The sequence below is a fragment of the Bradyrhizobium sp. USDA 4451 genome (assembly GCF_054822585.1).
On the sequence record NZ_JBTRCH010000001.1, the window covers coordinates 4,538,556 to 4,593,451 of the forward strand.

Annotated in this window: 56 protein-coding genes (2 of these 56 cut by a window edge); 36 read left to right on the top strand and 20 right to left on the bottom strand. The window is 65.0% G+C overall.

The window, feature by feature from the left end; genetic code table 11:
• On the top strand, nt 1-231 hold the final stretch of the coding sequence (locus ACVMB0_RS20850; protein ID WP_461347505.1) for a M20/M25/M40 family metallo-hydrolase. Its footprint begins 1,170 nt before the window's first position; the window shows 231 of its 1,401 coding nt (coding positions 1,171-1,401); its start codon lies beyond the left edge, outside the window; it ends in the stop codon at nt 229-231.
• Between the two features lie 221 nt (nt 232-452).
• Here ACVMB0_RS20850 and ACVMB0_RS20855 read toward each other — a convergent pair whose 3' ends face one another.
• Together ACVMB0_RS20855 and ACVMB0_RS20860 are read right to left on the bottom strand one after the other, a co-directional pair.
• Nucleotides 453-1,232 carry a class II aldolase/adducin family protein gene (locus ACVMB0_RS20855; RefSeq protein WP_461347506.1) on the bottom strand — a complete coding sequence of 260 codons (780 nt, stop codon included), beginning with the start codon at nt 1,230-1,232 and terminating at the stop codon, nt 453-455.
• A 162-nt stretch (nt 1,233-1,394) separates the two neighbouring features.
• Nucleotides 1,395-3,044, bottom strand: coding sequence for a glycosyltransferase family 39 protein (locus tag ACVMB0_RS20860; RefSeq protein WP_461347507.1), 1,650 nt, complete (start codon nt 3,042-3,044; stop codon nt 1,395-1,397).
• Between the two features lie 338 nt (nt 3,045-3,382).
• On the opposite strand from ACVMB0_RS20860, the gene ACVMB0_RS20865 reads away from it, so the two are divergent.
• Both ACVMB0_RS20865 and ACVMB0_RS20870 read left to right on the top strand, forming a co-directional pair.
• The gene (locus ACVMB0_RS20865; protein WP_461347508.1) at nt 3,383-4,258 is read left to right on the top strand and encodes a DUF308 domain-containing protein; all 876 of its coding nucleotides are present in this window, start codon (nt 3,383-3,385) and stop codon (nt 4,256-4,258) included.
• A 176-nt stretch (nt 4,259-4,434) separates the two neighbouring features.
• Nucleotides 4,435-4,848, top strand: coding sequence for a Ros/MucR family transcriptional regulator (locus ACVMB0_RS20870; protein ID WP_456755802.1), 414 nt, complete (start codon nt 4,435-4,437; stop codon nt 4,846-4,848).
• Nucleotides 4,849-4,855: 7 nt separating this feature from the next.
• On the opposite strand, the gene ACVMB0_RS20875 is transcribed toward ACVMB0_RS20870, so the two are convergent.
• Together ACVMB0_RS20875 and ACVMB0_RS20880 are read right to left on the bottom strand one after the other, a co-directional pair.
• Complete coding sequence (locus ACVMB0_RS20875; protein WP_456755801.1) at nt 4,856-5,287, bottom strand: SufE family protein; 432 nt, start codon at nt 5,285-5,287, stop codon at nt 4,856-4,858.
• A gap of 164 nt (nt 5,288-5,451) precedes the next feature.
• Nucleotides 5,452-5,835 carry a DUF5330 domain-containing protein gene (locus tag ACVMB0_RS20880; RefSeq protein ID WP_456755800.1) on the bottom strand — a complete coding sequence of 128 codons (384 nt, stop codon included), beginning with the start codon at nt 5,833-5,835 and terminating at the stop codon, nt 5,452-5,454.
• A gap of 435 nt (nt 5,836-6,270) precedes the next feature.
• Between ACVMB0_RS20880 and ACVMB0_RS20885 the strand changes: the two genes are divergently transcribed.
• Both ACVMB0_RS20885 and ACVMB0_RS20890 read left to right on the top strand, forming a co-directional pair.
• Nucleotides 6,271-8,082, top strand: coding sequence for a PAS domain-containing sensor histidine kinase (locus ACVMB0_RS20885; protein ID WP_461347509.1), 1,812 nt, complete (start codon nt 6,271-6,273; stop codon nt 8,080-8,082).
• On the top strand, nt 8,075-8,818 hold the full coding sequence (locus ACVMB0_RS20890) for a peptidoglycan-binding domain-containing protein (RefSeq protein WP_461347510.1): 744 nt from the start codon (nt 8,075-8,077) through the stop codon (nt 8,816-8,818). Before ACVMB0_RS20885 ends, ACVMB0_RS20890 begins: the two co-directional genes overlap by 8 nt.
• Nucleotides 8,819-8,877: 59 nt before the next feature.
• On the opposite strand, the gene ACVMB0_RS20895 is transcribed toward ACVMB0_RS20890, so the two are convergent.
• The gene (locus tag ACVMB0_RS20895; protein WP_461347511.1) at nt 8,878-10,521 is read right to left on the bottom strand and encodes an ankyrin repeat domain-containing protein; all 1,644 of its coding nucleotides are present in this window, start codon (nt 10,519-10,521) and stop codon (nt 8,878-8,880) included.
• Between the two features lie 225 nt (nt 10,522-10,746).
• Between ACVMB0_RS20895 and ACVMB0_RS20900 the strand changes: the two genes are divergently transcribed.
• A complete protein-coding gene (locus ACVMB0_RS20900) occupies nt 10,747-11,091 on the top strand; it encodes a DUF1491 family protein (protein WP_074131034.1) in 345 nt (114 codons plus the stop codon).
• On the opposite strand, the gene ACVMB0_RS20905 is transcribed toward ACVMB0_RS20900, so the two are convergent.
• Entirely contained in the window at nt 11,088-12,020 is a 933-nt protein-coding gene (locus tag ACVMB0_RS20905; RefSeq protein ID WP_461347512.1) for a DUF2336 domain-containing protein, read from the bottom strand. The genes ACVMB0_RS20900 and ACVMB0_RS20905 overlap by 4 nt on opposite strands.
• Before the next feature lie 295 nt (nt 12,021-12,315).
• On the opposite strand from ACVMB0_RS20905, the gene ACVMB0_RS20910 reads away from it, so the two are divergent.
• Together ACVMB0_RS20910 and ACVMB0_RS20915 are read left to right on the top strand one after the other, a co-directional pair.
• Nucleotides 12,316-12,510 carry a hypothetical protein gene (locus ACVMB0_RS20910; protein WP_461347513.1) on the top strand — a complete coding sequence of 65 codons (195 nt, stop codon included), beginning with the start codon at nt 12,316-12,318 and terminating at the stop codon, nt 12,508-12,510.
• 16 nt (nt 12,511-12,526) lie between these two features.
• A complete protein-coding gene (locus ACVMB0_RS20915; protein ID WP_461347514.1) occupies nt 12,527-13,294 on the top strand; it encodes a hypothetical protein in 768 nt (255 codons plus the stop codon).
• On the opposite strand, the gene ACVMB0_RS20920 is transcribed toward ACVMB0_RS20915, so the two are convergent.
• Complete coding sequence (locus ACVMB0_RS20920; protein ID WP_461347515.1) at nt 13,291-14,148, bottom strand: LysR family transcriptional regulator; 858 nt, start codon at nt 14,146-14,148, stop codon at nt 13,291-13,293. The two genes, ACVMB0_RS20915 and ACVMB0_RS20920, sit on opposite strands and share 4 nt — an antisense overlap.
• 91 nt (nt 14,149-14,239) lie before the next feature.
• On the opposite strand from ACVMB0_RS20920, the gene ACVMB0_RS20925 reads away from it, so the two are divergent.
• On the top strand, nt 14,240-15,082 hold the full coding sequence (locus ACVMB0_RS20925) for an MBL fold metallo-hydrolase (RefSeq protein WP_461347516.1): 843 nt from the start codon (nt 14,240-14,242) through the stop codon (nt 15,080-15,082).
• On the opposite strand, the gene ACVMB0_RS20930 is transcribed toward ACVMB0_RS20925, so the two are convergent.
• Genes ACVMB0_RS20930 through ACVMB0_RS20940 form a run of 3 tightly spaced genes read right to left on the bottom strand, consistent with a single transcriptional unit; the run spans nt 15,079 to nt 18,570 of the window.
• On the bottom strand, nt 15,079-15,696 hold the full coding sequence (locus tag ACVMB0_RS20930) for a DUF1254 domain-containing protein (RefSeq protein WP_461347517.1): 618 nt from the start codon (nt 15,694-15,696) through the stop codon (nt 15,079-15,081). The two genes, ACVMB0_RS20925 and ACVMB0_RS20930, sit on opposite strands and share 4 nt — an antisense overlap.
• Entirely contained in the window at nt 15,693-16,271 is a 579-nt protein-coding gene (locus ACVMB0_RS20935) for a DUF1214 domain-containing protein (protein WP_461347518.1), read from the bottom strand. Before ACVMB0_RS20935 ends, ACVMB0_RS20930 begins: the two co-directional genes overlap by 4 nt.
• A 1-nt stretch (nt 16,272) precedes the next feature.
• The gene (locus ACVMB0_RS20940) at nt 16,273-18,570 is read right to left on the bottom strand and encodes a transglycosylase domain-containing protein (protein WP_456755790.1); all 2,298 of its coding nucleotides are present in this window, start codon (nt 18,568-18,570) and stop codon (nt 16,273-16,275) included.
• 287 nt (nt 18,571-18,857) lie between these two features.
• Between ACVMB0_RS20940 and ACVMB0_RS20945 the strand changes: the two genes are divergently transcribed.
• The 7 genes from ACVMB0_RS20945 (at nt 18,858) to ACVMB0_RS20975 (ending at nt 27,615) form a co-directional block, all read left to right on the top strand.
• A complete protein-coding gene (locus ACVMB0_RS20945; protein ID WP_456798327.1) occupies nt 18,858-19,394 on the top strand; it encodes a YcgN family cysteine cluster protein in 537 nt (178 codons plus the stop codon).
• Between the two features lie 159 nt (nt 19,395-19,553).
• Nucleotides 19,554-21,149, top strand: coding sequence for an MDR family MFS transporter (locus ACVMB0_RS20950; RefSeq protein ID WP_456755788.1), 1,596 nt, complete (start codon nt 19,554-19,556; stop codon nt 21,147-21,149).
• Nucleotides 21,150-21,728: 579 nt separating this feature from the next.
• A complete protein-coding gene (locus tag ACVMB0_RS20955) occupies nt 21,729-22,952 on the top strand; it encodes an ABC transporter substrate-binding protein (RefSeq protein WP_456756585.1) in 1,224 nt (407 codons plus the stop codon).
• Between the two features lie 94 nt (nt 22,953-23,046).
• On the top strand, nt 23,047-23,922 hold the full coding sequence (locus ACVMB0_RS20960; RefSeq protein WP_050424320.1) for a branched-chain amino acid ABC transporter permease: 876 nt from the start codon (nt 23,047-23,049) through the stop codon (nt 23,920-23,922).
• A gap of 1 nt (nt 23,923) precedes the next feature.
• A complete protein-coding gene (locus tag ACVMB0_RS20965) occupies nt 23,924-24,850 on the top strand; it encodes a branched-chain amino acid ABC transporter permease (RefSeq protein WP_456755787.1) in 927 nt (308 codons plus the stop codon).
• Nucleotides 24,850-26,328 carry an ATP-binding cassette domain-containing protein gene (locus tag ACVMB0_RS20970; protein WP_456755786.1) on the top strand — a complete coding sequence of 493 codons (1,479 nt, stop codon included), beginning with the start codon at nt 24,850-24,852 and terminating at the stop codon, nt 26,326-26,328. Before ACVMB0_RS20965 ends, ACVMB0_RS20970 begins: the two co-directional genes overlap by 1 nt.
• Before the next feature lie 45 nt (nt 26,329-26,373).
• Entirely contained in the window at nt 26,374-27,615 is a 1,242-nt protein-coding gene (locus tag ACVMB0_RS20975) for an ABC transporter substrate-binding protein (protein WP_456755785.1), read from the top strand.
• A gap of 124 nt (nt 27,616-27,739) precedes the next feature.
• Here the strand turns inward: ACVMB0_RS20975 and ACVMB0_RS20980 are convergent, their stop codons facing one another.
• Together ACVMB0_RS20980 and ACVMB0_RS20985 are read right to left on the bottom strand one after the other, a co-directional pair.
• Nucleotides 27,740-28,954, bottom strand: a complete 1,215-nt coding sequence (locus ACVMB0_RS20980) for an NAD(P)/FAD-dependent oxidoreductase (RefSeq protein WP_461347519.1) — start codon at nt 28,952-28,954, stop codon at nt 27,740-27,742.
• An 82-nt stretch (nt 28,955-29,036) separates the two neighbouring features.
• Nucleotides 29,037-30,671, bottom strand: coding sequence for a thiamine pyrophosphate-requiring protein (locus ACVMB0_RS20985; RefSeq protein ID WP_461347520.1), 1,635 nt, complete (start codon nt 30,669-30,671; stop codon nt 29,037-29,039).
• 263 nt (nt 30,672-30,934) lie between these two features.
• Here ACVMB0_RS20985 and ACVMB0_RS20990 point away from each other — a divergent pair, with 263 nt between their 5' ends.
• Complete coding sequence (locus ACVMB0_RS20990) at nt 30,935-31,159, top strand: Flp family type IVb pilin (RefSeq protein WP_456755783.1); 225 nt, start codon at nt 30,935-30,937, stop codon at nt 31,157-31,159.
• Nucleotides 31,160-31,264: 105 nt separating this feature from the next.
• Here the strand turns inward: ACVMB0_RS20990 and ku are convergent, their stop codons facing one another.
• Nucleotides 31,265-32,242, bottom strand: coding sequence for a non-homologous end joining protein Ku (gene ku, locus ACVMB0_RS20995; protein ID WP_456755782.1), 978 nt, complete (start codon nt 32,240-32,242; stop codon nt 31,265-31,267).
• Between the two features lie 253 nt (nt 32,243-32,495).
• Between ku and ACVMB0_RS21000 the strand changes: the two genes are divergently transcribed.
• The 8 genes from ACVMB0_RS21000 to ACVMB0_RS21035 all read left to right on the top strand — a co-directional run bounded on the left by ACVMB0_RS21000 (nt 32,496) and on the right by ACVMB0_RS21035 (nt 36,802).
• Complete coding sequence (locus ACVMB0_RS21000) at nt 32,496-32,648, top strand: hypothetical protein (RefSeq protein WP_461347521.1); 153 nt, start codon at nt 32,496-32,498, stop codon at nt 32,646-32,648.
• Nucleotides 32,649-32,957: 309 nt separating this feature from the next.
• A complete protein-coding gene (locus ACVMB0_RS21005; protein ID WP_212019182.1) occupies nt 32,958-33,134 on the top strand; it encodes a hypothetical protein in 177 nt (58 codons plus the stop codon).
• Between the two features lie 145 nt (nt 33,135-33,279).
• Nucleotides 33,280-33,492 (top strand): hypothetical protein, encoded by a 213-nt coding sequence (locus ACVMB0_RS21010; RefSeq protein ID WP_461347522.1) that lies wholly within the window; start codon nt 33,280-33,282, stop codon nt 33,490-33,492.
• A gap of 154 nt (nt 33,493-33,646) precedes the next feature.
• Nucleotides 33,647-33,916, top strand: a complete 270-nt coding sequence (locus ACVMB0_RS21015) for a hypothetical protein (protein WP_461347523.1) — start codon at nt 33,647-33,649, stop codon at nt 33,914-33,916.
• Between the two features lie 56 nt (nt 33,917-33,972).
• Nucleotides 33,973-34,389: a hypothetical protein gene (locus ACVMB0_RS21020; RefSeq protein ID WP_456755778.1), complete on the top strand. Its 417-nt coding sequence runs from the start codon at nt 33,973-33,975 to the stop codon at nt 34,387-34,389.
• A gap of 45 nt (nt 34,390-34,434) precedes the next feature.
• A complete protein-coding gene (locus ACVMB0_RS21025; RefSeq protein WP_461347524.1) occupies nt 34,435-35,508 on the top strand; it encodes an NAD-dependent epimerase in 1,074 nt (357 codons plus the stop codon).
• Nucleotides 35,509-35,566: 58 nt separating this feature from the next.
• Nucleotides 35,567-35,824, top strand: coding sequence for a hypothetical protein (locus ACVMB0_RS21030; protein WP_461347525.1), 258 nt, complete (start codon nt 35,567-35,569; stop codon nt 35,822-35,824).
• A gap of 768 nt (nt 35,825-36,592) precedes the next feature.
• Nucleotides 36,593-36,802 (top strand): hypothetical protein, encoded by a 210-nt coding sequence (locus tag ACVMB0_RS21035; protein ID WP_461347526.1) that lies wholly within the window; start codon nt 36,593-36,595, stop codon nt 36,800-36,802.
• A gap of 179 nt (nt 36,803-36,981) precedes the next feature.
• On the opposite strand, the gene ACVMB0_RS21040 is transcribed toward ACVMB0_RS21035, so the two are convergent.
• On the bottom strand, nt 36,982-37,170 hold the full coding sequence (locus ACVMB0_RS21040) for a hypothetical protein (protein ID WP_461347527.1): 189 nt from the start codon (nt 37,168-37,170) through the stop codon (nt 36,982-36,984).
• 666 nt (nt 37,171-37,836) lie between these two features.
• On the opposite strand from ACVMB0_RS21040, the gene ACVMB0_RS21045 reads away from it, so the two are divergent.
• Entirely contained in the window at nt 37,837-38,211 is a 375-nt protein-coding gene (locus tag ACVMB0_RS21045) for a transposase (protein WP_456755774.1), read from the top strand.
• A gap of 15 nt (nt 38,212-38,226) precedes the next feature.
• On the opposite strand, the gene ACVMB0_RS21050 is transcribed toward ACVMB0_RS21045, so the two are convergent.
• Nucleotides 38,227-38,469: a hypothetical protein gene (locus ACVMB0_RS21050; protein WP_461347528.1), complete on the bottom strand. Its 243-nt coding sequence runs from the start codon at nt 38,467-38,469 to the stop codon at nt 38,227-38,229.
• A gap of 158 nt (nt 38,470-38,627) precedes the next feature.
• On the opposite strand from ACVMB0_RS21050, the gene ACVMB0_RS21055 reads away from it, so the two are divergent.
• Nucleotides 38,628-40,070: an undecaprenyl-phosphate glucose phosphotransferase gene (locus tag ACVMB0_RS21055; RefSeq protein ID WP_461347529.1), complete on the top strand. Its 1,443-nt coding sequence runs from the start codon at nt 38,628-38,630 to the stop codon at nt 40,068-40,070.
• Nucleotides 40,071-40,096: 26 nt separating this feature from the next.
• On the opposite strand, the gene ACVMB0_RS21060 is transcribed toward ACVMB0_RS21055, so the two are convergent.
• The 5 genes from ACVMB0_RS21060 to ACVMB0_RS21080 all read right to left on the bottom strand — a co-directional run bounded on the left by ACVMB0_RS21060 (nt 40,097) and on the right by ACVMB0_RS21080 (nt 43,638).
• Nucleotides 40,097-40,681 carry a hypothetical protein gene (locus tag ACVMB0_RS21060; RefSeq protein ID WP_461347530.1) on the bottom strand — a complete coding sequence of 195 codons (585 nt, stop codon included), beginning with the start codon at nt 40,679-40,681 and terminating at the stop codon, nt 40,097-40,099.
• A complete protein-coding gene (locus tag ACVMB0_RS21065; protein WP_461347531.1) occupies nt 40,674-41,489 on the bottom strand; it encodes a metallophosphoesterase family protein in 816 nt (271 codons plus the stop codon). Before ACVMB0_RS21065 ends, ACVMB0_RS21060 begins: the two co-directional genes overlap by 8 nt.
• A 7-nt stretch (nt 41,490-41,496) precedes the next feature.
• The gene (locus ACVMB0_RS21070; protein ID WP_461347532.1) at nt 41,497-42,792 is read right to left on the bottom strand and encodes a hypothetical protein; all 1,296 of its coding nucleotides are present in this window, start codon (nt 42,790-42,792) and stop codon (nt 41,497-41,499) included.
• Between the two features lie 125 nt (nt 42,793-42,917).
• Nucleotides 42,918-43,181 (bottom strand): hypothetical protein, encoded by a 264-nt coding sequence (locus tag ACVMB0_RS21075; protein WP_461347533.1) that lies wholly within the window; start codon nt 43,179-43,181, stop codon nt 42,918-42,920.
• A 124-nt stretch (nt 43,182-43,305) separates the two neighbouring features.
• Nucleotides 43,306-43,638 carry a hypothetical protein gene (locus tag ACVMB0_RS21080; protein WP_461347534.1) on the bottom strand — a complete coding sequence of 111 codons (333 nt, stop codon included), beginning with the start codon at nt 43,636-43,638 and terminating at the stop codon, nt 43,306-43,308.
• 227 nt (nt 43,639-43,865) lie between these two features.
• Between ACVMB0_RS21080 and ACVMB0_RS21085 the strand changes: the two genes are divergently transcribed.
• From ACVMB0_RS21085 to ACVMB0_RS21125, 9 genes are all read left to right on the top strand, one after another.
• On the top strand, nt 43,866-45,050 hold the full coding sequence (locus ACVMB0_RS21085) for a polysaccharide biosynthesis/export family protein (RefSeq protein WP_461347535.1): 1,185 nt from the start codon (nt 43,866-43,868) through the stop codon (nt 45,048-45,050).
• Between the two features lie 31 nt (nt 45,051-45,081).
• Nucleotides 45,082-46,536 (top strand): O-antigen ligase family protein, encoded by a 1,455-nt coding sequence (locus ACVMB0_RS21090; RefSeq protein WP_461347536.1) that lies wholly within the window; start codon nt 45,082-45,084, stop codon nt 46,534-46,536.
• A 95-nt stretch (nt 46,537-46,631) separates the two neighbouring features.
• Complete coding sequence (locus ACVMB0_RS21095; protein WP_461347537.1) at nt 46,632-47,273, top strand: hypothetical protein; 642 nt, start codon at nt 46,632-46,634, stop codon at nt 47,271-47,273.
• Between the two features lie 123 nt (nt 47,274-47,396).
• Nucleotides 47,397-49,670 carry a polysaccharide biosynthesis tyrosine autokinase gene (locus ACVMB0_RS21100; protein WP_461347538.1) on the top strand — a complete coding sequence of 758 codons (2,274 nt, stop codon included), beginning with the start codon at nt 47,397-47,399 and terminating at the stop codon, nt 49,668-49,670.
• Between the two features lie 13 nt (nt 49,671-49,683).
• On the top strand, nt 49,684-50,496 hold the full coding sequence (locus tag ACVMB0_RS21105) for a hypothetical protein (protein ID WP_461347539.1): 813 nt from the start codon (nt 49,684-49,686) through the stop codon (nt 50,494-50,496).
• A complete protein-coding gene (locus ACVMB0_RS21110) occupies nt 50,493-51,245 on the top strand; it encodes a class I SAM-dependent methyltransferase (protein ID WP_461347540.1) in 753 nt (250 codons plus the stop codon). Before ACVMB0_RS21105 ends, ACVMB0_RS21110 begins: the two co-directional genes overlap by 4 nt.
• A 3-nt stretch (nt 51,246-51,248) precedes the next feature.
• Nucleotides 51,249-52,364: a glycosyltransferase family 4 protein gene (locus ACVMB0_RS21115; protein WP_461347541.1), complete on the top strand. Its 1,116-nt coding sequence runs from the start codon at nt 51,249-51,251 to the stop codon at nt 52,362-52,364.
• Nucleotides 52,361-53,653: an O-antigen ligase family protein gene (locus ACVMB0_RS21120; RefSeq protein WP_461347542.1), complete on the top strand. Its 1,293-nt coding sequence runs from the start codon at nt 52,361-52,363 to the stop codon at nt 53,651-53,653. The genes ACVMB0_RS21115 and ACVMB0_RS21120 overlap by 4 nt, the downstream gene beginning before the upstream one ends.
• Nucleotides 53,650-54,896 carry the 5' portion of an MATE family efflux transporter gene (locus ACVMB0_RS21125; RefSeq protein WP_461347543.1) on the top strand. 73 nt of this gene lie beyond the right edge of the window, so the window shows 1,247 of its 1,320 coding nt (coding positions 1-1,247); its start codon is at nt 53,650-53,652; the stop codon falls past the right edge of the window. Before ACVMB0_RS21120 ends, ACVMB0_RS21125 begins: the two co-directional genes overlap by 4 nt.

Below are 54,896 nucleotides of genomic sequence, written 5' to 3' on the forward strand. Positions count from 1 at the left end.
CGCGCGCTGACCGACGAATGGGGCAAGGAGGCGCTGCTGATCGGCTCCGGCGCGTCGATTCCGATCGTCGCCGACTTCAAGCGCACGCTCGGCCTTGACAGCGTGCTGATCGGCTTCGGCCTCGACGACGACAACATCCATTCGCCGAACGAGAAGTACGACCTCAAGAGCTACCACAAGGGCATCCGCTCCTGGGCCAGGATCCTCGTGGCGTTCGCCGAGGCGAAATAAGCAAGACGCGAATACGCTCGAAAGCGACCGAGTAGCCCGGATGAAGCGCAGCGAAATCCGGGACGGTCGATCCGCGGATGCGTCACCCCGGATTGCGCTCCGCTCCATCCGGGCTACGAAGACACAACTACACGTGAAAACGCCGCCCGGGATTGGGCGGCGTTTGATTCAGGTCGTGCAGAGGGTGTTGGCGGACAGCCTATCCGAAGATTGCGAAATTTTCAATCACGGTAGCCGGGATTGACTCGGTCGAGCTTGCGCAGCAGCGGCGGCCAGACCAGCTGGGTCGAGCGCAGCTCGGCGCGGTCCGGGTTGGAGAGCAGCTCGGTGTTCTTGTCGATCGCGAGCTGGTCGACCGGGTAGGCGATCGGGCCGAGCGCGCGGGTCGCCACCTGCATCGAGCAGGCGCGCTCCAGATGGTACATCCGCTCGAAGGCGGAGGCGACCGAGCGGCCGACCGTCAACGTGCCGTGATTGCGCAGCAGCATGTGGTTCTTGGTGCCGAGATCGCGCTGCAGGCGCGGCCGCTCGTCGTGATCGAGCGCGATGCCCTCATAGTCGTGATAGGCGAGGTCGTGGGTGACGAGCTGCGCGGTCTGGTTCAGCGGCAGCAATCCGTCGGGGCCGCTCGACACCGCGGTGCCGTCGACCGTGTGCAGATGGAGCACGCAGCCGGCATCCTCGCGCACCTCGTGGATCGCCGAATGGATGGTGAAGCCGGCCGGGTTGATGCTGTACTCGCTCTCAGAAAGCTGGTTGCCGTCGAGATCGACCTTGACCAGGCTCGACGCGGTGATCTCGTCGAACATCAGCCCGTAGGGGTTGATCAGGAAGTGATGCTCCGGGCCCGGCACGCGCGCGGAAATGTGGGTGTCGACCAGATCGTCCCAACCATAGAGCGCGACCAGCCGGTAGCAGGCGGCGAGGTTGATCCGCTGCTCCCACTCCGCTGCACTCATGTTCGATGGCACTTCCTTCAGACGCGCTTCCGCTGGCGACATGGCGATTTCTCCATTGATCGTTGTTGCTTGATTCAAGCGTAGCGCCGCTTCCGGAGCGCAGCAAGGCAGCGTAACGGCGTGACAGTCATGTCGGCATGCGGCCCACGATCCGAACCGCGATGGTCGGTGGGCAGCCGCGCGATGGTTGTTCTGCGGGTGGCGCTACGGCGCCGGGATCGCCAGCAGGCTCGAGATGCTGCGGCCGCGGATGTCGTAGACGCGGGCGAACACCACGTCGTCGCGCTTGATCTCGACCATCACGGGCGCGGCCAGGCCCTTGCAGTAGAACTCGCCGAGCGTCATCGCGAAGTCGGCGGCGTTGCTGTCCCAGCCGATCGTGAAATCGGGCCCGAGCGCGACCTGCGCGGGGCGCTGCGGTCCGCACACCGCGACCTTCCATTTGCGGTGCTGCGGCGGCACTTCCTGCCGCTCCGCCAGCTGCTCGCGCAGCCCGTCGGAAGCCTGCTTCAGCGCCAGTCCCCAATAGTCCAGCATGAAGAAATTGTCGGCGGTCCGCACCGTGCCGGCGATGTGGTTGAAGTGCGTGTATTGATACGGATGCAGGCGGATCATCTCGCTGAGCGGCAGCAGCAGGCCGAAGGCGAACACCGCGAGCGCCGCAGGCTGCCAGGCGCGGCGGTTCTCGCCGAGCCAGTCCATGCCGCGGGCGAAGGCGACGCCGGCGAGCACCGCCATCGGCGGGATCACGAAGATGAAGTGGCGGATGCCGTTATAGAGCGCCGGCCGCTTCACCATCGCGATCACCAGCGGCAGCGTCGCGGCGAGCGTCAGCAGCAGCATGATCGACTTGCGCTTCGCGGTCACGTCATTGCGCGACAGCGACGTGAAGGTGACGATGACGGCTGCGGTGAGCAGCACCAGCAGCACCTCGGGAAGCTGCAGCGCGAACAGCGTGGGCAGATAGGACCATGGCATGTCCGGCACCGACACCAGCGCGCCGTCGAACATCTCCTTCCACGGCTTCTCGAAGAAGTGCGAGAAGTAGGTCACCGCTTCCAGCGGATGCCCGGGCTCCATGATCGACCACGGCCAGATCAGGCCCATCACGAGATAGCCGAGCACCAGCCCCGGCAGCAGCACGTAGACGACATGGGCAAAGCGGTGGGTCGCCTCGCGCGCGCCCTGCTTGCGGAATTCCTCGATGAACAGCGGGATGAAGCCGACCACGGCGTAGATCAATGCGAGCCCGCCCAGCACGCGGCAGCCGATCGACAGGCCGGCCCCCAGGCCCACGATCAGGATCGTGCGCGGCGAGGGCGCCGGGTATTGCTCGATCAGGCGGACGAGACCCAGGATCAGCACGATCATCGCCACGGCGAACGGCGCATCCTTCGGGTTCATGAACATGTGGCCGTAGAAGGTCGGGCACAGCGCCAGCAGCAGCAGCGCCGCCAGTCCCGCCAGCGGGCCGCCGACGCGGCGCGCCAGACGCCAGGTGACGGCAAGGCCGATGACGCCGACGATCGCGCCGAGCAGGCGGCGCGTCTCGAACAGTTCGAGCGGAATGACCTTGTGCAGCAGGGCCGCGGCCATATCGAAGCCGCCGCCGTACATATAGAGGTTGGCAAACGACAGCGCGCCGGTGTCCTTGAAGCCGGAGCCGTACATGCGCAGCAGCAGGTCGGCATATTCGGCGTGGGTGTAATCGTCCCAGCCGAGACCGTAATCGCGGAATGTGAGGCCGGCGACCACGGCGACCACGCCGAGGACGAGGAATGCGAGATCGTCGCAGGTCTTCTCCGCCGAGCGCCGTGCAGGCGCCTCGAAGGCAGACGTCGTAATCGATGACATGGCTAGTGGTACCGGCGTGCCTGTGGCCCAGATTGGCGCTTTAGGGCCTCATTCCCCGGCATCCATAGCGCAGTTCCGTTTCCGAGTAATTGGTAATTGTGGCGTAATTTCCCAGATGCGTTGCAATAAATTGGCAGCAATTCGTAGCCAGTAGATCTACGGGAGCGGCGCCAAATGCGGTCGTGGCGATCGCCGTCTCGAGCCGCATCACGGCCCATTAAGCGGGATTTTAGGGAACTTGCTCTACAATTGGCGGTTGGCGGTGTGGATAATATGACGGTATCGTGGCATAGGCGGCCCGGGCCGATTTTCGGTTGGGTCTTCCGGGGGTTAGTTCGATGAAGGTTGGTCTGGTGGTCGTCGGCGCGGGCCTGGTTGTGGCAGGCTTGGCGGCGGTCGGCTTTGGAATCCCCTACAAGGAATTCAGTGTCGGCAGCACGTTGATCACGACGGGCGTGACCGGCGTCTGCACCGGCGCGATCGTTCTGGCCCTTGCCGCCGTCCTTGGCGAGCTCCAGGCCATGGGCGGACGGCTCGACGCGGTTGTTGCCGTGGGTCTGCGGTCCGGCGGCCCATCGCCGTCTGCAACTTCCCCGCGCAACGCTGCCGACGATTCGGTGTTCCCACCGCCGCCCGAGCCGAAAGTCGCGGCGCCTCCGCCGCTGGCTCCGCCATCCGCGCCGCCGCCCTGGCACGACGAAATCGCCCCGCGCGGCGCGTCGGGCGAGGTGCCGCCGCCCGTGCCGGGCACAACGGCTGCTGACGGTGAAGCAGCGCCGCCCAAGCGGCGCAATCTGATGTTCTCATCCTCGCGGAAGGACCGGACCCAGACGCGTGGCACCGAACCGTTGACGCCGGACCTGCTGTCGCCGGAGCTGCGTCCGAATCCGGCTGCTGCGGGCGAGCCTGCCCCGGCGACGTTCGACGATGCCTGGCCGAAGGCCGACCGCCCGCGGTCGGTCGATGTTGCGTCGCGGCGCACGCCGCGGCCGTCAACCCTCGGCGAGACCCAGCCGCCCGCCGCCTCTCCGTCATCGGCCCATCCGCCGCCGCCCCAGGAGCAGCCGCCGGTGACCGTGCTCAAATCGGGCGTGGTGGACGGCATGGCCTATTCGCTCTATTCGGACGGATCGATCGAAGCGCAGATGCCGGAAGGCATGATGCGGTTTGCCTCGATCGATGAGCTCAGGTCGCATCTGGAACAAAGGCCGTAAATCTGCGGCAATACTTGTGCCCGGTCGGCGCGAAGCCGGAAACATCGCGGTTCTTGTCAGGTTTGCTGCAATCCGCTCATATTCGCGAAGTAGTGCGCGATTCCATTAATGTATTGCTGCACGTGGATACTGTCCGGTGGGCGCCGGGCCGTCGGAGCCACGGGGAAGGTTGAGCCATGTCCGATATGTCAGGCAAAACGCCGGTCGAGCTGACCGCAAACATCGTCTCGGCCTATCTCAGCAACAATCCGACGCCGGCCTCGGATATTCCGAACCTGATCAGCCAGGTCCACGCCGCCTTGCTGCGGGTGTCGAGCGGACGCGCTGACGCGCCAAGCGAGCCGGCCAAGCCCGCGGTGTCGATGAAGAAGTCGATCACGCCGGAATATCTGGTCTGCCTCGAGGACGGCAAGCGCTTCAAATCGCTCAAGCGCCATCTGCGCACCCAGTACAACATGACGCCGGAGCAGTATCGCGACAAATGGGGGCTGCCGGCCGACTATCCGATGGTGGCGCCGAACTACGCGGTGGCGCGGTCGCAGCTCGCCAAGAAAATGGGGCTCGGCCAGCAGGCCAGGAAGCGGAAGTAAGGCGGCGCTAGGCGGCGGAGGCCAGCGCCTCGCGCGCATCGTTGCGGATGCGGTCGACCATCGAGCGCAGGCCGTTGGAGCGCTGCGGCGTCAGATGGTCGCGGAAGCCGAATTCGTCGAACAACGCCAGCGCATCGGTATCGAGGATCTGCTTCGGCGTATGCCCGGAAAACAGCGTCAGCACGATCGCGACCAGGCCGCGCACGATGTGCGCGTCGCTGTCGCCGAGATAGATCAGCCGCGGCTCGCCATTGCCGTCGCGCGCGATGCGCTTCGACAGCCAGACCTGGCTGACGCAGCCTTGCACCTTGTTCTCGGCCGAGTGCTCCGCCTCCGAGAGCGGCTCCAGCGTGCGGCCGAGCTCGATGACATAGCGGTAGCGGTCATCCCACTCGTCCAGCAGCGCAAAATTGTCCCGGATTTCGTCGATCGTCGTCATCGTGGCCCGCGTCCTATTCTCAACGGCTTATATAGGAAGCCGCGCTGCGAAAGCGATGAAAATGGAACCGGTTCCGGTTGTTTTGACGCGTTTTCTTCACACGAGCCGGCGGCCATCCCGCATCCAGTGAAGACAGGCCCCGCTCGAAAACACGCCGGCTTGCCTCACGGCGTTGGCGGCAGGCGGAATTCGATGCTCTGATCGTCAGCGGTCAGCGTGTCGCGGGATGCGGCCATGGCCAGATCGGTATCGTCCTTGCCGATCGAGCCGGTGTGGTCCGGCGGCTTCTTGTCGGTGATGATCTGGTACAGCTTGCGCGCCCCGTCGGTCGCGCGCTGGCCGATCGCGGTCGCGGCCTGACCGCCGACCTCGCAGGCGGACGGCTGACGCTTGCAGAACTGACCCATGTCGTTGATCGTCGCGGTCGCGGCCGACACCGCATCCGAGGCGCTGATCTGCGGCGTCTTGTCCGCTTCAGGGGTTTTGTCTCTCGGCAGCAGCACGAGCACGAGCCCGAGCCAGAATGCCAAACGCAACAGGAAGAACATGGCGCGATCCCGGTCGTCTGTCTTGTCTTTTGCTTCTTGCGCGGTGGAAGCCGCGATTGGCCTTGAGGGTTAGCATCGGTCGATAAACCGGACGTATCCGCATTGAAGTAAATCCGCGCCAAAAATCGCGGAAAACCCGCCTGACTTGATTCGCCGTAAATTTTCGATTGATGGCGGCTTGAGGCGATCGGATGCGCGGAATCCGCCGCGTCCACCATTTCGAAACCATAGATCATCGCATTCGGAAACCAGCCGTTCACCATCCCCGACAAATGAGCGGTGAATGGCGGCGTCGAAGCCTCCCAATGCACGGTGTTTGGCAGCAGGCCACCCCGCCTTAGCGTTCGCTTAAGTTCGCTCTGACACGTTGACCTGCAATCACGAAGGAGGCGTTCCGGCGCGTCTAACTGACGATTGAGCCGAAGCGCGAGTGCTGTGAGTAGTTTGAGTCTGATCCGCGATTGCCTGGATGCGCTGCTGCATCCGTCGGCGCAGTATGATGCGCTGACGCGTGCGCGCCATCGCGCCTTCATGGCGCCGCGGCTGCTCGGCAGCCTGGCTGCGCTGGCTTCGTTCCCTGCCTTTCTGGCGATGCGCGGCGCGCCGACCGCGATCGAGGTCGCGGCGTTCGCCTGGCTGATCGCGCCGATCCTGCTGTCCTGGTTCCTGTCGCGCACCGGCCGCTATGAGGGCGCGCACGTGCTGTCGTCGCTGGCGCTCGCCGGCCTCGTGATGCTGATCGCGGCCTCCACCGGAGGCATCGCCTCGTTCGCCGCGGTGTGGCTCGTCGTGATTCCGATCGAGGCTGCGCTGTCGGCGTCGCGTCGCGTGGTCGCCTTTGCCTTTGCGCTGGCGATGATCTGCGCCGCCTTGCTCAGCGTGCTCGGTCATTACCACGTGCTGCCGCTGGTCGATCCCGCGGTTGTGTCGAACAGTACGCTGGCCGGCTTCGGCGTCGTGTCGGCGATCTTCTATGCCGCCGGGCTGGCTTTCGGCGCGGAGTCGCTGGCGCGGACCAGCGTGGCGTTGTTGTATGTCGAGGAAGAGCGCTACCGGCTGCTCGCCCACAACATGAGCGACGTGTTGTCGCGGCACAGCCGCAACGGCGCGGTGCGCTTCATTTCGCCTGCGGCCGAGATCATGCTCGGCATGCCGGCCTCGCGGCTGTCCGGCCATGGCCTGTTCGACCGCGTTCATGTCGCCGATCGCCCGGCCTATCTCACGGCGCTGTCGGATGCGGCGCGCGGCGAGTCCCGCAGCGTCGAGTTCCGCGTGCGCCGCGACGGTGCGCGCGGCGAGGCTGCCGCCGAATTCATCTGGGTCGAGATGCGCTGCCGTGCGCTCGACCAGACCGCCGCCGATGCCGAGGTCGTCGCCGTGATGCGCGACGTGACCGATCGCAAGCTGCAGGAGCAGGCGCTCGAGCAGGCGCGCAACGCGGCCGAGCAGGCCGACGCCTCGAAGACGCGCTTCCTTGCCACCATGAGCCACGAGCTGCGCACCCCGCTCAATGCCATCATCGGCTTCTCCGAGATGATCGCGCAGGAGGACGTGCTCGGGCTCGATGCGGCGCGCCGCAAGGAATATGCCCAGCTCATCAACGATTCCGGCCAGCATCTGTTGTCCGTCGTCAACGGCATCCTCGACATGTCGAAGATGGAGTCGGGCAATTTCGAGATTTCGCCGGAGCCGTTTGCGCCGCGGCCGGCGCTGCTCAATTGCTGCAACCTGGTGGCGCTGAAGGCGCGCGAGAGCGGCGTCGACCTCGTCACCCGCGTGCCCGACGATCTTCCGATTTTGAACGGCGATCCGCGCGCGTTCAAGCAGATCGTCCTCAATCTGGTTTCCAACGCCATCAAGTTCACCGAGCGCGGCGGCAAGGTCACCGTGTCGGCCGGCGTCGAGGGATCGCGGCTGCTGCTGCGTGTCTCGGACACCGGCGTCGGCATTGCCGCCGACGACCTCAAGCGGATCGGCGATCCGTTCTTCCAGGCCGGCAAGACCTATCAGCGCCGCCACGAGGGCACCGGCCTTGGCCTGTCCATCGTGAAGGGGCTGGTCGGCCTGCATCACGGCGACATCAATGTGGAGAGCAAGGTGGGCGAGGGCACCATCGTGTCGGTCGCGCTGCCGCTGGCGTTCACCCCGCCGGCCGCGGTCGAGCCGTCCAGCAATGTCTCGACCCTGAAGCCCGCGCTGCGATCCGGACTGCAAGAGCAAACCCATCAGGTGAAGAAGAGTGCCTAGACAGACTTTGGATGACGACGAAACGCCGCGCCGTCGCCGCGGCGCCAAGGCAGTGGCCGTCGCGGCCGAGGACGAACGCGGCCTCGTGCTGCGTTTGCTGCTGCACAGTCCGAAGGACTTGATCGCCGGCGTGCTGGCCCTGTCTGCCATCGTCGCGATCCTGATCAATGCGCTGTTCCTGCAGGCTGGTCGTCATCCGTCGCCGATGTTCGGCGGCTCGGTGGTGACGCTGCCACCTCCGGCGGTCGCGGCGACCAATCCGATGCCGCGCCCGCGCCCGGCCGAGGCGGCTGCCCGCTCGGCCGAGCCGGCTGCGATGGAGCCGTCCAAGCCGGTCGATGTGAAGCCGGTGGAGACCAGGTCGGTCGAAGCCAAACCGGAACCCAAGCCGGTTGAAGCCAAGCCGGCCGACCCGATAGCCAGTCTGGTGGCGAAGTCGGCCGCAACGCCGCCGGCCGCCGCACCGTCTCCGGCCGCCCCGCCGTCCAGCGTCATTCGTCCGCCGGCGCCGATCCCGACCGCGCATCTGAGCCCGGCCGGCAAGCGCATCGCCGCGGTCCAGCGGGCGTTGACGGAGTATGGCTACGGCCAGCTCAAGCCGACCGGCACGATCGGTGCCGATACCCAGCACGCGATCGCAAAGTTCGAGCGCGCGCGGAAATTGCCGGTGACGGGGCAGATGTCTGATCGTCTCGTGCGCGAACTCGGCGCGATGATCGGGCACGCAATCGAGTAGGATCTATTTGGGCCGGGCTTGAAGCCCGGCCATTTCACACCTGACGCATCAGAGTGTCGTCAGACCGCTTCGCCCAGCAGTACGTCTCTGACCTCATCCGAGAACGGTTTCCTGCGGCCGGCCACCAGCACCCATTCCGGATCGTCGCGATCGGCAATGCCGCGCGGCATGCCGTGATCGAGCAGGGCCTGCGCGCAGCCGACCCAATCGCCGCCTTCGACCGGCTCGTTGCAGGAGGCCCAGGACAGGCTTCCGGAGGCGTTGTCGCCAAAGCCATGCTGTTCGGTCCACTCTGCACCGTGCTCGAGCAGGAAGCGCGTCAGCCCGGCATTGCCGCGGAACACCGCATGATTGAGCGCCGAGGCATCCCAATCGCCGCCGCGCACGGTGATCGGCCAGCCAAGCCTGACCATCAGCCGCACCGCATCGTCATCGCCGACTGCGGCGAGCTCGGGAAGCAACCGCAACTGCTGCGCTGAGAGCGAGCCCGGAAGATCGGGCCGCGCGATCTGGATCCGCCGCGCTTCGCTCTCATTGCCGCTGCTGCATGCCGCGACGAACCGCTCGTCATCGCCGAGCGTCTCGTCACCGGTCCGCTCGCGCAGCAGCGCGGCGACCTCGGTCAGGCCGAATTGCAGCGCGAACCGGTAGGCGCTGAGACCACCAGGTGTGGTGATGCGCGGATCCGCGCCGGCGTCGAGCAAGGTCGCGATGCACGTCGGCGACCGCCGCCGCCGGATCGCCCACATCAGTGGCGATCCGCAATCCGTCAGCGGCGCGTTACCGGCGGGCTCGTTCGGATTGGCGCCGTGCCGCAGCAGCAATTGGAGCGCTGGCAGATTCTCGTCGTCGAGCACCTTGTACATCGCATTGGTGCCGGCGATCCGCGCGCCATGCTCGAGCAGCAGGGCTGTCGTGACAGAGCCTTCGAGCGAGTGGTAGAGCGATTCATTGTCGTTCGGATTGGCGCCCGCTTCGAGCAACAGTTCTGTCAGCGCAAGATCGTGGTTGCGCCCGGCTGCGCCATAGAGCGCCGACAGCGGATTGCTGTCATCGGGCGCGTCGAGCGTTCCGGGCGGCCAGCGGCTGCCGATATGCTGGTCGGGATCGGCGCCCGCGTGCAGCAGCAGGCGCGCGCAGCGATGCAGCCGCGGTTGATAGTCCGGAAGCTGCAGCAGGCTGGAATGCGTGACCGCGACGAGCGGCGGCAGTTTGAGCGGACCGCCGGGACGGTTGACCCATGCGGGATCGTTGGCCGCGGTACGCCGCAGCGTCTCCTCGTCGCCAATAGCGCAGGCGAGATAGGGATCATCGGCCACGAGGTCGGGATACTCGCCGAGCATCCGCGCCGCTACGCGCGGATGCGCGCGATCGCTGGTGCCGCTGACATCTGCGGCATAGAGCAGCTGCAGCCAGCGGCGCACGCGCTCGTCCCGGCTTTCGCCGGGCGGCGATTGGGCCTCGACATAGCGGCGCAGGTCCGGCCACGAGGCGAAGCCGAGATCGCGCGCCACGCAGGACTGCGCGTCGTGCAGCCGCAGACCAAGTGCTGCGATCTGCGCGTCGCTGCGGTCGGCGGCCGCCGGAAGCGACTGCCGGAAACGGGTGTAAGCCTCCGGCGCCTGTCGCCGGTAAAGGCGGATGAGCTCCTTGGCCTGCTTCTTCAGATGTTCGAGATTCAATCGCGCGGGCGATCGGTTCATGGCAACCTCCGTGCATCACCGCCGATGGTCCACAAAACCGGCTGCACAAAGGCTTGGTTGGCTGCGTATTCGATGCAAGTGGGTTCGACCCTTCCCGTGGACCCGGGCGCGGCTTGCACCGCAGATGCGAGGATATGGGCGGCGCTTCTATCGGTCAACCCGCCACTGCGTGACGGCATCTGTGACGATTGGACGTGGCCGCGCCGCTGGCCTATAGGTCGGCGCATGCGATTGAAAACCAGCATTTGGGTCGCGGCGTATCTGCGCCGCTGCCAGACCGAGGGCGTGTTCGGCGCAGTCCGCAAGAAGGGCGCCGAAGAAGCCGGCGCCGTGTTCGTGAAGGTGGCGCTGATGGACGGCAATGCGATGCTGTATGCGCCGGCGCCGCAGACGGTCTATGACGACAGCCGTCCGGTCGAGCGGCTGTTCGTGCCGACGGCGCCGCAGCCGGTGTCGGAGCCGTCAGTCGAGGAGCGGTTGACCAAGGAGCTCCGCTTCGATCCCGACGCCTGGATCGTCGAGACGGAGGACCGCGCTGGGCGGCACTTCCTCGATCTGGCGAAGAGCTAGCTGCCGGACTTCTGATTGCGGGCGGCGGGCGCGCTGCCGGGCTGCACCGCGGGGCGCGTCTGCGAGGATGCTGCGCGCAGGTGATGGCGCTCGTCATCATAGAGCGCCGAACGATACTTGTTGCGGGCCACCGCCATGGTCGAGCCGCGCCACGCCGCCAGCATCACCAGCGCCGAGCGCTCGCTGAGACGATCGTAGAGCCGCGACAGGCGGTAGACATAGTTGACCGACGAGCCGGCTTCCGGATTGAGGAACATCAGGATCCGCTGGAACGCGGCACTCGACACCTCAAGCGCCCGCATCGCGCAGGCAAGCGGCTCGCCGCCGGGATCGCTGACGACATCGGCGGCGATCCGCGACGGCAGGATCAATGCCTCGCCGAGCTCGCGGGTAAAGTTGTCGACGTCCTCGGCAAACGCCGCCATCTCCAGGATATGGATCGCGCGCGCGGCGCGGGCGGCCGGAATCCGCGCCGCGGCCTTCAACGGCGTCTCCTGCAGATTGTGCAGGATCTGCGCGCGCTCCTTTGCGTTGGCGGCAAAGAACATGTCGGAGATCTCGGCGGCATCGTTCGGCCGCATCGCAAGGCTCGCGGCCATCCGCAGTTCGGCCTCGGTCGGGATCCTGGCCGGCAGCGCGGATGGTGCGGGCGGGGCAATCGGCGCGGCGGCCGGCTCCGGCTGGCCGGGTTCGGCGCGGCGCAGCCCGAGCTTGTCCATGATCCTGGCGGGCGTTGCCGGATAGATCGCAAGCCGCGCACGGACCGCGGCGCGGGTGGCGTCGTCGACCTCATCGATCAGGCGCGATGTCAGCTCGACGAACTGGCGTTCCTCGTCGGCGGAATGCGCGCTCGCCTGCACATAGAGGTCGGTCAGGACGCGCAGCAGCGTCGGGCGGATGTCGACGCCCTCGCGGCGGGAGAGGGTCATCAGCCCATCGAAACCAGGAAATAACGGAGCTGCGCTCATCTCGGGCGTACGCGACTTGCCAGTAAGACTCGGTCTGAAAACCTTGTGGCGGCGAGCCTACGCAGGCTGTTTTAAGACGCAGTTAAGGAAAACAAGCCGTGAAGCCAAACCCTCGCATTTGCCCGTGTCCATTAAGGCACAGCGCCATATCCGTAACCGTCCGTATCGGCAGTTTAAGATGTCATTAACCATGCCCGTTCTTAACTCGGCCTGCGCGGGGCAAATCATGTCCGTGCGGGGCCAGAGAGAACCGAACATGGGCACCATCGTTGAGTTTCCGGCGGATGCGGCTGCACGGCGACCGAGTGTTGTCGGTGCTGCCGGCGAAGGCATGGGGGCCGTGCTGATCCTTCCCGTCGTCCGGATTGAGCGAACGACGGAGGAGACCGGCGGTGGTCGCGGGCCGGAGCAGGGCACTGCGCAGGGCCGTCGTCGCCGACGCCGCTCCTGATCGCGGACATCGCGCAATGCCGCAGCTTGTGCAGCTGACCGCCGCCCGGCGGTCACTCCCGGCGCTGATCCTGCTACTCGCGGGCACAGCGCTCGCGGGCTGCAGCGGCGGCGATTTCGGTCGCACCCGTGCCGATTTCCGCAACGACGACATGCATCGCTGGATGGGCGCCGAGGCGACCGGCAGCGTCGGCAAGAACGCCTCGCAATTCCAGCTCACCGAACACGAACGCCAGCTGCGCGATCTCGCCTATCAGTTCATCGAGCCGCCGCTGTCGCGGCCGGCGTGGAAGAGCGTGTTCGGAGACTACCAGCCGCTGCCTTCGCCGTGGCGGCAGAAGGTGGTGTTCGATCGCACCGCCTATGGCCGCAATCTGATCGACGAGCCGCATCGCTCGTTCGCCTCGCGCTACTCGCTGTTGATCGACGAGGTGCGTGACGACATCACCCGCTTCGAGCCGTTCTTCGCCACCGCGGCCCAGGTGATCGAGCTCGACCGCAAGCGCAGCGCCAGCCTCAAGATGATCGGCGATGTGTCGCCGAAGGAGCGGGCGGATGCGGTGGCGCGGATGGAAGAGAACGCGCTGATCGTGCAGTGGGTCCAGCAGAGCCTGGAGCGGCGGATCTCGTCCTATCGCTGGGCGCTGGAGCGGCTGGTGATCCAGGCGCCCGACGGCATGGCCGCCGACGCCGAACGCCAGATCAACGAGCTTGCCCGGCTCACCGCCAGCGCACCGCTGATGTCCGCGCCGGTCACGGGCCAGGCCGTGGTATCGAAGGGCTAGGCTCGCTTCGCTTTCCTTGCTGTCGATCCGCCGCGACTGCTTGGTTGCCGCGGCAGGCTCGCAATGAATGCCTTCAGCGCATCGGACGGCGGCTGCGCCGAGGGATAGGCGAGGCCGACCTGGCGCGTCACCTCGACATCGATCTTCCGCATCGCGACATCAGGATTGCCGCGCGCCACGCCTTCGGGGACGATCGCGACGCCGACCCCGGCCGCAACCAGCGCCATCGCCCACTCCTCGGATTCCGCGATCGCCACCGGCTTGCGCGGCGGCGAGGTGCGCTTGAAGAACTCCTGCTGCTCGCAATGGCAGCGGTCGATCATCGGAACGCCGGCGAAGTCGGTGGTCCGCAGCGTCGCCTTTAGGGTAAGGGGATGCGACGGCGGCAGCGCCGCGACGTAGCGCTCGCTCCAGAGCGGGATGAAGTGTTCGCCGGCGCCGATCATGGATTTGGCGACGATGCGCGCATCCGCTTTCTCGTTGGCGCCGACCAGCCGGAGTGCGAGGTCGGCATTGCCGGTCAGCGGCTTCAGCAGCGCGATGGTGCGGGCCTGATCGAGCGTTCGCAACAGGCCGAGCATCAGCGCCTGCCGTGTCGCCGGCTTGCGGAACAGGTTTCGCGCCGCATCCGCCTCGTCGATGATCCTGCGGGCGATGCCGTGGAATTGCGCGGCCGCCTCCGTCGGCGCCATGCCCTTCTTGTGCCGGATGAACAGCGTGGTGCCGAGCTCGGCCTCGAGATTGGTGATCGCCGCCGAGATGGATGGCTGCGAGATGAAGCAGCGCTTCGCCGCGGCGGTCAGGTTGCGCTCGCGGTAGACCGCGGCGAAGTAGCGGAGTTCGCGGATATCCATAGGACAGTCCTATCATATCGATAGAAAGACAATATTTTACCTATGGAATGGCGAGTGGCAAGCCTGCCTCGGCTCCAGCGGAGGATTTGTCATGCGCATCCATCATCTCAACACCGGCACGATGTGCCCGATCGGCAAGCGGCTCGTGAACGGCAGCGGCAGCATCTTCCAGCGGGCGCGGATGGTCTGTCATTGCCTGCTGGTCGAGAGCAATGACGGCCTCGTGCTGGTCGACACCGGGATCGGGCTCGACGACATCGGCGACCCGCCGCGGCTCGGGCGCAAATGGGTGCGGCAGACCACGCCCCGGCTCGATCCGGCCGAGACTGCCGTCCGACAGGTGAAGGCGCTCGGCTTCTCGCCTGGTGATGTGCGCCATGTGCTGCTGACGCATCTCGATCGCGACCACGCCGGCGGCGTGCCTGACTTTCCGAAGGCCAGGGTGCACGTTCATCGCAAGGAATACGACATGGCGGTGACGCATCAGGTCGCGCCGCCGGTGGGACGCTACATCACGGCGCAGTGGCAGCACGGGCCGGATTGGGCGTTCTATGGCGCCGATGGCGAGGATTGGTTCGGCTTCAAGGGCGTGCGCGCGCTCGGTGATCGCGAGCCGGATATTCTGATGATTCCGTTGCACGGCCACACGCTCGGCCATTGCGGCATCGCGGTGCGCGACCAGGGCAAGTGGCTGCTGCACGCCGGCGATGCCTATTTCCATCACGCCCAGCTCGATGCAAGGCCGCGGATCCCGCTGGTGCTCGGCATGTTCCAGCGCCGGGCGGACATGGATCGCGCAGCGCGCGTCCAGAACCAGGAGCGGCTGCGGCAATTGAAGGCGGCGCATGGCGCCGACGTCACGATCGTCAACAGCCACGATCCCGTCGATTACGAGACCTGCCGCTGCGGCCGGCACCTGGCATTGGCCAGCTAGCGCTTGCGTGCCGCAGGCGGCGGGGCGGGAGCGGGCGGCGGAGGTGCCTCCTGCTTGGCCGCGACCGGCTCGGCCTGCACCTTGCATGAGGAGGCGGCGAGCGAGGCCTGCGCCTGCGGCATCAGGCCGGGCTCCGGCGCCAGCGCCTTCAACAGGATCAGTCCGGTCGAGGTCGGCGAGTCGATGATCAGCCGGTCGGCCGCGGTGACTTCCTCGTCCTCGGGCAGATCGTTGTGCTGCGCCTCGGTCATCAGGTCGAGCTCGATCACCTTCTTGCCGGCGGAGCGGTCGTTGATCGCGTAATAGGCGACCTCGTTGCGGGTGTAGAACGACACCGAGGTGTAGGCCTGGCTGACCGGCACGGTGAGCTTGAGGGGCCCGGTCGAGAGATCGTAGCGGCAGATCGCCACCGCGAAGGCCGGATCCATCAGCGGCATCGGCGCGTGGCTCGGGTCGGCCAGCGGCAGCTGCGTCACCTCGTTGAGCTTGGTCATCGGCGTCAGCCGCGAATAGGCGTCCTGCGAGGCGATCCGCGGCAGCGCCAGCACGCTGACGAGATGCACCACGCCGCCGAGCAGCACGCCTGCGAGGATGGTGAGCAGCACGCGGATCATGAACAGCCCGTCGTGGTGATCGAGGGCATCGGCGCGTCGCGCTGGGTGCGGGTCGCGACCCCGACCGGCGTGTCGTAGAGCCGCAGCATCAGCGCGTAGCGCTCGATGCCGCCGGTCGGCAGCCAGTTGCCGGCGCGCGAGCGCGAGGCGATGTGGATCTCGAACGTGCCGTCGGAGGCGCGCATGATCTCCTGGCTGGTGAAGCCGTAGCGCTGCAGCGAGTTGGCGACGAGGTGGCCCTTGCGGTCGAACAGCGTCAGCGTCCAGAACCGCGCCGCCGGGGTCACGCCGCTGACCACGACGTCGCAGCGGCCGTCGAGCGGCTTGTTCTTGTCGTCTGACGTCGCCGAGAACGCGATGCCGTCGCCGGTGCCGATCGGCAGCTCGCCGCTGCGTGCGATGGTGGCACGCGAATAGGGATCGACGTCCGAGGTGCCGTTCTTCGGCCGCGCGGTCCAGGCGCCGATCTGCAGCGTGCCGAGATCGGTGCCGCGCGTCGCCGTCGCGTAAGTCAGGCCGAGGCCGACGGCGGTGGCGATCACGAGGGCCAGCAAAGTGGTGAGGAGGAGCCGCACGTCAGTTCTTGCGTGGCACAGAAGGTGTCGCGCCGTCCGGCCCGGCCGCGGCAACGTAGTTTTCGGGGAACGCCAGCGCGCTCGAGGACTCCGCCTTGCCGGTCTTCGAGGGCTCGTTCAGCGTGGTCTTGCCGGTGGTCTTCTCGGCGGTTCTGGCGGCATCGTCGAGCAGCTTCTCGACCCGCACCAGGATATCCGCGCCGCGCTTGGTCAGCACCGGCGGCGGACCCGGCTTGGTCTCAAGGACGCGCGGCGCCGCGTTGGCCTGGGCATTGGCCTGCGCCTGCGGCAGCTTCTGGCCCATGCCGACGCCGGTGAGTTCGCGGACTTCCACGCCCTGATGTGCAGCAACCATGATGTCGTGCCAGGTCTGCGCCGGCAGCGAACCGCCGGTCATGCGGTTGGTCGGCGAATAGTCATCATTGCCGTACCACACCGCGCAGGTGAAGTTGCCGGTGTAGCCGACGAACCAGGCGTCGCGATAGGCGTTGGTGGTGCCGGTCTTGCCCGCGGTCGGAATGCCGTCGAGCGCGGCGCGGCGCGCGGTGCCTTCGCTGACCACGTGGCTCATCATGCCGGCCATGTCGGCGGCAATATTCGGCGGGATCGCCTGCCGCGGCTTCGGACCGTCGCGGTCCCAGCGCCAGACCAGATCGCCGGCGCCGGTGCGCACCTCGAGCACGGCATGCGGCGTCACGGACTTGCCGCGGTTCGGGAAGGTCGCATAGGCCACCGCATGCTCGAGCACGGTGACTTCGTCGGAGCCGATCGGCATCGACGGCGTATCGGGCAGCGGCGCCGTGAGGCCGAAGCGCCGCGCGACCTCGACGATCGCGGCGCGGCCGAACTTGGCCGGATTGGGCGCCTTCGGCTGCAGCTTCTGGCCGATCGCGATCGACAGCTTCACCGGGATCACGTTGATCGAGTTGGTGATCGCCTGCGTCAGCGTGATCAGGCCGGAATAGGAGTGGCCATAGTTCTGCGGGCACCAATTGCCGATGCAGACCGGACCGTCGACGATCTTCGAATTGGGCGTGAAGCCGTTCAGCAGCGCCGTGGTGTAGACATACGGCTTGAACGACGAGCCGGGCTGGCGATAGGCGTCGGTGGCGCGGTTGAACTGGCTCGACCCGTAGTCGCGTCCGCCGACCATGGCGCGAACGCCGCCGTCGAGATCGGACACCACGGTCGCGGCCTGGGTCGCGTGATAGTCGCGACCGAACTGGCGGAGCTGGTTCTCGATCGCTTCCTCGGCCGCGTGCTGCACGTTCATGTCGATCGCGGTGCGGACCACGAAAACGCGCTCGGTGTAGGATTTCGGGAAGGTGTCGACCAGCTTGCGCATCTCGTCGAAGGCGTAGTCGAGATAGTAGTTCGGCGAGTTCTCGTCGCGCCGGTCGACCGCGACTGCGGGATTGCGGCGGGCGCCGAACACCTGGCCCTCGGTCATGAAGCCGGCATCGACGAGGTTGTCGAGCACGACGTTGGCGCGGGCGCGCGCCGCGGGCAGGTTGATGTGCGGGGCGTATTTGGTCGGCGCCTTGAACAGACCGGCGAGCATCGCGGCTTCCGCGAGGTTCACGTCGCGCACCGACTTGTTGAAGTAGAAGTGCGCGGCGCCGTCGACGCCGAAGGTGCCGCCCCCCATATAGGCGCGGTCGAGATAGAGCTTGAGGATCTCGTTCTTGGTCAGCCGGGTCTCGAGCCAGATCGCAAGGAAGGCTTCCTTCACCTTGCGCTCGATGGTGCGCTCATTGTTCAGGAACAGGTTCTTGGCAAGCTGCTGGGTGATCGACGAACCGCCCTGGCGGACGCCGCCGGCCTGCGCGTTGGTGACGAGCGCGCGGGCGAGGCCCGGCACGTCGATGCCGAAATGATCGTAGAAGCGGCGGTCTTCGGTGGCGAGCGTCGCCTTGATCAGGTTGTCCGGAAAGTCTTCCAGCGGGATCGAGTCATTATGCTTGATGCCGCGGCTGCCGATCGGGTTGCCGTAACGGTCGAGGAAAGTCACCGCGAGGTCGGACTTCTTCAGCCAGTCCTCGTCGGCGGTCTCGCGGAACGCCGGGATCGCGAGCGTCAGCAGCAGGATCATGCCGCCGAGCCCAAGGGTTGCGGCTTCCGACAGCGGCTCGATGAACACCCAGCGCTTCCAGCGGCCGACATAGAAGCGGTCCATGAAGGTGGAATAGCGCTCGTAAAGCTCGCGCAGGCCCTTGCCCGACGAGAACAGCGTCGAGTCGATACGCGCATCGAGGTCCAGGAAGAAATTCCGGACCTTCTGTTTCCAATGCGACGGCATGATCTGAAAGGACCGACCCTTGATCAGTTTGACAGCACTGCGGGCGCCCTAACGGGCACAGGCCAGCGTCTTGCTTCGATGTTGCGGCAATCCCAAGGCGCTTTTGCGTCCTTGGGGACTCGTTCCACGTTCTATCCGAGCGGCTGCCATAAACCAATGGCGCGGCTGGTGAATTTAATGAAAGGCCTAACGCTGCCCACCGGCTTTTGCGACCCCGCAATCGCACCCCCTTGCGGAGGCGGCGCCGGCGTCCCAAGAAGAGCTGCACCGTAAAATTCAGGGATAGCATGACCGCACCGCCCAAGCGCCCGTCGGACCAGGAGGGATTCTTCTGGAAAACCAAGACGTTGGAAGAGATGTCCAGCGCCGAATGGGAGAGCCTGTGTGACGGCTGCGCACGTTGCTGCCTGGAGAAGCTCGAGGACGAGGACACCGGCAAGATCTATTTCACCCATATCTCCTGCAAGCTGCTCGATGCGGGCCTGTGCGCCTGCAAGGACTATCCGAACCGCTCCGACCAGGTTCCGGATTGCGTCCGTCTGACGCCGGAAAACGTCCGGACCCTGAACTGGCTGCCGCCGAGCTGCGGCTATCGCCTCGTGGCCGAGGGGCGGGACCTTTACTGGTGGCATCCGCTGGTCTCCGGTGATCCCAACACCGTTCATGAAGCTGGGGTCTCGGTGCGCGGGCGGGTGGAGGGCACCGAGCTCGACGTCAACGACGCCGACCTCGAGAGTCACATCGTGCGCTGGCCGGCGGTGCTGCCCAAGCAGGCGCAGTTGAAGAAGCGACCGAAAGCGCTCGGCAAAACGACCAAAGCCTGACGTTGCCGCTGCGTCCGCGATCACGTCATCGCGAGAACAGCGCGGTGGGATGCACCCATGCGCTGGGGTGCCTGCCTCGGCAGGCAATTGCTGCATAAATTGCAAAACAGAGAATGATTCCATCGCGGGATGCGCCCGCGCAGCAGCATTACGCCTCAAATGAACAAGTATGAACGGCAGAGCCGTTTTCCTGCCGACCAATCCACTTTGCCTGACGACATTGCCGGAGAGCTGTCCCGTCTTCCAAGCGAAGTGATCGAGCTCAGCGATGCGCCCCCGCTGGCGCCGCCGGCACCGCTCAATCCGGATGAAGTCCGCACCATCGTCATCAGCCTGATGCTGACGATGTTCCTGGCCGCGCTCGACCAGACCATCGTCGCGACCGCGCTGCCGACGATCGGGCGTCAGTTTCACGACGTCACCAATCTCTCCTGGGTGATCACGGCCTATCTGCTCGCATCGACAGCGGTGGCCCCGGTGTTCGGCACGCTGAGCGACATCTATGGCCGCCGCGTCATGATCATCACCTCGCTGAGCCTGTTCGTGGTCGGTTCGGTGCTGTGCGCGATCGCGCCCAGCATGACCATGCTGATCGTTGCCCGCGGCCTGCAGGGGCTCGGCGGCGGCGGCATCATGCCCGTGGTCCAGACCGTGATCTCCGACGTGGTGACCCCGCGCGAGCGCGGCCGCTACCAGGCCTATTTCTCCAGCGTCTGGATGGCGGGCGGCATTCTCGGCCCGGTGGTCGGCGGCGTGTTCGCCGAGCATCTGCACTGGTCGATGATCTTCTGGATCAATTTGCCGCTCGCGGCCGCTGCACTGGCGCTGCTGCTGCCGAAGATGGGCAAGATCCCGGTGTTCCACCGCAAGCGCAAGGTCGACTGGCTCGGCGGCGTGCTGCTGATGGCCTCGGCCGTCGTCTTGATGCTGGTGCTGACCTGGGGCGGCACGCGTCTCTCGTGGTTGTCGCCGACCATTACCGCGATGGTCGGCGCCTCGATCGCGCTCGCCGGTGCCTTCGTCTGGCACGCGCGCCGCGCCGACGAGCCGTTCCTGCCGCTGTCGCTGCTCGGCGGCTCGGTGGTGCCGTTCGCGATGGGCGCCGGCGGCTGTGCGCTCGGCGCCATGGTCGGCCTCACCGTGCACCTGCCGCTCTATTACGAGGTGGTCTATCACCTCACCGCCAGCGAGGCCGGCCTCGCGCTGATCCCGCTCGCGGCGATCTCGACCTTTGGTGCGGCGATCGCCGGCCGCACCATGGCGAAGGCCAAGCACTACAAGCGCGTCGCGATCGTCGGCACTTCGGTCGCCGCGATCTGTGCCGTCGGCATGGCGGTGACGACGCTGCCGCTGTGGGGCTTGCTGCTCGTCATGAGCGTGTTCGCGCTCGGGCTCGGCACCACATTCCCGATCAGCGTGGTGTCGTTGCAGAACGCGGTGGCGCGGCCGCAGGTCGGAACCGTGACCGGCGCGATGAACTTCTTCCGCGCCATGATGGCGTCGTTCACGGTCGCCGCCTTCACCACGATCCTCTTGATGACGCTCGGCACCGACATCTCGCTCGCCGGCGAGCATCACGCCGCTTCCGCCGGCACCGTCAGCGCGATCCCGATGGCCGACATGATCACGGCATTCCGCTACGTGTTCGGCGCCGCCGCCGTGCTGCTGACCACCGCTTCGATCTGCATGATCACGATGGAAGAGCGCCCACTCGCCGGCCCCGCCACGCGGCCGCCGGCGGAGATGGCGGAGTAGGGCTTGTAGCCAAACTCACAGCTGTCGTCCCTGCGAAAGCAGGGACCCATACGCCGTGACTTTCGTTATCAAAGGGACTCGTCGTTCCAGCATCGTTTCAATAATGAGTATTTGTGGTTATGGGTCCCTGCTCCCGTGCGCAATTGCGCACTAGGCAGGGACGACACCGAGATTGTTACACGGTCTGCGACTCATACATCCGCCTTCTCGCGAGGCCCGCGCTACTCTATCCCTTCGTCATTCCGGGGCTCGCGAAGCGAGAGCCCGGAATCCATTTCACCACAGGTGATGCGGCTTAATGGATTCCGGGCTCGCGCCAAGAGGCGCGCCCCGGAATGACGGATGGAGAGTTTGGCGCCCCGCGCCTTTTATTCCCGCGCTGCCTCATATTTATTCAGCCGCCTCACTCCGACCCACTACTTTAGTCGCCGCCCAAGCATGGCGATCTGCGCGCAGTTTCACTTGCTGCGCATTTTGTCGCGGCTATAGTCCGGCCCCAAGAGCTCAAAGCAGCCGAACAAGAACACAAAAGAGGAGAGAAACAGGGTGAAAAGAACATCGCGACTGCCTGCTCATGCGATGCAGCAACTTGCCGGAGCGGCCGTGTTGGGCCTGTTGGCAGCCAGCCCCGGCGGCGCGCTTGCCGCTGACACCCTCAAGATCGGCGTGATCGCCGAAGCTCAGGCCATTGCGGGGGCCTCGATCCCGCAGGCAGCGCAGCTGGCCGCCGACGAGATCAACGCCAAGGGCGGCATCGACGGCCGCAAGATCGAGATCGTCTCCTATGACAATCACTCGTCCTCGGCGGATTCGGTGCGCGCGTTCCAGCGCGCGGTCAACGAGGACAAGGTCAACGTCGTCATCTCGAGCTACATCAGCGAAGTGGTGCTGGCGCTCGAGCCGTGGGCCTCGCGCCTGAAGACGCCGTTCGTCACGCCCGGCGCCGCCTCCAACGAGATCAGCAAGAGCGTCCACGCCGACTACGAGAAGAACAAGTACACCTTCCATGGCTACCTGACCTCGGCGGCGCTGGCGCTGTCGGTCTGCGACGCCGCCAAGGAGCTCCTGGTCGATCAGAAGCACATGAAGACCGCGGTCATCATGAGCGAGGACGCAGCCTGGACCAAGCCGCTCGACGTCGGCTACGAGGAGTGCCTGCCCAAGATCGGGCTCAAGGTCGTCGACCATATCCGCTTCTCGCCCGACACCACCGACTTCACGCCGATCTTCAACAAGGTCGAAGGCTCGAAGCCCGACGTGATCATCACCGGTATCTCGCATGTCGGCGTGCAGCCGACCGTGCAGTGGAAGAACCAGCAGGTGCCGATCCCGATGTTCGGCATCTCCTCGCAGGCCACCAACGAGACCTTCGGCAAGGACACCAATGATGCGGCCGAAGGCGTGCTGTATCAGGGCGTGTCCGGCCCGAACGTGGCGGTGACGCCGAAGTCGGTGCCGTTCGCGGAGGACTTCAAGAAGCGCTACGGCAATTACCCGTCCTATGCGGGCTACACCGCCTATGACGAGGTCTACTACATCGCCGATGCAGTGAAGCGCGCCGGCTCTGTCGATGCCGACAAGATGGTCGATGCGCTGGAGAAGACCGATTGGGAAGGCACCATCGGGCGCGTCCAGTTCTACGGCAAGGACGATCCGTTCACCCATTCGATCAAGTACGGCAAGGGCCTGATCACCGGACTGATGCTGCAGTGGCAGGGCGGCAAGCAGGTCGCGGTCTGGCCGAAGGAGGTCGCCAAGAGCGACCTCAAGTTCCCGAGCTTCATCAAGCTCACCACCAATTAACCGATGATAATGCTCCCGGGTCACTCCCGGGAGCATCCTTATTCGGTCCCGCGTCCTCCACAACAGGCAGCCCGGCTGCCGCGGCCAATCTGAGATGCTTGCCTTACAAATCCTGATCGATGGCTTTGCCATCAGTGCGCTCTATGCGCTCGGCGCCACCGGCTTCACCCTGATCTTCGGTGTCTCCGGCGTCCTCAATCTCTCCCACGGCGCCATCATGGTGGCCGCAGCGGTCGCGGCCTGGGCCGCGGCCAGCGTGCTGCACCTCGACATCTACACCGGCGCGCTGTTTGGTGTCGGCGTGGCGCTGATCGTGTCGTTCGCGACCTATTTCGCGGTCGTGAAGCCGATCCAGAATTCCACACGGATCCCCAATGAGGAGAAGGAAATCTTCGTCCTCACCGGCACGTTGCTGTGGGGTATCATGATCCAGGAGCTGATCGCCTATTTCTTCACCAACAATGCCAAGACCGTGCTGCCGATCGTCGAAGGCGTCGTCGATATCTTCGGCAACCGCACGCCGCGCAACAATATCTTCACCGCGCTGGTGTGCTGCCTCGTGATCGGCCTGCTGTGGCTGCTGGTGAACCGCACCCGGACCGGCAAAGCGGTGCTGGCGGCCTCCATGAACCCGCGCGGCGTCACGCTGCTCGGGCTCGAGCTCACCCAGATCTACATCGTGGTGTGGGGCATCTACGGCATTTTGGCCGGCATCGCCGGCGTGCTGCTCGGCATGTTCCTCGGCGTCAGCTCCTACAGCGTCGGCCCGCTGACCGCGAGCGCGTTCTCGATCGTGGTGCTCGGCGGTCTCGGCAGCGTGTCGGGCTCGCTGATCGCGGCCTTCGTGGTCGGCTATCTCGAGACCATCACGGCCTACATGATCTCGCCGGCCTACCGCACCATTCCGGCGCTGCTGCTCCTGGTGTTCGTGATGTATATCCGGCCCCAGGGCCTGCTCGGGAGGCGCTGAGATGGCCAACTTCTTCACCTCGCGCCTGTTCTTCATTTCGCTGGCCTGCGTGGCGATCGCGGCGACGCTGCCGCTCTACGTCTCGGGCTACATCCTCGGCCTGCTCACCGTCGCGTTCTATTTCGGCGTGTTCGCGATGGCCTGGGACCTGTTGTTCGGTTTCGCCGGCGAGGTCAATTTCGGACCGACCTTCCTGATCGGCACCGGCGCCTACACCGCCGGCATCCTCAACAACCAGTATGGCTGGTCGGTCTATGTCTGCATCCTGCTCGGCGCGCTGGCCTCTGTGGTCGCGGGCTTCGTGCTGGCACTGCCGGCGCTGCGGGTGAGGGGGCCGTATTTCGGCCTCACCACGCTGGTCGCGGTCTTGATGTTGCAAAACTTCGTCGTGGTGTTCGCCGATCTGACCGGCGGCGAGATCGGGCTGACGATCCCCGACGTGATCAGCATCAATGCCGGCACCAACTACTGGATCGCGCTCGGCTTCATGACCGTGAGCGCGGCCATTCTGTACGGTCTGTCGCAATCGCCTGTCGGCCTGGTGTTGCAGGCGAGCGGGCAGGATCCGGTGCAGGCCGGCGCGCTCGGCTTCAATATCGTCAAACACAAGCTCGCGGCCTTCATCGTCAGCGCCTTCTTCTCGGGCCTGTCGGGGGCGCTGTTGGTGTTCTACTTCGGCACCGCCTCGGTCGGCACCGTGGTCGACGTCGCGGTCGGCGTCAACGTCATCGTCTCCGCCGTGCTCGGCGGCCGGCGCACCGTGCTGGGGGCTGCATTAGGCGCGATCTTCCTGATCGTGGCCGGCGAATTCCTGCGTCCGACCGGCGAGCTTGCAACCTTCATCGTCTCGGCGGTGGCGCTGCTCGTCGTCCTGTTCTTCCCCGGCGGTTTCCTCGGAGCGGCCCTGTCACGCGAGGCGCGCTCCTGATGGATCAGACTGTGACCACCGCAACCCTCACCGTCCGCGGATTGACCAAGAGATTCGGCGGCCTGACCGCCGTGAAGAACCTCTCGTTCGATCTGCATCCCGGCGAGATCCTCGGCCTGATCGGGCCGAACGGCTCGGGCAAGTCGACCGCGATGAAGAGCGTGATGGGCATCGAGCGCCCGACCGCGGGCGAGGTGCTGTTCGAGGGCGAGAACATCGCTGGCCTGCCCGCGCACAGAATCGCGCGCAAGGGTTTTGGCATGGTGTTCCAGCACTCGCGGCCGCTGAACCGGCAGACCGTGCTCGAGAACATCATGGTCGCGCTGCTGCCCGACAGCCTGTTGATGCTGTTTCCCGACAAGGCGCTCACCGAGCGCGCCAAGTGGATCGCCGAGCGCGTCGGCCTCGGCGCGGTGATGAACCGCCGTCCGCCGACGCTGCCGTTCGCCGATCTGCGCCGGCTGGAACTGGCCAAGGCAATCGCGCGTGATCCAAAAGTGGTGCTGGTCGACGAGCCCTTCGCGGGTCTGACCAGCGCCGAGGTCGGCATGTTCTCGCAATTGATCCGCAGCTTCCGTGACGAGGGGCGCGCGGTGATGCTGGTCGACCACAACGTCAAGAGCGTTGCGGCGATGGTCGACCGCGTGCTTGCGATGTATCTCGGCGAGGAGATCACGACCGGCCGCGCCGAAGACGTGATGAAGAACGAGACCGTGCGGCGGGTCTATCTCGGCGGCGCGATCGAGACTCATGCGCGGCCCGAGACCTCGTTCAAGGATAAGGTGCCGCTGCTGCAGGTCGAGAATGTCAGCGTGCATTACGGCAAGGCGCAGGCGCTGGAGAACGTCTCGATGCACGTCCATGAGGGCGAGTTCGTCTCCGTCGTCGGCCTCAACGGTGCCGGCAAGACCACGCTGTTCAACACCATCTCCGGCTTCCTGCCTTACACCGGCGAGATCCTGCGTGGCGGGCAGCCGCTGCGCGGCACCGGACCGGCCAAGATCGCCCGCTCGGGTCTCGTGCAGTGCCCGGAATCGCGCGAGCTGTTCGGCGAGATGACGGTGCGGGAAAACCTCGACCTCGGCGGCCAGCATCTCGACGACGCTGCGCGGGCGAAACAGCTCGCCTGGCTGTTCGAGCTGTTCCCGATCCTCAAGGAGCGGCAGGGCCAGATGGCGCAGACGCTGTCCGGCGGCGAGCAGCAGATGCTGGCGATCGGGCGCGCCCTGATGATGCAGCCGCAGATCCTGATCCTCGACGAGCCGACGCTGGGCCTCGCGCCCGTGATCCTCGAACTGCTGTCGAAGGCGCTGGAGAAGCTGCGCCAGACCACCAAGATCACGGTGCTGCTCGGCGAGCAGAACGTGACGTTCGCGCTTCCGCATGCCGACCGCGTCTATGTGCTGGAGCACGCGCGGATCGTCTGGGAGGGCGATCCGGGCCGGTTCGCCGCGGAGGCCGGCAAGGACTTTCTCTGACGTTCGAAGATTTAAAAACAAGAAAGCAAAGCAAGGGAGATCATCATGTCACGCTATTCAACTGCCACCCGTTTGAGCCTGTTAGCGACTGCGCTCGCGCTGTGCCTCGCGGCGCCGGCCTATGCGCAGTCCAAGGATCCGATCAAGATCGGCGTCATCGCCGAGGTGCAGTCGATCGCCGGCGCGGCAACCCCGGGCGGCGCGCAGATCGCAGCCGACGAGATCAACGCCAAGGGCGGCGTGATGGGCCGCAAGATCGAGATCGTCACCTATGACAACAAGAGCTCGTCGGCCGATTCCGTGCGCGCCTTCCAGCGCGCGGTGAGCGAGGACAAGGTCTCGGCCGTGATCGCGAGCTACATCAGCGAGGTCGTGCTGGCGCTGGAGCCGTGGGCCTCGCGGCTGAAGATGCCGCTGATCACGCCAGGCGCGGCCTCCAACGAGATCACCAAGGCCATCCATAACGACTATGAGAAGAACAAGTACACCTTCCACGGCTATCTGACCTCGGCGGCGCAGGCGCAGCTGGTCTGCGACGCGGCCAAGGAGCTGCTGGTCGACCAGCTCAAGTTCAAGTCGGTCGCGATCATGAGCGAGGACGCGGCCTGGACCAAGCCGCTCGACGTCGGCTACGAGGCGTGCCTGCCGAAGGCGGGGCTGAAGGTGGTGGAGCACATCCGCTTCTCGCCCGACACTACCGACTTCACGCCGATCTTCAACAAGATGGAAGCGGCCAAGCCCGACGTGATCGTCACCGGCATCTCCCATGTCGGCGTACAGCCGACGGTGCAGTGGAAGAACCAGCAGGTGCCGATCCCGATGTTCGGCATCAGCGCGCAGGCGCTGAGCCCCACCTTCTGGGGCGACACCAACGGCGCGGCCGAAGGCGTGCCGTCGCTCGCGGTGGCGACGCCCGATGTCGCGGTGACGCCGAAGACGAAGCCGTTCGCGGCCGCCTTCAAGGCCAAGTTCGGCACGCCGCCGGCCTATACCGGCTACACCGCCTATGACGAGGTCTACATCATCGCCGAAGCGATCCAGCGCGCCGGCTCGACCGATCCGGACAAGATGGTCGCCGAGCTCGAGAAGACGGACTTCGAAGGCACCATCGGCAAGATCCAGTTCTACGGCAAGAACGACGAGTTCACCCACGGCATCAAGTCCGGTCCGGGCGCCGTCACCGGCCTTGTGTTCCAGTGGCAGAACGGCAAGCAGATCACGGTCTGGCCGAAGGCGATCGCCGAGGGCAAGCTGAAGTTTCCGGACTTCGTGAAGCTGTCGCAGTAACGGACGTACTCGCCGTCATTGCGAGGAGCATAGCGACGAAGCAATCCATCTATCCGAGTAAGTGGAGGGATGGATGGATTGTTTCGCTTTGCTCGCAATGACGATTAGGGGATGTGAGCCTCAACTACTTGCGTGTCGGCGGTGCCGCCTGGATCGTCGGCGCGGCGGCCGCGAGCAGCGCGGCGCGATCACCGTTGCGCGGCGGATAGATGCGCTGCTGGTTGATGGTCTGCTTGGTGAGTTTCGCGGCCGCGCCCGTGCTGTGCACCTCGCGATCCCAGCCGGTGGTGTAGAGCGCGCCCCAGGCGCCGAGATCGAGCACTGTCACATACCAGTCGATGGTGAGCGGCAGCGGAGGCTCGCCGAACAGGTCGGCCACCACATTGTGCCCGGCAAAGCGGCCCATCGGCCGCGCGAACTGGCAGGACATCACGGTCGGATGCTCGCCGTCGATCAGGCAGGCCGCGACGTCGCCGGCGGCGAACACGCCGTCGAGGCCCTCGACCCGCATGGTGCGATCGACCGCCAGCCGGCCGAGCGCGTCGCGCTTGCCCGGCAGCATCGCGGCAAGCGGGCTCGCGCGCATGCCGGCACACCACACCACGGTCTTTGTCGGAATGATCTCGCCGCTATCGAGCGTGATGCTGTCGGCACCAATGGCATTGACCCTGACATTCAGCCGGGTCTCGACGCCGAGCGCGGTCAGTGCCTCGTTGATGACGGGACGGCCAGGCGCGCCGAAGGTCGCACCGACCACCGGATTGGGATCGATCAGGATCACGCGACGACCGCCCGTGATGCCGGCGCGCGCGAGCTTGGCCGGCATTTCGGCCGCGACCTCGATCCCGGTAAATCCCGCGCCGATCACCGCGACCGTCGAACGCGCCGGCGACGGCGGCTCCCTGCCGAGCGCCGCCAGATGCGCGTCGAGCCGCATCGCGGCGCCATAGGTGTCGACGTCGAAGCCGTGCGCGGCAAGGCCTGCGATGGCAGGGCGCAGCAGCTCGCTGCCGGTCGTCAGCACCAGCCGATCATAAGTCAACGTATCCGCGTTCGCGCCGGTCTTGACCACGACTTCGCGCTTGGCCGGATCGATCGCCGCGACCTCAGCCACCCTGTGCGCGACGCCGACGGGATCGAGCAGATCCTTGAGCGGCAGCGCGACGTCGCCGAGATCGACCTCGTAATTGCGCACCCGGATGTTGTGATAGGCGTTGCGATCGACGACGAGAATCTCTGTGTTGGCTGCCCGGGCGCCGATCTCGTCGCGCTTGCGGGCCGCACCGAGCGCGGCCCATAGCCCGGCAAAGCCGGCCCCCAGCACCAGGATGCGCGCCATTGCTCCCTCCGATCTTGCGTCGGAGAGAGCTTGCCCGCGCGGGCGAGGTCAAATCAAGTGGGTGAGGGCGTGTGAGGTGCCCTCACGTCCCCGGCCGCGAAACCTCGGTCTCCTTGCTGGTGATGAACTCCAGCAGCACCGGCACGCCTTCCCTGGTCTTCTGGATGCCGCGCTTGATCGCGGGGATAATGTCTTCCGGCTTGGTCACGCGCTCGCCGTAGCCGCCGAAGGCGCGGGCCATTGCGGCGTAGTCGCCAGAGATGTCGGTGGAACGATATTTCTCGGTCGAGATCGGCATCACCTTCAATTCGATCGCCATCGAGAAGTTGTTCAGGAGGATCGACATGATCGGGATCCGCTCGCGCACGGCGGTCTCGAAATCCATGCCGGTGAAGCCGATCGCGGCGTCGCCCCAGACATTGATGCAGAGCTTGTCCGGTTTTGCCAGCTTGGCGCCCATCGCAAGACCGAGGCCGTAGCCGAGCTGCGTGGTCTTGCCCCAGCCGATATAGGACAGCGGCTCGACCGACTTCCAGAACGGCGACAGCTGGTCGCGCGGGCTGCCGGCGTCATGGGTGATGATGGTGTTGTGGATGTCGACGGTGTGCTGCAGGTCCCACAGCACGCGGTAGGGATTGAGCGGCGCGTCGTTATGCGTCAGCTTCGGCATCCATTTGGCGAGCCATTCCTTGTGGGACGCGGCGATCTCTTCTGCGACCGCGCCGGCGTTGCGGTCCGAGGTCACGGTCTTGCCGATCTCCTCGAGCAGCGCGTCGAGCACCAGGCCGGCGTCGCCGACCAGGCCGATCCTGGCCTCGACATCCTTGTTGATGTGGTTCGGATCGAGTGTCGAATGGATGATGGTCTTGCCCTTCGGCATCGCGATGCCGAACGAGGTCTCGGTGAAGGAGCAACCGATGCCGAAGATCACGTCGGCGTCGGCCAAAAATTTCGGCACCGCGCGCGGCACCGCGAGGCCGCCGGAGCCGAGCGACAGCGGATGCGTCTCGGGGAATGACGACTTGCCGCCGAGGCTGGTGGTGACGGGGATCGCGAGCCGTTCGGCGAGCCGCTTCAGTTGCGGCCAGGCCTTCGCATAGTGCACGCCCTGGCCGGCATAGATCACCGGACGCTTGGCGTTGATCAGCAGCGCGGCGGCTTCCTTCACATGGACGGGATCGGCGCCGTAGCGGGTGCGCAGCACCGGCGTGTAGTTGAGCGGCTCCGGCACCTCCTCGTTCCACATGTCGGCGGGGATTTCCACGATCACCGGACCGCCGCGGCCGTTCTTCAGCTTGGTGAAGGCGCGACGGAAGATGTTGCCGACTTCAGCTGCGATGTTGATCGGCTCGGAGGATTTCGAAAACGCCTTCATCGCCTGGCTGGAATTGAAGTTCGGGTCGATGTTGGCAAGCCGCCGCGCATAGCCCATCGGCAACACCAGCACGGGGACGGATTCGCCGTAGCACTGCGCGACGCCGCCCATCGCATTCTCGGCGCCGGGGCCGTGCTGCATGCAGAACGCGCCGATCTTCTCGCCCGAGGTGACGCGGGAGATCGCATCCGCCATGTGGACGCCGATGCGTTCCTGGCGAACCATCACGGGGCGGATGTCGGCGGCGGCGGCGTATTCGATCAGATGGTTCACCGGGTAGCCCGTGAGGATCTCGATTCCCTCGCGCTTCATGATTTCCGCGATCGCGGTGCCGAGCTTCATGACGGTCACTCCCTTCGAATGCGGCCGGTTTAGTCCGGCCTCGTTGTCGTCCTGTCCGATAAAGGAACAGGATTCCGCCGACGGGTAAAGCCGAGCGGCGGGCCGGATCGGGTAGTCCTGATATGCGTTTACGCCCAATCGCGAGCGGATTGCGCGCGCGGCGGCACCATGGTGCAGGCAAAACTGGCAGTGAATTTCTGCGCAACCCTTAAGCGATCGTTCATCCTGTCCCTCAATGGGGCGTCAACCAATGTGGCCTAGTTTTGCTGGAATATTACTACGGCGCGGGAGACAAAGCCGCGGGCGTCGGACAGGAGCTTTTCATGCGCGCGTTGCTGGCAAGATTTCTGCGAGATGAGGTCGGGGCGACTGCGATTGAATACGCCATCATTGCTGGCGGCATCAGCATCGTGATCGTCGCCGGCGTCAGGGGCATCGGCACCCAGGTGGCAGGCCAATTCACCGCCGTCAGTTCTGCATTCAAGTAAAGCGCTGCAAGTGAGCGCCGCGAGGCGCCGCTTCATCGCGTTCCCGCTTCAAGCCGTCCCGGTCGTCTCCATTCAATGCGCGCGGCATCGGCATGCGCGCGAATTTCAGCCGGCCTTCTTCCGCGCCGCGGTGCCTTGCGCGCGCGTTGCCTTCTCGGCCTTCTTCGGCTCGGGCTTGGCAGTCTCCTTGGGCTCGCGCTTGCCGCTGCCCGAGATCGGCAGCAGCATCTCGCGCTGGCCTTCGATGCGCTTCTTCGGCTTCTTGCCCTTCGCGGCCTTTGCCTCGTTCCTGGCCGGTGCGGCCTGCTTCTCGTTGGCGAGGCTCTTCTTCAGCGCGTCCATCAGGTTGATGACGTTGCCGCTGGCCTTGGCGGCGGGCTTGGCGATCTTGATGCCGTTGCGCTTCTGGTTGATCAGATCGATCAGTGCCTGCTCGTAGCGGTCCTCGAACTCCTCCGGATCGAACTCGGCGGACTTCTGCTCGACGATGTGCTTGGCGAGATCGAGCATGTCCTTGGTGATCTTCACGTCCTGGATATCGTCGAAATACTCCTTCTCGCTGCGCACCTCGTAGGGGTAGCGCAGCAGCGTGCCCATCAGCCCGTTGTCGAGCGGCTCGAGCGCGATGATGTGCTCGCGGTTGGTCAGCACCACGCGGCCGATCGCGACCTTGTCCATGCTGCGGATGGTTTCGCGGATCACCGCGAAGGCGTCGTGGCCGACCTTGCCGTCGGGCACGAGATAATAGGGGCGGATCAGATAGCGGCTGTCGATCTCGCTACGCGGCACGAATTCGTCGATCTCGATGGTGCGGGTCGAATCCAGCGCGATGTCGTCGAGCTCTTCCTTGGTGACCTCGATATAGGTGTCGGTGTCGACCTTGTAGCCCTTCATGATGTCGTCGGTTGCGACTTCCTCGCCGGTCTCGGCATCGACCTTGGCGTATTTGATGCGGTGGCCGGTCTTGCGATTGATCTGGTTGAACGAGACCTTTTCGGTATCCGACGTCGCCGGGTACAGGGCAACCGGGCAAGTCACGAGCGAAAGGCGCAAAAAGCCCTTCCAGTTGGCGCGAGGGGCCATAGGGAAAACTCCAATTACGCAACCGACGGAACGGTCAAGGATAACACCGGGAACCCCGGTTTGAAACAACATGGCCCGGTGAATCTCGTAACGGCGTTAACCGTGGCCTCAAGCCTGCGCCCGTTTGACGCGGTGCGCGGGACGCCGTCGGACCGCCGTCAAACGGTTCGGAACGTCACTCCTGATCACGCGTTGGCCTTGCGAAGGGGAGCAGCAACCGCCGGAATTACAGGCACTTAAGCAAGGAGGTCCCATGGCAACGGAACGACACGGTCAGATCATTGAAACCCCGACCGAGGCGCGCCAGGCCGAGCCTGGACCTTCGGTCCTTGCGCTGCTCACGGCGTCGATCGGGCTTGCCGTCCTGATCCTCGGCCTCGTCTGGCTCGTCTTCTTCCGCGTGTAGCGCGGCTGTGGCGGACGCGCGTGCGAGGTCTCCAATGTTAAATTGAGATGCAGGCGGCGCACGCCGTGTCGTCATGACGTTGCGCGCGGCCTCCCCCGAGCACTGATCTCCCGCGTCCGAGCCAGGATGTTCGGGCAAGGATTTTCAGCCGAGGATTTTCAGCCGAGGATTCTCTTCAAGCGGAATTCGTCGAGCGACGACGCGCGGCTTCACGAGATTTTGCAATGACGATCTGTGATGCGACGGGCGGATCGCTCGCGCGGCGCGTCACGAGATCATCGAAATTGACTGCTAGCTGATTTGAATCAGATGCGTCTCGAGCTTGAAATGTTGTATCGGCAAGAAGAAAAAAATTCGCTGTTGGTGCGCCTCAAGGAGAAAAGCGCATCGGGTGTCTTCGTCGGACTGACGGTGCTGGCGATGGCGGGGTGGATTTATCTTCTCAGCTCGATGTTCCTGAAATTCATGCTCTGGTGGTTCTCCTGAGATCGTTCTCGCGAGAACAACTCCGATTGGCGCCTGATCATTGTTGCGTCGTTCGGTTGCACAAAGATTCCCGCGGCTGAACAATCTTTCGGCGCGCGCAATCATGATGTCGTCACAAGTCCGAATGTTAATAATATCGGGGCGAATGTGGACGATTGTGATGCTTTCTCCTGTTCTCATTCTCGCGGCGGCGTTCGTCGCAGGTTTCTTCTCCGGCTTCGCCGCGCGCGCGTGGCGATCGCATCGGCGCCGCGCGCAATATCGGATCTACGCGCCCTACGTGGCGCCGTCGGCCACCAGATCGTCGAGACGGGAACAGCCGGTCAGCGCGTTCGGTCATGTGCGCCGCGCGTTCTAGCGGGCTAGTTCGATCGAGGTAGCGCGACAGTCGGGCGAGTTGGGGTTGGCGTGCGAGACGCAATGGGTCATCTTGTCTTCGTTATGGCAGTTGGGCTGGGTGCCGGCCTGGTTCTTGTCGTCGGCGCTCGGCAGCGTGAGGGAACTTGCACAGCATGAGTGATCTCAGGGGGCATTCGCCAAGGCGGTATGTCGTCGATGTCAGTGGCCGGCGCGTGCTGGTCGGTCTCACGCTTGAAGAGACGTCGGAGTTCGAGGGCTTGGACTCCGCGTTGCCGGACCGGGAAGAGCAGGGGCAAGGGCTCGTGCCGTCGGCCGGCGAGGGACGGTGGCTGGAGCTCTACGACAAGCACGATAAGGCCTGGATCAAGTGGAAGGCCGACCTGAGGGCCGGCTACGAGGGCAGTTCACCCTTTTTTAACTAAGACCGGGCGATTTTTGGCCTATCCTGCCTGAATGGGCCCGAACCGGATACCGACTGATGTTTCAGCTGTTTTTGCGGGCTCGCGCGCATGACCTGATCAGGTCGCGGCGTGGCGAGGAAGGTTTCAAGGCTCGCTCGGCCGAGCGCGATGCCGAGACCGATCGCGCCCGGATCGGATCGATCATGGCCGCGATCGAGGCCGCGTTGCAGGCGGCCGAAAGCGAGCAGACCGGTCTTGGCCGCCGTGTCGACGACGTTCTGGCCCGCGCCGCGGTGACGCTTGGCAACGGCACCGACGAGTATCTTGAGCGCGAGGCGCTTGACAACTACCATCAGGACCTGTTTGACGCCGAGATCTCCAACGGCCAGCGCCGCCTGAAGGAATTGGCGACCGAGATCGCGCACTTCAAGTTCATGAAGGCCGCGGTATTGAGCCGCTTTCCGGACTACAAAGCTCCGGCCGCCAGCAACTGACGTGCCTTGCAGCCGACGCGAAAGCGAAAGCTGCGGCCGCGCCTGATGTCGTCGGCGGCTCCGGCGCAAGGCGAAAGACACAGGCAGGACGTGGTGATCGCAGGCACTCTACTCGTCACCGGCTGCGCCGGCTTTATCGGCTTCCATCTGGCGGAGCATCTGCTGCGGGCAGGGCAGCCGGTCATCGGCATCGACAATCTGAACCATTATTATGACCCGGCGCTGAAGCGCGCGCGGCTCGATCTGCTCAAGCAGCACCCCGGCTTCACCTTCGTCGAGCTCGACCTTGCCGATCGCGCCGGGATGAAGGCGCTGTTCGAGCGTTATCGCTTCGAGGTGGTGGTGCATCTCGCCGCGCAGGCCGGCGTGCGCTATTCCCTGCAGAACCCGCACGCCTACGTGGATTCCAATCTCGAGGGCTTCCTCAATGTCCTCGAGGGCTGCCGGCATACCGCCTGCAAGCACCTGCTGTTTGCGTCCTCGTCGTCGGTCTACGGCGCCAACACCAAGCTGCCGTTCTCGACCCACGACAATGTCGATCATCCGGTCAGCCTGTACGCCGCGACCAAGAAGGCCAACGAGCTGATCGCCCATTCCTACAGCCACCTCTATCGCATTCCGACGACCGGACTGCGGTTCTTCACCGTTTATGGGACGTGGTATCGGCCGGACATGGCGCTCTATGCGTTCGCGGACGCGATCACGCAGGGAAAGCCGATCCAGCTGTTCAACAACGGCAATATGCGGCGCGACTTCACCTATGTGGATGACGTGGTCGAGGCGATGGTGCGGCTGGTCGGCCGTCCGCCCGAAGGCGACGCCGGCTGGTCGGGCGCGCACCCCGATCCCGGATCGAGCAAAGCGCCCTGGCGGGTGTACAATATCGGCAACTCGAGGCCGGAAGAACTGATGCATGTGGTGACGCTGCTCGAGCAGGGCTTCGGCCGGCAGGCCGACAAGCAGTTGCTGCCGATGCAGCCTGGGGATGTCCTGGAGACGTCAGCCGACGTCTCCGACCTCGAGCGCGAAATCGGCTTTCGCCCGCGGACGCGGATCGAGGACGGCATCACCAGGTTTGTCGCCTGGTACCGGGACTATCACGACGTCGATCGGACCTAGTGCTCCTGCCGAATCCGGGCGCGATAAAAGTTGGTTCGGCGTGGAACGGAGTTTGGTCATGAGAGTTATCATCGATTTTGCAATCGCTCACGCCGTGATCATCATCTCCGGCATCATCGTTCCGGCGCACGCGATCGACGTCAAAGTGGCACGCGCTTGCGATGCCTTGGTGGCGAAGGCATTCCCGCCGCTTCAGCCCGGCAATCCGGCCTCCGGCAGCGCCAAGGGTGGTGCGAAGGCCCAGCGGGACTATTTCAGCAAGTGCGTCGCCAATGGCGGCAAGATGGACGACGACACGCCTCCGAATTCGAAATAACACGCGTCGCGATGCGCATTCCGGATTAGCGATGCTTATGGCGATTCGTGGCGCTCAGCTGTTTGCCTGGTGATCGTGCAAAGCATGTAGAATGAAGCGGCAAAAGCATGAATGCGCGCCCGCTCGCCATGCAAACCGGACGCATCGCTCCGCTCGATTTGAATTAGAATAGAGCTACCGTGCTTGCATTCGGTGGAGGCGAATATCGCGCCTGCCCCGGCTATCGCGCGCGAAAACATTTCGTCGCATCGCTCAGAACGGGATCGGGCCGCCAGGCACCGCTTCAACATTCGCAACCGGTCGCAACACTCTGCGAGCCTTGATGCGTGGGGATAGCAGATTTTGCGTCGATAGGGCAGGCTTGGTGGAATATCTTGTGCGCGGCTGAGCGGTCCTCATCGAGCCTCCGCCGTAACGCGGCGATATTGTGATCCCCGGCCGACGCGCGTTGAGCAGCTCAAGCCACGGAGCTTATCGATGTTCGCCAAGCAATTTCATGCGCTTGCTCGAACTCCCGATCTTCGCTGAGTTGCGTTGTCTGGCTGTGCGCCTTATCGCCGCCGCGGCCGTCGCACCTCTGCGACACATTCAGGCCATCGATCGAGCGCTTCGCGATCAGGTTGTGGAACCTGATGGAGAAAATTTAACGCGGAGCCGTGTTTGTCGCAAACCTGCCCCATTAACCGCATTGCATGTGCGCGGAATAACCCTGTCATCGAAACTTCAATCACATCGCTCATACCCTTAACCGCAGAGCGAGGGCGCGCCATGAAGCAGCACAAGATTCAACATTTGCATCAGCCGATCGAAGAAGCATTGCTGGCGACCAATCAATCGTTGCGCAACGAAGTCGTTGCGCTGATGCTTGATATCGCCGAGCTACGTGAAATCCACGAGCGCCCGGGTTCGTCGCGTTCGTTCGGCATGTCCCGTGAGCAGAATACTCCGCGCGTCGCGCTGCGCCGGATTCACAGCTGAAGTCGTCAGCCTCCCACCGAGCAGAATTTGCGGCCACATCCAAGCCAATCCGGCGAGGATGCTGGCGCGCGTGCTGTGAAAACATCAATTTTGAATTGAAGAGTGCTCCGCCCCGCCACTCGGTGGGGCGAGTTGGCGGATATTTGCTACGAAGGATTGCAGTCAAAGGGGAGGAGCGGTCAGTGTTCCTGCCGCACAGGCTTGTGCGTCACGACATCGGACAGGCGCTCGCGCAGGATCCAGGTCTGCAAGACCAACTCGACGGCGGTATGCCGAAGCTCCGAATTCTCTGCGACCAGGCGCTCCAGCGCGTCGGTCGCCTCGCCGGACGTGGATTGGTTCCCCTCGAAGACCTTGAGACGCGCCATAGTGTCGATCCTCGCAAAAGTGGTGATCAGAGACTGGCTCTGACTGGCGTCAGCACAGAATAGTTCGCGGATTGTCGGGCGGTCGTGGGTCCGCCGGATGGCCTCGGGTGGGAAAGCGTTTAATTGACAAATCGTGGATCGAGCTATGAGTGTTAGGTCTCGCGAAAATAATGCTCAAATATGTTGAAACCCTCACGACACCTAACGTCTTAGTAACTACTTCCGCACGTGCGTGACCGCAAGCTATCGGGCGCGAAAGCTGCGGGATTAGTTTGTTAGAGTTTTGTGAAATCCTTACTTGACCGGCGGCGGTGCTATCACAAGGGAACATGGTGCACTCACAATCTGTCGACGGACCGATCGGATGTTCTCATTTACTTCTCATTGGGGAATGCAAACAGTGCGCCAGTTATCCAGATCAAATTCTCATACCCCAAAAGTAGTATAACTTTTTTTCTCGGCCGCTTGCTGAGGGGGAATATTGCGCAAATATCTCGGTAAGTACCTTGCAGCTTCGGCGTTTCTTCGCACAATGCGTCGCTGCCGATGGCAAGCTTGAGGCTCCCGAAAGACCCCCGGGGAATCCTCAATTTGAATTTCCTGTTGCATTTACATAGCTTATAGGCCATGCGATTATTGCCAATCTAGGGGGCAATGAGATGACCAATGAGGCGTCATTCTACTGAGGAGATCACTTCCAAGGTCAAACAGGCCGAGGAACTCATGGCGCGGGGGCAGTCACAAGCCCAAGCGTGCAAGGTGCTGGGCGTTAGCGTGATGACATTTCACCGCTGGCGCAAGCAGGAGGCCGCGCGCGGTCACCAGGCGAATGGTACTGTTACCGAATTCGCCGCTCACTCCGAAGATCGAGATGGGATCCCCCCTGCGCGCAACCGTATTGACGAATTGCGGCTGGAAAATGAACGGCTGCGCCGGATCGTGACCGATCTGCTGCTCGAAAAAATGAAGATCGAGGAGAAGCTTGCGCTCAGATCCAGCGGCGGGAGCGGTTTGCCCCGCCGTGGTGAAGTTCAGAGCTGACGACAGGCTGATCCGCTAGTGGATTCGCGAGGGCCTGGGCGCCAGCAGCAGCTGGTCGCTCAGATGCGCCTTTTCCGAGCGTGCGCGCAGCTCTTCGAGGATCGGTCGCAGCCTGGCCTGTGCGAGGTCCAGGCCATTGACGATGTCCTGATTCGGCATTTCGGCCGGAAAGCGGGCCGATCGCAGCTTTGTTTCGACTGCCTTGACGAGCACCTCGACGTCGTCGCGATGTTGACCTGCGACGAGTTCGGCGCCCATCAGGCGGATCAAGTGAAGGAGGGCCACAAGCGCGGCTTCGGTTTCGCCAGTCGATGAACTCATCGATGCTCTCTGCCTGAGATTGCCGGCAGGTCTTGCGAGCTCACGACCTGCCTGATATTAAACATATGAATTGTTAACACGAATGTTAATTCCCGATGACCGACCTTTCGGACGCTCGATTAGCGAAGGTACCGGTTAACTTCGGCGCCTTCTCGTTCGCTTTTGCCTCGCTCGAAGCGTTTGCCGTCGCTTTCGAGATGGTCATCGTCGTGCTGTCCAGCATCATCGGCGGCGCGGCCTATCATCTGTTTTACTACCACACGATTTATAGCAACAGCTTCGAGGGTTTTCTAGGGATCGGGGTCCTCGCCGCCATCCTTCACATGTTCGTGGCGAAGTCGCAGGGCCTCTATAACCCGCAGGTGCTGGCCGGCCTCGACCGGCGCTGGAGCAGCCTGCTCGGCGGCTGGCTGCTGGTCGTGCTGCTGATGACCCTGATCATCTTCCTCTTGAAGGTCGGCTCCGGCGTCTCGCGCGGATCGGTGCTGTCGTTCGGTCTGATCGGCGGCCTTGGTCTGGTGGGTGGACGCATGCTGCTGCAAGCGCCGCTGCAACGCGCGATCGACCGCGGCATGCTGGCGACGCGCCGTGCGGTCGTGGTCGGGATGGCGGACGAATTGTCGCGTGTGCGGCAATCGAGCCTGCTGCGCGACTTCGGCCTCAGCGAGGTGCGGCGGGTTCAGCTGTCCGGCCAGTCCGACCACGACGCCGATCGCGCGGCCGTCGCGTCGGCCATTCGCGCGGCGCGCGAATGCGGCGCCGACGAGATCATCCTGGCGATGCCCTGGCAGCAGGAGCCGCGCATCCAGTTCGTGTGCGATCAGCTGCGGGCGTCGCCGTTGCCGGTGCGGTTGCTGCCGGATCGGACGGCGGAACGGTTCCTGGCGCTGCGGATGGTGGCGACCGGCCCGATACCGACGTTGGAAATGCAGCGCTCGCCGCTCACCTCGCTCGAGCGTGCCGGCAAGCGCCTGTTCGACATCGTGGCCTCCAGCGGCCTCTTGGTGCTGTTCGCGCCGCTTCTGATCGGAACGGCGATTGCGATCAAGCTCGACTCCCGGGGGCCGATCCTGTTCCGGCAGCGCCGCAACGGGTTCGACGGCAAGCAGTTTTATATCCTCAAATTTCGTTCGATGCATGTGCTCGAGGATGGCGACGTCATCACCCAGGCGCGGCCGAACGATCCGCGGCTGACCGGGATCGGCGCGACGCTGCGCCGGCGCAGCATCGACGAGCTGCCGCAACTGGTGAACGTGCTGCGCGGCGACATGTCGCTGGTCGGGCCGCGGCCGCACGCGCTGGCGCATGACGACAAATATTCGAAGCTGATCGCAAGCTATGCGCAGCGCCAGCACGTCAAGCCCGGCATCACGGGCCTCGCCCAGGTGCAGGGACTGCGCGGTGCGACGCCTGCGATCGAGGACATGCAGCTGCGCGTCGCGCACGACCTGATCTACATCAAGAGCTGGAGCTTCATGCTCGACCTGCGCATCCTGCTCCGCACGATCGGCGCGGTGCTGCGGCACAAGGGTATCTGACGGGGCAGGCGTCCCTTGTCGATGCGTTACTCCGGAATGCTCTGGTTGGCATCCTTGAATTCTGCCTCGATGATGCGCCGGTTGGCATCGGATGCGACCCGATAGGCTTGGCCGATCGCGCCCTTCAGCTCCGGCGCGCGGGTCAGGATCAGGCGTATTTGCCGCTGCAGCAGATCGACCAGCTCCACGTCGCGCGCGGTGTCGACCTGCGCCAGCAGGATCAGGCGCGGCGCGATCAAGTCGCTGCGGTTGAAGCCCGTGTAATAGGACATCTTCAACGCCTTCGACGCGGTCGGCTTCAGCCAGTCGAACCGCCCGGTCGCCGAGGCGAGGCCGAACCAGGCGCCGGAATCCATCGGCGAGAGCCGAAGCGCGCGCGTGAAGGCGGCTTCGGCCGCCTCGGGAGATGGCTGCAATTCGCTCCAGCCGTCACGCAGCCACAGCTCGCTCCTGACCGCGCCGATATAGGCCGCAAGCGACGGCTTGACGCGCAATGCATCGGCGGCGAGCCACCACGCCGACAACGCCAGCGTCAACGCACCGATCGCTGTTGTCGCCGGCCTGAAAGCCGGCGACAACAGCCGCGCATACCGCTGCAGCGTATCAGCCATTGTGCGAGCCTTCGTGTTTGCCTTGGCGTGAACCTTGGCGCGTCAGGCGGTCGCCGGTCGTCAGCAGGGTTCGCCGCGGTCCCTCCAGCTTGACGCAGGTCAGGCGGCCGGTTGCATAGGCGCCGGTGTCGACATTGATGCGGTTGTGCAGCAGCTCGGCCTCATGCACCGGCGTGTGGCCATGGACCACGACCTTGCCGAAATCTTCTTCCGACAGCAGGAAGTCATCGCGGATCCAGAGCAGGTCTTCCTTGCGCTGCTGGTTGAGCGCGACGCCGGGCCTGACGCCGGCATGCACGAAGAAGTAGCGGCTGTGCACGTAGCAGATCGGCAGCGAGCGGAGGAAGGCGAGATGCGCCGGCGGCATTTGGCGAACCAATTGCCGGGCCAGCGCCCGCCGCTCCGCGGCATCGGGATTGGGCGAGGGCGACAGCCCGTAGGACATCAGCGTTTGCAGGCCGCCGAACTGCCGCCATTGCGCCAGCATGTCGGGATTGACGAGAAACTCCAGCAGGCAGGCTTCGTGATTGCCGAGCAGGCAGATCATGCTGCGGGTGCGGCGGCGCTGCTCGAGCATGGCGATCACGTCGCGCGAGTCCGGTCCGCGATCGATGTAGTCGCCGAGAAACACCTGGATCGGCCGCGCCGGCCGCGACTTGCGGATGTCGGCATCAATGCGGGCGCAGATCTCCTGCAGCAGGTCGGCATGGCCATGGATATCGCCGACGGCATAGATGCAGCTCTCGTCGCCCTCGTCATGGTCGAGGCCGCCGGTCTGGCCGACAAGACGCCGGAGGAGGCTGCGCATCTGCCGTCTAGCCCGCCCGCAGCCGTGGACGGCTGATGCGCTGGGCAAGTCCTGTTCCGATCACGGCTCCCAACACGATCACTCCGGGCAACGCCGGCAATTCCGGCAAGGTGAAGGCGGCGAGCGCCAGCGTCAGCAATACGGCCGCGGCCGCCGCGGAATAAGACCAGTCACGGCCGCGATTGCGCGCGCCGGCCGTGAATGCCGCGATGGCTGCGACCGTAACCGCGAGTAACGTCCAGAACATGGCGGAACCGAACTGCGCGATCAAGGCGGCCGCGCTGGTTGCCACCACCGGCCGCGTGGTTGCGCCTTGCCAGTCCATGTAGGTCGACGCCAGCATCGCCGTGGTGCCGGCGCCGCTGCCGAGCGCGGGCAGGTCGCCGAGCAGATTTAGCGTCGATTGCACGAGCTCGGCCGGCGCCTCCGTGAAGGCAATGGCAAGCGGGACATCCGGATGACGGTTGGCGACCGCCGTCGCCAGTGCGATCAGCGCGATCGCGGCCGCCGCAGCAGCGCTGCTCCAGCGATGCAAATGAAGTTTTCTCGCGGCGAACGTCATCAGCACGAGCGCGATGCCGGCAGCGAGCGCGATCGCGGCGCCGCGACGGCCGTACCAGCAGGCGCAGATGACGCACAGCAGGGTGCTCGCGGCAAGCAGCCAGCGCAGCTGCGCCAACCGCGCCTGCGTGCGGCCATCGCCGTGCCCGCCGCCGCCATCGAGTGCGCGCGCCAGGCCGAGCGGGACGCCGGCGAGAACGACGAGCAAAAAGCCGTTTGCCGTCGCATCGCGCGCGGCGCTGGCCGCGCCGAGCCAGGTTTTCAGCGGATCGCTGTCCGATAGCAGGATCAGGCCCGCGACCGCCGCCGTCGCGGCGATGCTGCGAGCCACCCTGTCGGCGCGGCGGGCATCGATCGCGATCGCCGCGGCGGCGATCATCACGGACAGAAATGACAGCCAGACCAGCAGCGCGCCAAGGCTTGCGCCGGTATCGATCGTGACGCTGCCGGTCAGCGATGCGCCGAGCGTCTCGCCGGCGAACTTCCACACCGGATTCGCCAGCGTCGGCAGCGGCAGCATCTGCAGGATGATCCAGAGCATCGGCAGCAGCGCCGCAGCCATCGCCGGGCCGGCGACCGATTTCAGGAACGACAGTTCGCCGGGACGGATCGCCGTCAGGCTTGCCAGCAGTCCGAGCGACGTTGCGGCACCGACCAGACCGGTGGCGAGCGATCCGTCGATCAAGCCGAATGGAATCGACGCGCCGATCAGGATGCAGATGAAAGCCGTGACGTTCCACACGAGAAGGGCAAATCCTGAGAAGGTTGTTCCTGCGGAGGATGAGAACGCGAGGCAGCGGGATGCCCCGGGCTTGCCGCGAGGTCAATGGGAATCGGTCGCGCCCAATGAGGCAGCGTTATGCGGCGTTATTGCGGGCGGCGCAGCGCGAGCAGCGGCGTCGAGCTGCGAAACCGGCGCGACCAGACCAGCGGCGCGAAGCTGCTCGCGAGATAGCCGCCTTGCAGCGCCACCATCGCGACGACCATGCACAGCAGGGTCTCTGACCATGCGCCGCCGATCACGGCGAGCAGCGCGAGCTCCGCAAGCGCCACCGGTGCCAGCGCCAGACAGTGCTGGCGTAGCCCGAGCGCGGCGCCGCCAATCAAATTGCCGAGGAAAACAAATAACATAACCAAACCCTGCGCCCGCATCCTAGCGGGCCGGGTGCTAAGCCGGGGTTAATCCGATGCTCGGAAAACCGTCAGATGCGGCATCTGCGTTCGCAGGCCGGCGGTTATGTTAATCAACTAACATTCAGAACGGGCGGAGGTCGCCATAGCTATAGGCCGCCCAATAATCGCGGCCGCCATACGGCCCATAGGCGCCGTAGAGCGGGGCGCACGAATAACGGTCGGGACAGCCGTGCCAGCACACCCGCTTCCACTGGCAGATATCGCCGTGACAATATTGCAGCCGCTGGCAATTGCCGCTGGCCCGCTCGACGGCGCGCGGGGCTTTATAGACGCTCAATTCGGCGGCAAAAGCGCTTGAGCCGCCAACCAGGAAGGCGACCGTTCCCAAGGAAATTCCGAAGGAAATTCCCAAGGTAATTCCCAAGGCAATCGTCAGGGACTTCATGCGGGCCATCGACCCCTCAATCGGTTAACGCAAACTATCTCATTCACAGATAGCTGGAGCATCACACAAAATCAAAGCCGGAGTGACGTCGCGCCGGTCTTTGTCGCACGGCGATGCGCCGGTGTCGCCGAATTGCCGCACCTTGCTAACATTCTTTATCAATTGCATCGCAATATATCGCGGAACCTTGTGATTATGATAATCGGCGTGTTACGGCACGGCCGGAGTATTTTTGAATGTCGCGTACGAATTTCATTCGGGTGATGTTATTGCTTGCGGCCGCCGGATGGGTCGGCGGTTGCCATTACATGCCGACCAACGGTCCGACCAGTTCTGATGTCCTTGCCGGGCAGAAGGACGCGGAAAGCCTGCCGTATGCGATGGTGAAGATCACGCCGCAGGTCGAGAACGTGCTGGCGTCGTTCGCGCCGCAACTCGCCGGCGGCATCCAGGGCCCGCCGCCCAAGGACATCCATTTCGGCATCGGCGACGTCGTCAGCGTCACGATCTTCGAGGCCGCCGCCGGCGGTCTGTTCATTCCGGTCGAGGCCGGCGTGCGCCCCGGCAACTACATCACGCTGCCGAACCAGAACGTCGATACCGACGGCAACATCTCGGTGCCCTATGCCGGCGCGATCCGCGCCAAGAACCGCACCCCGGCCGAAGTGCAGCGCTCGATCGTCGATGCGCTGAAGAATCGCGCGATCGAGCCGCAGGCCGTGGTCGCCCTGATCGAGCAGCGCACCTCGCTGATCTCCGTGCTCGGCGAGGTCAATACGCCGAACCGCTTCCCCGCCAACGCCGCGGGCGAGCGGGTGCTCGATGCGATCACCCGCGCCGGCGGTCCGAAAGGGCAGGGGTTCGACACCTGGGTGATGCTGGAGCGCGACGGCAAGCGCACCACCGTGCCGTTCGGCCAACTGGTCTACGAGCCGAAGAGCAACATCTACGCGCATCCCGGCGATACCATCTATGTCTACCGCGAGCCGCAGACCTTCGTCGCCTTCGGCGCCTCGGGCGCGCAGGGCCAATTCAATTTCGAAGCCTGGCGCATCTCGCTCGCCGAAGCGGTCGCCAAGGCGGGCGGTCTGAACGATTCCTCGGCCGATCCGGCCTCGGTGTTCGTCTATCGCGGCGAGCTGCCGGAAGTGGCGGCCAAGCTCGGCGTCGACGTCAGCAAATATTCGGGGCCGATCATCCCGGTCGTCTACAACATCAATTTCCGCGATCCGGCCGGCTATTTCCTGGCCACGCGTTTCCAGTTGCGCAACAAGGACGTGCTCTATGCGTCGAACGCGGCATCCGTCGAGGACGCCAAATTGATGCAGCAGATCCGCCTTGTCACCGCAACGGCGAACGATCCGATCGTGGCCGCCTACAACGCAACCTTACTTCGTAATTCGATCAAGCTTGCGCCCTGATACTAGGGCGTGAGCCGGCACGGCCGGCTTCATGACACCTGTGCGATTAGCTTCCGGCTCGGGCGAGGCGACGGCATTGCCGTGGCCGGTGCGCTGGTCGTCGTGGTTGTTCTGCGCCGTCGTCGCGCTGGCGCCGCTGCCGCTCGGCTCGGTCGGCGCCGTCGCGCCCGCGATCTGGTCGATCCTGCTCGGCATCGCGCTGCTCGGGGTACTGCCGATGCCGCTGCGCGCCAACCAGCTCGCGATCCTCGCGGTGACGGCGCTGTTGACGGCGCTCGCCATGCTGGTGCTGCACGAGCAATCGGCGGTGCGGCCCTGGCTCGGTTCGGCGCCGAACGCGCTGTGGGCGGAGGCCGGCCGATTGCTGCCGGCCGAGCTGCCGCCCGTCGTGGCGATCGCAACCAATCTGCCGTTCTATTCCGCCGGTGTTGCGATCGTCTGCCTGCTCAGTTTCGCCATCGGCGTCGTGCTCGGCGCCAATCGCATCCTGGCGCGCGGCTTGTTGCGGGCGGTGGCGCTCGCCGGCCTCGCCTATGCGATCTGCGGCATCGTCACTCTTGCGATCGATCCCACCCGGATCTATCTGCTGCACGAGAAGCAGGCGCATCTGGAGTGGCTGACCTCGCCGTTCGTCAACCGCAACACCGCCGCCATCTATTACGGGTGTTGTGCCCTGATCTGGCTGCTGTTCGGCTGCGAGCTGATCGAGCGGCATTGGCCGTCGCGCCGGGGCAGCCTGCCACGTCTGTTGGCGCGCTTCGACAGGCCGGCGCGGCGCCGGCTTGCCGGCCATGGGGTCGGCTGGCTCATTTGCCTGCTCGCAATGTTTCTGACCGGATCGCGCGGCGGGGTGGGGATCTCGCTGCTGGCCGCGGTCGTCGGCGCCGCAATCCTGCTTCGCAAGCGGATGCCGCGCCGTTACGGCCTGATCGTCGCGCTCGGCATCGGCAGCCTGGTCGCACTCGCCTTGCTCCAACTGCTCGGCGGCGGCGTCGGCGCGCGCTTCAGCACGATGGGCCTGTCGGACGAGGGACGGTTCTCGACCTACCGTGCGACGTTGCGGATGATCTGGGACCACCCTTGGCTCGGCGACGGGTTCGGATCCTTCGAATGGGTCTATCCGGCCTATCGCACCGACGACATCGCGCTGCGCGGGACCTGGAACCGGGCGCACAACAGCTGGCTCGAGCTCGCGTCCGACGGCGGAATGTTAATGGCCGGCGCCGTCATGATCGCGCTGCTCGCAGCCTTCGGCGTGCTCGCGCATGGCGTCCGGACGCGCCGCCGCGACGTCATCGTGCCGCTGGCAGCACTCTGCGCGTCGGTTGCCGGTGCGCTGCATTCGATGATCGATTTCTCGCTCCAGATCACCGGCTATGCCGTTGTTATCGCCGCCTTGCTCGGGGCGGGCCTGTCACAATCCTTCCGCTCCGGCCGTGCCCGTGGCGACCGTGACGGCCATGTTACGGCCGGGGCGGCCGGTTAACGTTGATTTCGCGCGTCGTGCCGCGCAGGGGTTTTAATTGGCGAGATAACTCTGACTATGCTAACGAACTGTTAGTATTCGTTAGGGAGATAGAAATGTTCACATTTGAACGATCCGGCGGTTTTTCCGCCCCGCACCTGGCGGTTTTTGTGATGTTGGCGCTCGCGGCGCCCGGCGGCGCTGTGATGGCGCAAACGACGGGCAGGCTGGTCCAGCTCTCCCAGGCGGTGACGAGCTTCAAGGCCAATCCGGAGCAGTTGCTGACCCAGTTTCCGAACGCAGGCGTGGAGCTGACCTCGCGGGCACGCGATTTCGCCGTCAACGATCCGACTGCGCTCGATCCGCTGATCGCGCTGCTTGCCAAGGCAAGCAAGGATCAGAAGACGGCGATCGCCGCCGGTCTCGCCCAGGCCGCGCGCATCGTGGTGCGCAGCAACCAGCCCTACGCGACGCGCATCCAGCAGGCGATCGCCGACACCAAGGACCTCGACACCGTGATGGCGTTTGCCGCAGCGTCGGGTGATACCGGCACCGCAGCGACCGGCGCCGGCGGCGCGGGCAGCGCCGGCGCTTCGGGCGGCCAGACCAGCGCGATCGGCGCCACCGGCGCCGGAGGCGGCACGCTCGAGGCGATCAACGGCAACAGCGTGAATACCGGCATCTTCAGCTTCACCTCGTCGGTCAGCAGTTCGGGCAACACGACGGGCACCACACTCATTTCCACAGTGACTCCCTGAGCGGGCTTGCGGTTGCCGATGGAGAACTCTCTGCAGCAATGCGCTTCGATGTCGGGACGCGTCCCGGCGCTATTGGAGGGCGCGAGGGCAGGATCCATCCTGCCGGCGCGGCGATAGGACGAGATGCTTCAGCGCAACCAGATTCCGCCGACTGTCGATCTGAGAAATCGTCCGGCCGAACTGCCGTCGCTGGCGGAAACCTTCGACGCCTTCGTCACCTATCTGCTGCGGCAGTACTGGGTGATCCTCGGTACCGCCGGGCTTTGCCTGTTCGGCGGCATCTGTTATCTCGCGACGGCGGCGCCGAGCTACACCGCGCTTGCCACGATGATCATCGACACGCGCAAATTCCAGGTGTTCCAGCAGCAGTCGCCGGCGAACGACGTCCCCGTCGATTCCTCCGCGGTCGAGAGCCAGGTCGAGATCCTGGAGTCGGAGAACGTGGCGCTCACGGTGATCCGCGACCTCAAGCTTAACGAGGACCCGGAATTCATCGGCTCCAAGGCCGGCGCGGCGGGAGCGGTGCTGGATTTCGTGACCGGCCTGTTCGCCGGCAGCGCGCCGCCCAACGAGTTCGACCGGACCCGGCGCGCAGTCCGCACCTTCCAGAAGCAGCTCGACGTCCGCCGCCGCGGCATGACCTATGTGATCGAGGTCAGCTTCCGCTCGCTCGATCCGGAGCGCGCGGCGCAGATCGCCAACGCCGTCGCCGATGCCTACATCGTCGACCAGCTCGATTCCAAGTACCAGGCGACCCGCCGCGCCAGCGTCTGGTTGCAGGACCGCATCCAGGAGCTGCGTACGCAGGCATCCAATGCCGAGCGCGCGGTGCTCGACTACAAGAAGACCAACAATATCGTCACTTCCAGCGGCAAGTTGCTCAACGAGCAGCAACTGGGCGAGCTCAACACCCAGCTGCTGCATGTGAAGTCGCAGGTCACCGACGCCAAGGCCAAGCTCGACCGCATCGAGGCGGTCGTGAAGGGCGGCGTTCCCGATGCGACGGTCGCCGATACCCTGAACAACCAGGTCATCACCAAGCTGCGCTCGCAATATCTGGAGCTTGCCAATCGCGAGGCCGACTGGTCGTCGCGTTATGGCTACAATCATCTGGCCGCGGTCAACCTGCGCAACCAGATGCGCGAGATCCAGTCGTCGATTATCGACGAGCTGAAGCGGCTCGCCGAAAGCTACAAGAGCGACTATGCGATCGCCCTGCAGCGCCAGGACGAGATCGAGCGCGCCGTCAACGATTCGGTGTCGCAATCGCAGTCGACCAACCAGGCGCAGGTCACGCTGCGCGAGCTCGAGAGCTCGGCACAGACCTATCGCTCGCTCTATGACAATTTCCTGCAGCGCTACATGGAAAACGTGCAGCAGCAGTCGTTCCCGGTCAGCGAGGCGCGGGTGATCACCCGTGCCTCGCGTCCCCTGAGCAAGAGCCACCCGCAGACCCTGGTCGTGCTGGCGCTCTCGGCGCTCGGCGGCCTGATCGCAGGCCTCGGGCTCGGCGTGCTGCGCGATCTCTACGACCGGGTGTTCCGCACCGCCGAGATGGTCGAGACCATCCTCGACGCCGATTGCGTCGCCATCGTGCCCCGCGTCGCGCCGGGCCAGCTCAAGCCTCCGAGGGCCGGTCGCCCCAATTTGCCAGTCGGCCTGCGCACGATCCAGCGCGGCGACGAGGCGGTGCTGTGGGCGGCGATCGATTCGCCGTTCTCGCGGTTCTCGGAAGCGATCCGCTCGATTAAGGTCAATGCCGACCTCAACGTCACCAAGCAGTCGAAGATCCTCGGTCTGACCTCGGCGCTGCCCAACGAGGGCAAGTCGACGCTGGCCTTCGTGTTCGCGCAACTGGTGGCGCAGAGCGGGGCGCGCGTGCTGCTGATCGATTGCGACCTGCGCAATCCCTCGCTCAGCCGCAAGGTCGCCGCCAATGCCGAGCGCGGTATCCTCGACGTGCTGTCGAGCAATGCGACATTGCAGGACGTGCTGTGGCGCGATCCGGAGACGGGGCTGGCCTTCCTGCCGGGCGCCACACGGTCGCGCATCGCACATTCGCACGAGGTGCTGGCTTCCGACCAGATGAAGGATTTCATCGACGGGGTCCGCAGCCAGTATGATTACGTGATCGTCGATTTCCCGCCGCTGACGCCGGTGGTCGATGTCCGCATCACCGCGCACTTCGTCGATTCCTTCATCTTCATCGTGGAATGGGGCAAGACCCAGGTGCAGGTGGTCGAGCGGGCGCTGCGCAGTGCGCGCGCGGTCAACGAGAACCTGCTCGGCGTCGTGCTCAACAAGGCCGACATCGCCGCGATGAGCCGCTACAGCGGCTATGGCGGCAAGAACTACTATTACAACTCGCACTATGGGCGATATGGCTACACCGAGTGAGACACGCGATGCGATGTCCCGGCGTGCCGCCGTCTGGTTCGCGCGCGGCTTCCTGGCCGTGGTCGCGTGCTCGTCGGTCGCCTGGGGCGCGACCACCTTGCCGGACTTTGTCGACCAGGCCCGGCTGGATGGCGCCAGCGACCTGATCCTGCGCAACGTCCCGGTCAGCGATGCCGAACTCGGGGCGCTCGTGCCGGTGCTCTCCCGCGCTGCCGCGTCATCGGATTGCAAGCCTGCAAGCGATCGCAGCGCGGCGGTGATCCGGCTGCGGCTTGCCGAGAACGCGCTCGCATCCGGCGATCAGGTCGACGCCCGGATGGGCGAGCTCGATGCGGCGATCCGCAAGTCGCTCGGCTGCGCGCCGGCCGATCCCTATCTCTGGCTGGTGCTGTTCTGGCTTCGCAACACCAGGCAGGGCTTGAGCGACGCCAACTTCGACCTGCTGCGGATGTCCTACCGGCTCGGACCGAATGAGGGCTGGATCGTCGTCAAGCGCAGCGCCATGGCGCTCGCCATGTTCGATGCGCTGCCACCTGATCTTTCGGTCGAGGTCGTTGCCGAGTTCGCGCGCCTGGTGAAGACCGAGCTCTACACCGAGGCGATCGATCTGCTGAAGGGGCCGGGCTGGGTGCACCGGGAAAAGCTGCTGGCCGGCCTTGCCGCCGTTCCACAACGCAACGTCGACATCCTGACCAAGACCATGGCCGACATGGGATATGATCTCGATCGCCGCTCGCCGGCGGAACGGCGCAATCTGGAACGAAAATCGAACGACCGCCTCGACGAGCCGGCCCGAACGCCGCCCGAAGCGAGGGCTAGGCCATGACGATGGAATTTCTCGTCGGACGACACAACGCGCATTATGAGGGCGTCTATTCCGCGCAGGAGCGCGACTGGCGCCGCGTCTGCGCGGTCGACAAGGCCGATCATATTGCCGGCTTGCTGGGCGCCTGTGCCGCCAAGATCGGCAGCGTGCTCGAGGTCGGCTGCGGCACCGGCGCGGTGCTGGCGCGGCTGTCGGCGATCGGTGTCGGCCGCGATTTCACCGGCATCGACGTGATCGATCCCGCGACCAATCTGGAGATCGACGGCGCCGCTTCAGCCCCGTTCCATTGGTCGAGCTATGATGGTGCGACGATCCCGTTCGCCGACCGATCGTTCGACCTGGTCTATGCCAGCCATGTACTGGAGCACGTGCCCGAGCCGCGCGCGTTCCTGCACGAGCTCGCTCGCGTCTCGCGGGACTTCATCTATGTCGAGGTGCCCTGCGAGTTGCACGCGCGGACCAGTCGCGGGGCGCTGCAATCGACGCTCGACATCGGCCATATCAATTTCTACACGCCCGATACGTTTCGGCTGCTGCTGGAGACCGTGGGGCTCAAGGTCAAGGACTTCGGCACTTGGGACCACAGCCTGCCGGTGCATGCTTTTCATTCGTCGCGGTTGAAGGGGCTCGCGAAGAGCATCGTGCGGAAGTCGCTGTTGTCGGTCGGCCCGGGCGTCGCGACGCGGCTTGCGACTTATCATTGCGGAGCGATCTGCCGGCACGACGCGGCGCCGCCGCGGGACCGTTGAGCCATGGCGCCGCGCGTGGTCGTCTTCAACAACATGATCACACCCTACACCAACCGGCTCTACAACGAGCTGGTTGACCGAGGGCTCGATCTCGCCGTGCTGTCCTGCACCGCGCAGGAGGCCGATCGGTTCTGGGCCGGCTCGTTTACGCCGCGCTATACCACACGCACGGTGCCCGGCGTCTCGATCCCGCTGTCGCGGTCGCGTCACACCCATGTCAATATCGGGATCGGCCGCGCCTTGAACGCGCTTGCGCCCGACGTGCTGTTCGTCAACGGACTCTATCCCTCGATGCTGGCCGGCGCGGCATGGGCGCGCGGCAACGGCAAGGCGCTCGCGCTGACGATAGACGGCTGGCGCGAGACCATGCCCAACACCGCCTATCACCGGCTGGCGCGGCCATGGCTGCTGCGCCAATGCGACGCGGTGGTCTGCTGCAGCGACAAGGGCAGGGCCTATTTCCGCGAACAGGGCGTGGTCGACGACGATCTGTTCGTGGTGCCGCTGGTGCCGGCATGGGATCCGCCGGCGACGGTGCCCGCCTTCCACGATCGTCCCTATCATCTGCTCTGGTGCGCCCGCATCAACGACGACGCCAAGAATGCGATCTTCTTCGAGAACGTCGCGATCGCGCTCGGCAAGGTGCTGCACGGACTCAGTATCCGCGTAGTCGGGTCCGGCGCCGCCGAGGCGCGGATGCTGGCGCGGCTCGGCGATGCCGGCATCGATGTCCGCCACGATGGCTATGTGCCGTGGCAAGCGATCTCGGAAGTCTATCTGCAATCCCGCCTGCTGCTGCTGCCCTCGCTGCTGGAGCCGTGGGGCCTCGTCTGCAACGAGGCGATGCAGTGCGGCGTGCCCTGCCTGGTGTCGCCGCATGTCGGGGCAGGCGGCGAGTTGGTGCGCGATGGCGACAACGGCCATGTTTGCGCTCTCGACGAACAGATGTGGGTCGATGCGGCGCGCGGCCTGCTCGAACATCCCGCACGCTGGGAAACGATGTCGCAGCGAGCCCGGCAAAGCGTGCGACGCGATGCGCTTGCCGACGCCGCGGCCCGCTTCAGCGCTGCGGTCGATCATCTCTCGCGGGCGCCGGCCCGGCAGGAGGCCGTGCCATGATCGGCCGATGGTGGTGGCGGACCGATGTGTTCCTGCACGCCTATCTGGTGATGGTGCTCGGCTGTATCTATTTCCTGTTCAATTTCATCGAGGGCATCTCGTTCGCGGAACGGGCCGGCGAATCCACGCTGTTCCGCGGCGCGTGGCTGCTGCTCTACATTCTCCTGATGCTGCATATTGCAGTCGACCGGAAGCGCTTCGGCCTGCTGATGCTGCAATCGCACCTTTATCTGACGTTTATGGCCTTCGCGCTGGTGTCGCTCATGCTGAGCGCCGATCCCGCCGGCTCGTCGGTCAAGTTCGCGATGTATCTGTTGACCACGATGTTCTCGGCCTGGGTCGTGATCAGCTGTCCGGTCGACCGTCTGGTCGACACCTTGTTCCGGATCGGGATCGTGGTCCTGATCGTTCACGTCGTGCTGTTTCCGGTGATCGGCTCGCAATGGGATTACGACCCGCTGCATCGGCCGACGGTGCTCGGCACCCAGGCCTATGCCGGGGTGTTCGGCCACAAGAACCTCGCGGGCGCCTTCTTCGGCCTGATGGCGCTGATCTGCTTCGTGCGCATGCTGGCGGGGCCGCGCAAGCAATTCGGCTGGTCGCTGTTGCTGATGGGCTGCCATCTGTTTGCGCTCGCGGCGGCAGGCGCCGCAGGACCTTTGATCAGCATGCTGACGGCGCTTGCCGTCACGTTCGGGCTGCTGCTGGTGGCGCTCGGGCACAGGGGCGCCGCGGCGATCTACTGGCTTGGCCTCGCCTTCGTGGCGCTTGTCGTGTTCGCGGTGCCGAGCGACGAGTTGTATGGGCTGGTCGGCCGCAGCGGAAATCTGACCGGCCGCTCGTTCCTCTGGTCGGTGTGGCCGCATTTCTTCTGGCAACACCCCTGGCTCGGCTACGGCTTCTCCGGATTCTTCAACGAGCTGCCGAACTCGCCCGCGACCGAACTGACCAACATGGCGCCGTGGAATACCGAGTTCGGCTCGTTCGAAAATTCCTATCTCGACGCCTTCCTGCAGTTCGGTCTGCTCGGCGGCGTGTTCTACATCCTGCTGCTGGGGCGCGCGTTGTGGAACACCATCGTCTTCACTTTCGAGCGGCGAGGAATGTACTGGCTGGCGCCGTTCGCGATGCTGCTGTTCGTCGTGGTCGCCTCCGCCAACGATTCGAGCCAGCTGCTGCACAATTATTTCGGCTGCGTGCTGGTGTTCTGGTGCTATTTCGGGCCGGAGGCCAGGCTGCAAACGGTGCCGCGGCGGGCGTTCACCAGATTGCGTGTGAGTGAGGCGTGAGTGCGTTGACCGACAGGTTGGATCGCGCGGCGGGCCAGTCCCGGGTCGCCGCCGCCGTGAGCGGATCGGTCCGCCGGCTGCGGCGGGCCGGCGGCAATGTCGCGCTCGGCCTGGTCGATCAGGCACTGCTCAGCGGCGCCGCCTTCGTGCTGACGATCGTGCTCGCCAACGTGCTCGACATCAATTCGTTCGGCCGGTTCAGCGTCGCCTGGTCGTTCTCGATCCTGATCGAGGCCGTGTTCCTGCGCGGCCTGTTCGACGACGGCCTGCCGGCGACCGCGCATCGCATCCCGAAATCGTTGTGGCCGCAGCTCCGGCTCGGCCTCTATCTGTCGTCGCTGCTCGTCTCGGGTTCGCTCGGCTTGCTGCTGGTGATTGCAGGCCTGGTGATCGCCGCGATCGGCAGCGAAGCGGGTGGGCTCGTGGTTGCAACCGGGCTCGCGATCCCGGCGGTTCGTCTGCAAAGTATGTTCCGCCGCATCGGCTATCTCGATAGCCGGCTGCCGCGCGCGGTGGCGTCATCGCTGACCTATTGCGGGGCGCTGGTCGCCTCGGCCGGGCTGATGATCGCCCTGAAGCTCACCGGCGCCGCCGCAGCGATGGCGTGCATCGCGATCTCGGCGACGGTCGCCGCGAGCCTGCTGCTGGCCCACACCAACGAGCTGGCCTGGCCGCAGGCAAGAATCTTCCGCGGGTCGCTGCGGCGGCTGTTCCGGAACGGCCGCTGGTTCGTCGCGACCTCGCTCACCTACTGGATCGGCAGCATCGGGCTGATCCCGGTGTGCGGCGTCCTGATCGGGCTCGACGCCAGTGCATCGCTGCGCATCCTGCTGCTGGTGTTCGCACCGCTCAGCCAGTTCTGTGCGACGATGTTCTCGGTCCGCCTGCCGGAGATCGCATCCGAGCTGCGCGCCGGCCGGCGCCGCGCCGTTGCCGCGGCCGCGCGTGAAAATGCCTTGCTGCTCGGATCGATCGCCGCGGCCTATGGCACGGCGATCGTGCTGCTCGGCCAGCGCATTCTCGCGCTCGTCATCCATGGGCAGACCTATCAGATCGGCACCGGAAGCCTCGCCTTGATGGGCGCTGCGATGGCGCTCGATGCGGTGTGGCTCGGCCTCGCATTGCCGCTGTTTGCGACCGGCAAGCCGCAGCGGTTCATGTTGAGCCGGATCGCAGGCCTCGTCGCGTTGTGCTGCGTGCTGCCGTTCGCGGCCACGGCGTGGGGGGTAACGGGTGCGGTTGC

Coding starts and splice junctions, on each gene's coding strand:
- ACVMB0_RS20900 (WP_074131034.1), top strand. CDS start 10,747: ATGCGATTGAAAACCAGCATTTGGGTCGCGGCGTATCTGCGCCGCTGC.
- ACVMB0_RS20905 (WP_461347512.1), bottom strand. CDS start 12,020: ATGACCCTCTCCCGCCGCGAGGGCGTCGACATCCGCCCGACGCTGCTG.
- ACVMB0_RS20980 (WP_461347519.1), bottom strand. CDS start 28,954: ATGGCGCGCATCCTGGTGCTGGGGGCCGGCTTTGCCGGGCTATGGGCC.
- ACVMB0_RS21115 (WP_461347541.1), top strand. CDS start 51,249: ATGGCGCCGCGCGTGGTCGTCTTCAACAACATGATCACACCCTACACC.
- ACVMB0_RS20940 (WP_456755790.1), bottom strand. CDS start 18,570: ATGCCGTCGCATTGGAAACAGAAGGTCCGGAATTTCTTCCTGGACCTC.
- ACVMB0_RS21015 (WP_461347523.1), top strand. CDS start 33,647: ATGAGTGATCTCAGGGGGCATTCGCCAAGGCGGTATGTCGTCGATGTC.
- ACVMB0_RS20870 (WP_456755802.1), top strand. CDS start 4,435: ATGTCCGATATGTCAGGCAAAACGCCGGTCGAGCTGACCGCAAACATC.
- ACVMB0_RS21000 (WP_461347521.1), top strand. CDS start 32,496: ATGGCAACGGAACGACACGGTCAGATCATTGAAACCCCGACCGAGGCG.
- ACVMB0_RS21045 (WP_456755774.1), top strand. CDS start 37,837: ATGAGGCGTCATTCTACTGAGGAGATCACTTCCAAGGTCAAACAGGCC.
- ACVMB0_RS21035 (WP_461347526.1), top strand. CDS start 36,593: ATGAAGCAGCACAAGATTCAACATTTGCATCAGCCGATCGAAGAAGCA.
- ACVMB0_RS20865 (WP_461347508.1), top strand. CDS start 3,383: ATGAAGGTTGGTCTGGTGGTCGTCGGCGCGGGCCTGGTTGTGGCAGGC.
- ACVMB0_RS20975 (WP_456755785.1), top strand. CDS start 26,374: ATGTCACGCTATTCAACTGCCACCCGTTTGAGCCTGTTAGCGACTGCG.
- ACVMB0_RS21100 (WP_461347538.1), top strand. CDS start 47,397: ATGCTTCAGCGCAACCAGATTCCGCCGACTGTCGATCTGAGAAATCGT.
- ACVMB0_RS21005 (WP_212019182.1), top strand. CDS start 32,958: ATGCGTCTCGAGCTTGAAATGTTGTATCGGCAAGAAGAAAAAAATTCG.
- ACVMB0_RS20950 (WP_456755788.1), top strand. CDS start 19,554: ATGAACAAGTATGAACGGCAGAGCCGTTTTCCTGCCGACCAATCCACT.
- ACVMB0_RS20930 (WP_461347517.1), bottom strand. CDS start 15,696: ATGATCCGCGTGCTGCTCACCATCCTCGCAGGCGTGCTGCTCGGCGGC.
- ACVMB0_RS21110 (WP_461347540.1), top strand. CDS start 50,493: ATGACGATGGAATTTCTCGTCGGACGACACAACGCGCATTATGAGGGC.
- ACVMB0_RS21120 (WP_461347542.1), top strand. CDS start 52,361: ATGATCGGCCGATGGTGGTGGCGGACCGATGTGTTCCTGCACGCCTAT.
- ACVMB0_RS20925 (WP_461347516.1), top strand. CDS start 14,240: ATGCGCATCCATCATCTCAACACCGGCACGATGTGCCCGATCGGCAAG.
- ACVMB0_RS21020 (WP_456755778.1), top strand. CDS start 33,973: ATGTTTCAGCTGTTTTTGCGGGCTCGCGCGCATGACCTGATCAGGTCG.
- ACVMB0_RS20960 (WP_050424320.1), top strand. CDS start 23,047: ATGCTTGCCTTACAAATCCTGATCGATGGCTTTGCCATCAGTGCGCTC.
- ACVMB0_RS20915 (WP_461347514.1), top strand. CDS start 12,527: ATGCCGCAGCTTGTGCAGCTGACCGCCGCCCGGCGGTCACTCCCGGCG.
- ACVMB0_RS21095 (WP_461347537.1), top strand. CDS start 46,632: ATGTTCACATTTGAACGATCCGGCGGTTTTTCCGCCCCGCACCTGGCG.
- ACVMB0_RS20880 (WP_456755800.1), bottom strand. CDS start 5,835: ATGTTCTTCCTGTTGCGTTTGGCATTCTGGCTCGGGCTCGTGCTCGTG.
- ACVMB0_RS21075 (WP_461347533.1), bottom strand. CDS start 43,181: ATGTTATTTGTTTTCCTCGGCAATTTGATTGGCGGCGCCGCGCTCGGG.
- ACVMB0_RS21055 (WP_461347529.1), top strand. CDS start 38,628: ATGACCGACCTTTCGGACGCTCGATTAGCGAAGGTACCGGTTAACTTC.
- ACVMB0_RS20875 (WP_456755801.1), bottom strand. CDS start 5,287: ATGACGACGATCGACGAAATCCGGGACAATTTTGCGCTGCTGGACGAG.
- ACVMB0_RS21040 (WP_461347527.1), bottom strand. CDS start 37,170: ATGGCGCGTCTCAAGGTCTTCGAGGGGAACCAATCCACGTCCGGCGAG.
- ACVMB0_RS21025 (WP_461347524.1), top strand. CDS start 34,435: ATGTCGTCGGCGGCTCCGGCGCAAGGCGAAAGACACAGGCAGGACGTG.
- ACVMB0_RS21030 (WP_461347525.1), top strand. CDS start 35,567: ATGAGAGTTATCATCGATTTTGCAATCGCTCACGCCGTGATCATCATC.
- ACVMB0_RS21050 (WP_461347528.1), bottom strand. CDS start 38,469: ATGGGCGCCGAACTCGTCGCAGGTCAACATCGCGACGACGTCGAGGTG.
- ACVMB0_RS20895 (WP_461347511.1), bottom strand. CDS start 10,521: ATGAACCGATCGCCCGCGCGATTGAATCTCGAACATCTGAAGAAGCAG.
- ku (WP_456755782.1), bottom strand. CDS start 32,242: ATGGCCCCTCGCGCCAACTGGAAGGGCTTTTTGCGCCTTTCGCTCGTG.
- ACVMB0_RS21065 (WP_461347531.1), bottom strand. CDS start 41,489: ATGCGCAGCCTCCTCCGGCGTCTTGTCGGCCAGACCGGCGGCCTCGAC.
- ACVMB0_RS20955 (WP_456756585.1), top strand. CDS start 21,729: ATGCAGCAACTTGCCGGAGCGGCCGTGTTGGGCCTGTTGGCAGCCAGC.
- ACVMB0_RS20855 (WP_461347506.1), bottom strand. CDS start 1,232: ATGTCGCCAGCGGAAGCGCGTCTGAAGGAAGTGCCATCGAACATGAGT.
- ACVMB0_RS20965 (WP_456755787.1), top strand. CDS start 23,924: ATGGCCAACTTCTTCACCTCGCGCCTGTTCTTCATTTCGCTGGCCTGC.
- ACVMB0_RS20920 (WP_461347515.1), bottom strand. CDS start 14,148: ATGGATATCCGCGAACTCCGCTACTTCGCCGCGGTCTACCGCGAGCGC.
- ACVMB0_RS21105 (WP_461347539.1), top strand. CDS start 49,684: ATGTCCCGGCGTGCCGCCGTCTGGTTCGCGCGCGGCTTCCTGGCCGTG.
- ACVMB0_RS20860 (WP_461347507.1), bottom strand. CDS start 3,044: ATGTCATCGATTACGACGTCTGCCTTCGAGGCGCCTGCACGGCGCTCG.
- ACVMB0_RS21090 (WP_461347536.1), top strand. CDS start 45,082: ATGACACCTGTGCGATTAGCTTCCGGCTCGGGCGAGGCGACGGCATTG.
- ACVMB0_RS20945 (WP_456798327.1), top strand. CDS start 18,858: ATGACCGCACCGCCCAAGCGCCCGTCGGACCAGGAGGGATTCTTCTGG.
- ACVMB0_RS21060 (WP_461347530.1), bottom strand. CDS start 40,681: ATGGCTGATACGCTGCAGCGGTATGCGCGGCTGTTGTCGCCGGCTTTC.
- ACVMB0_RS20910 (WP_461347513.1), top strand. CDS start 12,316: ATGGGCACCATCGTTGAGTTTCCGGCGGATGCGGCTGCACGGCGACCG.
- ACVMB0_RS21080 (WP_461347534.1), bottom strand. CDS start 43,638: ATGGCCCGCATGAAGTCCCTGACGATTGCCTTGGGAATTACCTTGGGA.
- ACVMB0_RS21010 (WP_461347522.1), top strand. CDS start 33,280: ATGTGGACGATTGTGATGCTTTCTCCTGTTCTCATTCTCGCGGCGGCG.
- ACVMB0_RS21085 (WP_461347535.1), top strand. CDS start 43,866: ATGTCGCGTACGAATTTCATTCGGGTGATGTTATTGCTTGCGGCCGCC.
- ACVMB0_RS20985 (WP_461347520.1), bottom strand. CDS start 30,671: ATGAAGCTCGGCACCGCGATCGCGGAAATCATGAAGCGCGAGGGAATC.
- ACVMB0_RS20970 (WP_456755786.1), top strand. CDS start 24,850: ATGGATCAGACTGTGACCACCGCAACCCTCACCGTCCGCGGATTGACC.